Annotated in this window: 49 protein-coding genes; 29 read left to right on the plus strand and 20 right to left on the minus strand. The window is 70.2% G+C overall.

What is annotated here, in order from left to right; all coding sequences use genetic code 11:
- Positions 1-83: 83 nt before the first annotated feature.
- Positions 84-491, plus strand: a complete 408-nt coding sequence (locus tag ABD106_RS04910; RefSeq protein ID WP_343917967.1) for a zf-TFIIB domain-containing protein — start codon at positions 84-86, stop codon at positions 489-491.
- Positions 492-498: 7 nt separating this feature from the next.
- On the opposite strand, the gene ABD106_RS04915 is transcribed toward ABD106_RS04910, so the two are convergent.
- Both ABD106_RS04915 and ABD106_RS04920 read right to left on the minus strand, forming a co-directional pair.
- Complete coding sequence (locus ABD106_RS04915; protein WP_343917969.1) at positions 499-1,485, minus strand: malate dehydrogenase; 987 nt, start codon at positions 1,483-1,485, stop codon at positions 499-501.
- Positions 1,486-1,529: 44 nt separating this feature from the next.
- A complete protein-coding gene (locus ABD106_RS04920) occupies positions 1,530-2,537 on the minus strand; it encodes a magnesium and cobalt transport protein CorA (protein ID WP_343917972.1) in 1,008 nt (335 codons plus the stop codon).
- Positions 2,538-2,767: 230 nt separating this feature from the next.
- On the opposite strand from ABD106_RS04920, the gene leuC reads away from it, so the two are divergent.
- Genes leuC through ABD106_RS04955 form a run of 7 tightly spaced genes read left to right on the plus strand, consistent with a single transcriptional unit; the run spans position 2,768 to position 9,613 of the window.
- A complete protein-coding gene (leuC, locus tag ABD106_RS04925) occupies positions 2,768-4,225 on the plus strand; it encodes a 3-isopropylmalate dehydratase large subunit (protein WP_343917974.1) in 1,458 nt (485 codons plus the stop codon).
- A gap of 1 nt (position 4,226) precedes the next feature.
- Entirely contained in the window at positions 4,227-4,835 is a 609-nt protein-coding gene (gene leuD, locus ABD106_RS04930; RefSeq protein WP_343917976.1) for a 3-isopropylmalate dehydratase small subunit, read from the plus strand.
- Between the two features lie 41 nt (positions 4,836-4,876).
- Positions 4,877-6,193, plus strand: coding sequence for a UDP-N-acetylglucosamine 1-carboxyvinyltransferase (gene murA, locus ABD106_RS04935; protein ID WP_343918129.1), 1,317 nt, complete (start codon positions 4,877-4,879; stop codon positions 6,191-6,193).
- Positions 6,193-6,969: a lysophospholipid acyltransferase family protein gene (locus ABD106_RS04940; RefSeq protein WP_343917978.1), complete on the plus strand. Its 777-nt coding sequence runs from the start codon at positions 6,193-6,195 to the stop codon at positions 6,967-6,969. The genes murA and ABD106_RS04940 overlap by 1 nt, the downstream gene beginning before the upstream one ends.
- Entirely contained in the window at positions 6,962-7,960 is a 999-nt protein-coding gene (locus ABD106_RS04945; RefSeq protein WP_425545722.1) for an NAD(P)H-dependent glycerol-3-phosphate dehydrogenase, read from the plus strand. Before ABD106_RS04940 ends, ABD106_RS04945 begins: the two co-directional genes overlap by 8 nt.
- Positions 7,961-7,964: 4 nt before the next feature.
- The gene (locus tag ABD106_RS04950; RefSeq protein WP_343917980.1) at positions 7,965-9,071 is read left to right on the plus strand and encodes a D-alanine--D-alanine ligase family protein; all 1,107 of its coding nucleotides are present in this window, start codon (positions 7,965-7,967) and stop codon (positions 9,069-9,071) included.
- A 56-nt stretch (positions 9,072-9,127) separates the two neighbouring features.
- Entirely contained in the window at positions 9,128-9,613 is a 486-nt protein-coding gene (locus ABD106_RS04955; protein ID WP_343918131.1) for a DUF488 domain-containing protein, read from the plus strand.
- On the opposite strand, the gene ABD106_RS04960 is transcribed toward ABD106_RS04955, so the two are convergent.
- Positions 9,603-10,511, minus strand: a complete 909-nt coding sequence (locus ABD106_RS04960; RefSeq protein WP_343917982.1) for a DMT family transporter — start codon at positions 10,509-10,511, stop codon at positions 9,603-9,605. The two genes, ABD106_RS04955 and ABD106_RS04960, sit on opposite strands and share 11 nt — an antisense overlap.
- Positions 10,512-10,608: 97 nt before the next feature.
- Here ABD106_RS04960 and ABD106_RS04965 point away from each other — a divergent pair, with 97 nt between their 5' ends.
- Positions 10,609-11,190 (plus strand): DinB family protein, encoded by a 582-nt coding sequence (locus tag ABD106_RS04965; protein ID WP_343917984.1) that lies wholly within the window; start codon positions 10,609-10,611, stop codon positions 11,188-11,190.
- Between the two features lie 43 nt (positions 11,191-11,233).
- On the opposite strand, the gene ABD106_RS04970 is transcribed toward ABD106_RS04965, so the two are convergent.
- The 6 genes from ABD106_RS04970 to ABD106_RS04995 form a co-directional block, all read right to left on the minus strand.
- Positions 11,234-11,428 (minus strand): hypothetical protein, encoded by a 195-nt coding sequence (locus tag ABD106_RS04970; protein ID WP_343917986.1) that lies wholly within the window; start codon positions 11,426-11,428, stop codon positions 11,234-11,236.
- A 119-nt stretch (positions 11,429-11,547) separates the two neighbouring features.
- Complete coding sequence (locus ABD106_RS04975; RefSeq protein WP_343917988.1) at positions 11,548-12,612, minus strand: Glu/Leu/Phe/Val dehydrogenase family protein; 1,065 nt, start codon at positions 12,610-12,612, stop codon at positions 11,548-11,550.
- A gap of 249 nt (positions 12,613-12,861) precedes the next feature.
- A complete protein-coding gene (locus tag ABD106_RS04980) occupies positions 12,862-13,677 on the minus strand; it encodes a YoaK family protein (RefSeq protein WP_343917990.1) in 816 nt (271 codons plus the stop codon).
- Between the two features lie 42 nt (positions 13,678-13,719).
- On the minus strand, positions 13,720-14,430 hold the full coding sequence (locus ABD106_RS04985; protein WP_343917992.1) for a PRC-barrel domain-containing protein: 711 nt from the start codon (positions 14,428-14,430) through the stop codon (positions 13,720-13,722).
- Between the two features lie 163 nt (positions 14,431-14,593).
- Positions 14,594-14,872 carry an acylphosphatase gene (locus ABD106_RS04990; RefSeq protein WP_343917994.1) on the minus strand — a complete coding sequence of 93 codons (279 nt, stop codon included), beginning with the start codon at positions 14,870-14,872 and terminating at the stop codon, positions 14,594-14,596.
- Complete coding sequence (locus ABD106_RS04995; protein ID WP_343917996.1) at positions 14,869-15,282, minus strand: hypothetical protein; 414 nt, start codon at positions 15,280-15,282, stop codon at positions 14,869-14,871. The genes ABD106_RS04990 and ABD106_RS04995 overlap by 4 nt, the downstream gene beginning before the upstream one ends.
- Positions 15,283-15,439: 157 nt before the next feature.
- Here ABD106_RS04995 and ABD106_RS05000 point away from each other — a divergent pair, with 157 nt between their 5' ends.
- The 3 genes from ABD106_RS05000 (at position 15,440) to ABD106_RS05010 (ending at position 17,955) form a co-directional block, all read left to right on the plus strand.
- Complete coding sequence (locus ABD106_RS05000) at positions 15,440-15,808, plus strand: VOC family protein (RefSeq protein WP_343917998.1); 369 nt, start codon at positions 15,440-15,442, stop codon at positions 15,806-15,808.
- Between the two features lie 75 nt (positions 15,809-15,883).
- On the plus strand, positions 15,884-16,957 hold the full coding sequence (gene ychF / locus ABD106_RS05005; RefSeq protein ID WP_343918000.1) for a redox-regulated ATPase YchF: 1,074 nt from the start codon (positions 15,884-15,886) through the stop codon (positions 16,955-16,957).
- A gap of 125 nt (positions 16,958-17,082) precedes the next feature.
- Positions 17,083-17,955, plus strand: coding sequence for a hypothetical protein (locus ABD106_RS05010; RefSeq protein WP_343918002.1), 873 nt, complete (start codon positions 17,083-17,085; stop codon positions 17,953-17,955).
- Here the strand turns inward: ABD106_RS05010 and ABD106_RS05015 are convergent.
- On the minus strand, positions 17,925-19,046 hold the full coding sequence (locus ABD106_RS05015) for a tyrosine-type recombinase/integrase (RefSeq protein ID WP_343918004.1): 1,122 nt from the start codon (positions 19,044-19,046) through the stop codon (positions 17,925-17,927). The two genes, ABD106_RS05010 and ABD106_RS05015, sit on opposite strands and share 31 nt — an antisense overlap.
- Positions 19,047-19,332: 286 nt before the next feature.
- On the opposite strand from ABD106_RS05015, the gene ABD106_RS05020 reads away from it, so the two are divergent.
- Entirely contained in the window at positions 19,333-19,605 is a 273-nt protein-coding gene (locus ABD106_RS05020) for a hypothetical protein (RefSeq protein WP_343918006.1), read from the plus strand.
- 124 nt (positions 19,606-19,729) lie between these two features.
- A complete protein-coding gene (locus ABD106_RS05025; protein WP_343918008.1) occupies positions 19,730-20,287 on the plus strand; it encodes a hypothetical protein in 558 nt (185 codons plus the stop codon).
- A 193-nt stretch (positions 20,288-20,480) separates the two neighbouring features.
- Here the strand turns inward: ABD106_RS05025 and ABD106_RS05030 are convergent, their stop codons facing one another.
- Positions 20,481-20,939 carry a hypothetical protein gene (locus tag ABD106_RS05030; RefSeq protein WP_343918010.1) on the minus strand — a complete coding sequence of 153 codons (459 nt, stop codon included), beginning with the start codon at positions 20,937-20,939 and terminating at the stop codon, positions 20,481-20,483.
- 158 nt (positions 20,940-21,097) lie between these two features.
- On the minus strand, positions 21,098-21,793 hold the full coding sequence (locus tag ABD106_RS05035; RefSeq protein ID WP_343918012.1) for a trypsin-like peptidase domain-containing protein: 696 nt from the start codon (positions 21,791-21,793) through the stop codon (positions 21,098-21,100).
- A 364-nt stretch (positions 21,794-22,157) separates the two neighbouring features.
- On the opposite strand from ABD106_RS05035, the gene ABD106_RS05040 reads away from it, so the two are divergent.
- Positions 22,158-23,900, plus strand: a complete 1,743-nt coding sequence (locus ABD106_RS05040) for an SIR2 family protein (RefSeq protein WP_343918014.1) — start codon at positions 22,158-22,160, stop codon at positions 23,898-23,900.
- A 202-nt stretch (positions 23,901-24,102) separates the two neighbouring features.
- On the opposite strand, the gene ABD106_RS05045 is transcribed toward ABD106_RS05040, so the two are convergent.
- The 3 genes from ABD106_RS05045 to ABD106_RS05055 all read right to left on the minus strand — a co-directional run bounded on the left by ABD106_RS05045 (position 24,103) and on the right by ABD106_RS05055 (position 26,617).
- Positions 24,103-24,936: a hypothetical protein gene (locus ABD106_RS05045; protein WP_343918016.1), complete on the minus strand. Its 834-nt coding sequence runs from the start codon at positions 24,934-24,936 to the stop codon at positions 24,103-24,105.
- 212 nt (positions 24,937-25,148) lie between these two features.
- Complete coding sequence (locus ABD106_RS05050) at positions 25,149-25,673, minus strand: hypothetical protein (protein WP_343918018.1); 525 nt, start codon at positions 25,671-25,673, stop codon at positions 25,149-25,151.
- Positions 25,674-25,792: 119 nt separating this feature from the next.
- Positions 25,793-26,617 carry a hypothetical protein gene (locus tag ABD106_RS05055; RefSeq protein WP_343918020.1) on the minus strand — a complete coding sequence of 275 codons (825 nt, stop codon included), beginning with the start codon at positions 26,615-26,617 and terminating at the stop codon, positions 25,793-25,795.
- Positions 26,618-27,472: 855 nt separating this feature from the next.
- Between ABD106_RS05055 and ABD106_RS05060 the strand changes: the two genes are divergently transcribed.
- Entirely contained in the window at positions 27,473-27,688 is a 216-nt protein-coding gene (locus ABD106_RS05060) for a hypothetical protein (protein WP_343918022.1), read from the plus strand.
- 305 nt (positions 27,689-27,993) lie between these two features.
- Here ABD106_RS05060 and ABD106_RS05065 read toward each other — a convergent pair whose 3' ends face one another.
- The 4 genes from ABD106_RS05065 to ABD106_RS05080 all read right to left on the minus strand — a co-directional run bounded on the left by ABD106_RS05065 (position 27,994) and on the right by ABD106_RS05080 (position 30,170).
- Positions 27,994-28,263: a type II toxin-antitoxin system RelE family toxin gene (locus ABD106_RS05065; protein ID WP_343918024.1), complete on the minus strand. Its 270-nt coding sequence runs from the start codon at positions 28,261-28,263 to the stop codon at positions 27,994-27,996.
- Positions 28,256-28,519 carry a type II toxin-antitoxin system prevent-host-death family antitoxin gene (locus ABD106_RS05070; protein ID WP_343918026.1) on the minus strand — a complete coding sequence of 88 codons (264 nt, stop codon included), beginning with the start codon at positions 28,517-28,519 and terminating at the stop codon, positions 28,256-28,258. The genes ABD106_RS05065 and ABD106_RS05070 overlap by 8 nt, the downstream gene beginning before the upstream one ends.
- Before the next feature lie 181 nt (positions 28,520-28,700).
- A complete protein-coding gene (locus ABD106_RS05075; RefSeq protein ID WP_343918028.1) occupies positions 28,701-29,459 on the minus strand; it encodes a hypothetical protein in 759 nt (252 codons plus the stop codon).
- Between the two features lie 96 nt (positions 29,460-29,555).
- The gene (locus tag ABD106_RS05080; RefSeq protein WP_343918030.1) at positions 29,556-30,170 is read right to left on the minus strand and encodes an NAD(P)-dependent oxidoreductase; all 615 of its coding nucleotides are present in this window, start codon (positions 30,168-30,170) and stop codon (positions 29,556-29,558) included.
- 92 nt (positions 30,171-30,262) lie between these two features.
- Here ABD106_RS05080 and ABD106_RS05085 point away from each other — a divergent pair, with 92 nt between their 5' ends.
- The 8 genes from ABD106_RS05085 to ABD106_RS05120 all read left to right on the plus strand — a co-directional run bounded on the left by ABD106_RS05085 (position 30,263) and on the right by ABD106_RS05120 (position 37,405).
- The gene (locus ABD106_RS05085; RefSeq protein WP_343918032.1) at positions 30,263-30,751 is read left to right on the plus strand and encodes an SOUL family heme-binding protein; all 489 of its coding nucleotides are present in this window, start codon (positions 30,263-30,265) and stop codon (positions 30,749-30,751) included.
- 96 nt (positions 30,752-30,847) lie between these two features.
- Positions 30,848-31,573 (plus strand): competence/damage-inducible protein A, encoded by a 726-nt coding sequence (locus tag ABD106_RS05090; protein WP_343918034.1) that lies wholly within the window; start codon positions 30,848-30,850, stop codon positions 31,571-31,573.
- Positions 31,574-31,625: 52 nt separating this feature from the next.
- Positions 31,626-31,826 (plus strand): three-helix bundle dimerization domain-containing protein, encoded by a 201-nt coding sequence (locus ABD106_RS05095; RefSeq protein WP_343918036.1) that lies wholly within the window; start codon positions 31,626-31,628, stop codon positions 31,824-31,826.
- Positions 31,827-31,895: 69 nt separating this feature from the next.
- Positions 31,896-32,252, plus strand: a complete 357-nt coding sequence (locus ABD106_RS05100) for a hypothetical protein (protein ID WP_343918038.1) — start codon at positions 31,896-31,898, stop codon at positions 32,250-32,252.
- A 58-nt stretch (positions 32,253-32,310) separates the two neighbouring features.
- Entirely contained in the window at positions 32,311-34,893 is a 2,583-nt protein-coding gene (locus tag ABD106_RS05105) for an excinuclease ABC subunit UvrA (protein ID WP_343918040.1), read from the plus strand.
- A gap of 9 nt (positions 34,894-34,902) precedes the next feature.
- A complete protein-coding gene (locus ABD106_RS05110; RefSeq protein ID WP_343918042.1) occupies positions 34,903-35,412 on the plus strand; it encodes a hypothetical protein in 510 nt (169 codons plus the stop codon).
- A gap of 8 nt (positions 35,413-35,420) precedes the next feature.
- Positions 35,421-36,125, plus strand: a complete 705-nt coding sequence (locus ABD106_RS05115) for a Type 1 glutamine amidotransferase-like domain-containing protein (RefSeq protein WP_343918044.1) — start codon at positions 35,421-35,423, stop codon at positions 36,123-36,125.
- A gap of 17 nt (positions 36,126-36,142) precedes the next feature.
- Complete coding sequence (locus ABD106_RS05120) at positions 36,143-37,405, plus strand: flavin monoamine oxidase family protein (protein ID WP_343918046.1); 1,263 nt, start codon at positions 36,143-36,145, stop codon at positions 37,403-37,405.
- Here ABD106_RS05120 and ABD106_RS05125 read toward each other — a convergent pair.
- A complete protein-coding gene (locus ABD106_RS05125) occupies positions 37,389-37,727 on the minus strand; it encodes a TraR/DksA family transcriptional regulator (protein WP_343918048.1) in 339 nt (112 codons plus the stop codon). The genes ABD106_RS05120 and ABD106_RS05125 overlap by 17 nt on opposite strands.
- 333 nt (positions 37,728-38,060) lie before the next feature.
- Here ABD106_RS05125 and ABD106_RS05130 point away from each other — a divergent pair, with 333 nt between their 5' ends.
- The 5 genes from ABD106_RS05130 (at position 38,061) to ABD106_RS05150 (ending at position 42,731) form a co-directional block, all read left to right on the plus strand.
- On the plus strand, positions 38,061-38,924 hold the full coding sequence (locus ABD106_RS05130) for a GyrI-like domain-containing protein (RefSeq protein WP_343918050.1): 864 nt from the start codon (positions 38,061-38,063) through the stop codon (positions 38,922-38,924).
- Positions 38,925-38,993: 69 nt separating this feature from the next.
- Positions 38,994-40,658 carry an ABC-F family ATP-binding cassette domain-containing protein gene (locus tag ABD106_RS05135; RefSeq protein ID WP_343918052.1) on the plus strand — a complete coding sequence of 555 codons (1,665 nt, stop codon included), beginning with the start codon at positions 38,994-38,996 and terminating at the stop codon, positions 40,656-40,658.
- A 308-nt stretch (positions 40,659-40,966) separates the two neighbouring features.
- On the plus strand, positions 40,967-41,152 hold the full coding sequence (locus ABD106_RS05140) for a hypothetical protein (RefSeq protein ID WP_343918054.1): 186 nt from the start codon (positions 40,967-40,969) through the stop codon (positions 41,150-41,152).
- Positions 41,153-41,265: 113 nt separating this feature from the next.
- Entirely contained in the window at positions 41,266-41,562 is a 297-nt protein-coding gene (locus ABD106_RS05145) for a hypothetical protein (RefSeq protein ID WP_343918056.1), read from the plus strand.
- Between the two features lie 227 nt (positions 41,563-41,789).
- Complete coding sequence (locus ABD106_RS05150) at positions 41,790-42,731, plus strand: zinc-binding dehydrogenase (RefSeq protein ID WP_343918058.1); 942 nt, start codon at positions 41,790-41,792, stop codon at positions 42,729-42,731.
- Positions 42,732-42,734: the final 3 nt, after the last annotated feature.

Raw genomic sequence — 42,734 nt, forward strand, 5'->3', positions numbered from 1 at the left:
CGAGCACCCGCAGCCCGGCCGCCCGTGCTGGGGCGCCGCACAGGCGGAGGCGTGAGGCTTGCCCCGTCTGAGAGGAGACGCCCATGCAGTGCCCGAACGACGCGACGACCCTGGTGATGAGCGAGCGGAGCGGCATCGAGATCGACTACTGCCCCGAGTGCCGCGGCATCTGGCTCGACCGCGGAGAGCTCGACAAGCTGATCGAGCGCTCCGAGCAGTCCGCGCCCGGCTCCGCGCAGCAGCAGCCGATGCCGGGCCGCCCCGGCGACCAGCCCCGCTACGGCCAGCAGCCGGGCGCCGAGCAGCCCTACGGCCAGCAGCCCTACGGCCAGCAGCCCTACGACCAGCCGCGCTCCGGCTCGAGCGACACCGTGGGCAAGATCGCCGACAAGGTCATGCGCACCGTGCAGGAGCGATCGAGCGATCAGCGCGGGCCGCGCGACCAGCAGCGCCGCGGCAGTCGCGGCTGGCTCGGCGACATCCTCGGCTGAGGCCCGCTCAGCCGAGCAGGCCGAGCTCCCGCACCTGCGAGCGCTCGTCGTCGAGCTCGGCGACGGATGCGCGCAGCTGCGCCTCGACGTCGGGGTCGAGCTCGAGGCCCTCGACGATCGTCCACTCGCCGCCGGCGGTCGTCACCGGGAACGACGAGACGAGCCCCTCGGGCACGCCGTACTCGCCGCGCGAGATGACCGACATCGAGGTCCAGTCGCCGACGGCGGTGCCGCGCGTCCAGTCGCGCACGTGGTCGATCGTCGACGAGGCGGCAGAGGCGGCCGACGACGCGCCGCGCGCCTCGATGATCGCCGCGCCGCGGTTCGCGACGGTCGGCACGAACGCCTCCTTCACCCACTCGCGGCCGACGAGGTCGACGGCCGGCTCCCCGCCGACGGTCGCGTGCGTGATGTCGGGCACCTGGGTCGCCGAGTGGTTGCCCCACACGATCATGCGCCGCACGTCGGCGACCGCCGCGCCCGTCTTCGCGGCGAGCTGGGCGATCGCGCGGTTGTGGTCGAGCCGCGTGAGCGCCGAGAAGCGCTCCCGCGGGATGTCGGGCGCCGCGGCAGCCGCGATGAGCGCGTTCGTGTTGGCCGGGTTCCCCGTCACGGTGATGCGGATGCCGTCGGCCGCGTGCTCCTGCATCGCGCGCCCCTGCGCGGCGAAGATCGCGCCGTTCGCGGCGAGCAGGTCGGCGCGCTCCATCCCCTTCGACCGCGGCCGCGCGCCCACGAGCAGCGCGTGGTCGGCGCCCTCGAACGCGACCGACGCATCCGCCGTCGTGTCGACCGACGCGAGCAGCGGGAAGGCGGCGTCCTGCAGCTCCATGACGACGCCCTCGAGCGCCGGCAGCGCTTGCCGCACCTCGAGGATGCGCAGCCGCACCGGCTGGTCGGGGCCGAGCATGTCGCCGGCGGCGATGCGGAACAGGAGCTGGTAGCCGATCTGGCCGGCGCCGCCGGTGACGGCGACGGTGATGGGTGCGCGCATGCCCCCATCGTGGACCCTCGCCCCTGACCGCCGCCAGGGCGCGGTCACAGCCAGTGCCGGCGCTTGAACGCGAGATAGAGGATGCCGGCGAGCGCGAGCATGAGCACGATCGCGAACGGGTAGCCGAGCAGCCAGTGGAGCTCGGGCATGTGACGGAAGTTCATCCCGTAGATGCCGGCGATGAGCGTCGGTGCGAAGAGGATCGCCGCCCACGACGTGACCTTCTTCGTCTGCTCGTTCTGCTCGATCTGGTGCTCGGTCATCGACCGCAGCTCGTCGTTCTGCCGCTCCGCCACCCGGGCGGAGGCGAGCTGCAGCATGCTCGCGAGCAGCGCACGGTCGCTGTCGAGCCGCGCCGACGTGTGCTGGGCGTGGTCGTCGACGTCGCGCAGGTGCCGGCGCAGCTCGAGCTCTCGATCTCCCAGGCGCGCGGCGGCGCGCTCGACGAGGTCGCTCATCGGGTCGGCAGCGCGCTGCAGGCCGAGCACGCGCCGCATCGCGCGGTAGATGTCGACCGTCGGCGGGTCGGCGTCGCCGAAGAACGCGTCCTCGATGCCGGCGACCTGGTCGTGGATCTCGAGCGCGAGCTCGGTGTGCGCGTCGGCGACGAGGTCGAGGATCGCGTAGAGCACGACGCGCGGCGTCGGCTCGAGCGCGTCGTCCCTCCTCGCGAGCCGCTCGCGCACCTGCCGGACCGCGTCGTCGCCCGACCACGAGACCGTCACGACGCATCGCTCCCCGACGATCGCGTGCACGTCGAACACCGCCAGCGCGCCGTCTGCGCCGGTCGCGATGCGATGCGTCACGCAGAAGTCCGTGCCGTTGTACGACTCGAGCTTCGAGCGCTGCCCGCGCGAGACGACGTCCTCGACGAGCAGGTGGTGGAGGTCGAGCTCGTCGGCGACCTCGCGCACCTCCGCCTCGGTGGGGTCCACGAGGTCGACCCAGGCGAAGCCGTCGTGCTCGGCGGCAGTCTCGAGCACGCGGTCGAAGGGCACCGCATCCGCGATGCGGCGCCCGGCGGCCCAGACGGAGGCGTCAGCGATCGGCATGCGTGGCCCGATCGAGGGGCGGGGCCGGATGCGGATGGGTCACGGTGGGACTCTACGTCCGGCCGGCGCGCGGCGCGCTGTTCGCCGTCAGAGGAGCGGCACGGCGCGCCGCGTAGACTTGCACGATGGGCCGAGCGAGGCCCGGTCGCGCTGGGCAGCCAGCGCGAGGTGTGGCAGCACCGTGGCAGCACCGCGACAGCACGGCGCGGGTCAGCACAGGGGGAACGGATATGGGCAGGACGCTCGCAGAGAAGGTGTGGGACGACCACGTCGTCGTCAAGGGCGAGGACGGTGCGCCCGACCTCATCTACATCGACCTCCACCTCGTGCACGAGGTGACGAGCCCGCAGGCCTTCGACGGCCTCCGCCAGGCGGGCCGCGGGCTGCGTCGCACCGACCTCACCGTCGCGACCGAGGACCACAACACCCCCACGCTCGAGATCGACAAGCCCATCCAGGACCCGACGAGCCGCAAGCAGATCGAGACGCTGCGGCAGAACGCCGAGGAGTTCGGCGTGCGCATCCACTCGCTCGGCGACAAGGAGCAGGGCATCGTGCATCTCGTCGGCCCGCAGCTCGGCCTCACGCTCCCGGGCGTCACGGTCGTCTGCGGCGACTCGCACACCTCCACCCACGGCGCGTTCGGCGCGATGGCGTTCGGCATCGGCACGAGCGAGGTCGAGCACGTCATGGCCACGCAGACGCTGCCGCTCAAGCCGTTCAAGACCATGGCGATCAACGTCGAGGGCGAGCTGCGCCCCGGCGTCACCGCGAAGGACATCATCCTCGCCGTGATCGCGAAGATCGGCACCGGCGGCGGCGCCGGCTACGTCTTCGAGTACCGCGGCAGCGCCATCCGAGCCCTCTCGATCGAGGGCCGCATGACGATCTGCAACATGTCGATCGAGGCCGGCGCCCGCGCGGGCATGGTGGCGCCCGACGAGACGACCTACGCCTACGTCAAGGACAAGCCGCACGCGCCGAAGGGCGCCGACTGGGATGCCGCGCTCGAGTACTGGAAGACGCTCCCCACCGACGACGACGCCGTCTTCGACGCCGAGGTCACGATCGACGCGAGCATGCTCGAGCCGTTCGTCACGTGGGGCACCAACCCGGGCCAGGGCGCGTCGCTCTCGGGCGAGGTGCCCGACCCGGCCTCGTTCGACGACCCCAACGACCGCGCCGCCGCCGAGCGCGCGCTCGAGTACATGGACCTGGCCCCCGGCACGAAGCTCAAGGAGATCCCGGTCGACACCGTCTTCATCGGCTCGTGCACGAACTCGCGCATGGAGGACCTGACGGCCGCCGCCGACATCCTCCGCGGCCAGACGAAGGCGCCGGGCGTGCGCGTCATGGTCGTGCCGGGCTCGGCCCGCGTGCGGCTCGAGGCGGAGGCCGCCGGTCTCGACAAGGTGTTCAAGGACTTCGGTGCCGAGTGGCGCTTCGCCGGATGCTCGATGTGCCTGGGCATGAACCCCGACCAGCTGGCACCGGGGGAGCGCTGCGCCTCGACGTCGAACCGCAACTTCGAGGGCCGGCAGGGCAAGGGCGGTCGCACGCACCTCGTCTCGCCGCTCGTCGCCGCCGCGACCGCGATCCGCGGCACGCTGTCGAGCCCCTGGGACCTCCAGGCGCAGAGCACCGACGCGCGCGACACCCAGCACGGCCAGCAGACCGAGGAGGCCTGACATGGAGCAGATCCGCACGCTGACCGGGCCGATCATCCCGCTCGAGCGCTCGAACGTCGACACCGACCAGATCATCCCCGCGGTGTTCCTGAAGCGCGTGACGAAGACGGGCTACGACGACGCCCTCTTCCACTCGTGGCGCCAGGACCCCGACTTCGTGCTCAACCAGGAGCCGTACCGGCACGGCGGCATCCTCGTCGTCGGCCACGACTTCGGCACGGGCTCGAGCCGCGAGCACGCCGTGTGGGCGCTCCGCGACTTCGGCATCACCGCCGTGCTCGGCCCGCGCTTCGGCGAGATCTTCCGCGGCAACGCGGGCAAGCAGGGCCTGCTCGTCGGCCAGATCTCTGAGGAGTCGATGCAGGCGCTCTGGGCGGTCGCGAAGGCCGAGACCGGCGCGTCCGTCACCGTCGACCTCGAGTCGCGCACCGCGATCGCGGACGGGGTCAGCCATGACTTCCAGATCGATGACTACACTCGCTGGCGGCTGCTCGAGGGCCTGGACGACATCGCCCTGACCCTCCGCGACGAGGACGCGATCACCGCGTTCGAAGCGAGCCGACCGGCGTGGCTGCCCACGACGCAGCCCGTCAGGGAAGGAACCCAGTGAACCTGACCGAGTTCTCCAAGAGCGCGGGCGCCGCGGTCGGCATGAACGTCGACCGCATCACCGTGCGCGGCGGCAAGCCGCTCAACGGGCGCATCCAGATGAAGGGCGCCAAGAACCTCGTCACGAAGGCGATGGTCGCGGCGCTGCTCGGCGAGACGCCGAGCGAGCTGCGCAGCGTGCCCGAGATCAGCGACGTCCGCGTCGTCGAGGGCCTGCTCGAGCTCCACGGCGTCACCGTCCGGCGCGACGGCGACACGCTCCGGCTCGACCCGTCGAACGTGCGCACGGCGCACGAGACGTCGATCAACGCGCACGCGGGCTCGAGCCGCATCCCGATCCTCTTCTGCGGACCGCTGCTGCACCAGCTCGGCGAGGCGTTCATCCCCGACCTCGGGGGCTGCCACATCGGCGACCGCCCCATCGACTTCCACCTCGAGGTGCTCCGCAACTTCGGCGCCGTCGTCGAGAAGCTGCCGAGCGGCATCCGCATGTCGGCGCCGAACGGCCTGCACGGCGCGAAGATCCAGCTGCCGTACCCCTCGGTCGGCGCGACCGAGCAGGTGCTGCTCGGCGCGGTGCGCGCGAAGGGCCGCACCGAGCTGAAGAACGCGGCCGTCGAGCCCGAGATCATGGACCTCATCGCGATCCTGCAGAAGATGGGCGCCGAGATCCAGGTCGACACCGACCGCACGATCCGCATCGAGGGCGTCGACCGCCTCTTCGGCTACCGCCACACGGCGCTGTTCGACCGCAACGAGGCAGCCTCGTGGGCGTGCGCGGCGCTCGCGACCGGCGGCGACGTCTTCCTCGAGGGCGCTCGCCAGCCCGAGATGACGACGTTCCTCAACGTCTACCGCAAGGCCGGCGGCGCCTTCGAGATCGAGGACGACGGCATCCGCTTCTGGCACCCGGGCGGCGACCTCAAGCCGGTCGTCGTCGAGACGGATGTCCACCCCGGCTTCATGACCGACTGGCAGCAGCCGCTCGTGGTCGCCCTCGCGAAGGCCAACGGCATCTCGATCGTGCACGAGACGGTCTACGAGCAGCGCTTCGGCTTCACGGAGGCGCTCGTCGAGATGGGTGCGCGCATCCAGATCCACACCGATTGCCTCGGCAGCCACGCGTGCCGCTTCGGCGCGCGCAACTACCAGCACTCCGCCGTCATCGCGGGGCCGGTGCAGCTGCACGGCGCCGACGTCGTCGTGCCCGACCTGCGGGGCGGCTTCAGCCACCTCGTCGCGGCGCTGACCGCGGAGGGCACGAGCCGGATCTCGAACGTGGGGATCATCGCGCGCGGGTACGAGCGCTTCATCGAGAAGCTCGAGACGTTGGGTGCCGACTTCGACGTGGAGGGCTGATGACGCTGCCCGGCAAGCCGCCGCGGGAGGAGCGTGAGCCCGTCTACCGCGGGCTCGCCGCTGTCGTCCTGCCGGCGGTCGCCGCGATGGCGAAGCTGCACATCCGCGGGCACGAGCACGTGCCGGCGAAGGGCGCGTTCGTGCTCTCGCCCAACCACTACAGCGAGATCGACCCGATCATCATGGCGGTCGCGATCTACAAGTCGGGCCGCATCCCCCGCTTCATGGCGAAGGCGAGCCTCTTCAGGATCCCGGTGGTCGGTCGCATCCTCGCCGCGGCGGGGCAGATCCCCGTCGAGCGCGCGGGGCGCTCCTCGCACGGCGAGCCGATGGAGGCCGCGCGGCAGATCGTGCGCGACGAGCTCGGCGTCATCGTCTACCCCGAGGGCTCGCTCACGCGCGACCCGAAGCTGTGGCCGATGCGCGGGAAGACGGGTGCGGTCCGCATGGCGCTCGAGGCCGGCATCCCGCTCATCCCCGCCGCGCACTGGGGCACGCAGCACCTCATGCCCCGCTACGGCAAGGCCATCCACCCCTTCCCGCGCAAGCGAATCGACATCCTCTTCGGCCCTCCGGTCGACCTGAGCGACTTCGCGGGCCGCACCGACCAGGTGGCGATGACCGCGGCGACCGACCGGCTCATGGCCGCGATCGCGGGCCTGCTGGGCGAGCTGCGCGGCGAGGAGCCGCCCGCCGAGCGGTGGAACCCGGCGTCGGCCGGGCAGTCGGAGATCGGACGCTTCGAGGACGGCGACGACAGGCAGCTTGGTGCCTGAGGTCGCCGTGCTCGGCGCCGGCAGCTGGGGCACGACGTTCGCGAAGGTGCTCGCCGACGGCGGTGCCGACACCGTGCTGTGGGCTCGCCGGCCCGAGGCCGCGCGCGAGATCGACGAGTCGCGCCGCAACACCCGCTACCTGCCCGGCATCACGCTCCCGGCGTCGCTGCACGCGACGAGCGACATCCGTGCGGCGCTCGAGGGCGCATCCCAGGTCTACCTCGCCGTGCCGAGCCAGCAGCTGCGCCCGATGCTGCGCGAGCACGGCGACGCCATCGAGCCGGATGCGCCCGTCGTGAGCCTCATGAAGGGCGTCGAGGCGGGCACGGGGCTGCGGATGAGCGAGCTCATCGCCCAGGAGCTCGGGATCGACGCCGGCCGCATCGCGGTCGTCTCGGGGCCCAACCTCGCGCTCGAGATCGCGCAGGAGCAGCCGACCGCCGCGGTCGTCTCGTCGGTGAGCGCGATGACCGCGCGCGACGTCGCGAAGCGCGCGCGCAACGACTACTTCCACTCGTTCATCAACACCGACGTGATCGGCACCGAGTTCGGCGGCGTGCTGAAGAACCTCGTGGCGCTCGCGATCGGGATCGTCGACGGCGTCGGCCACGGCGAGAACACGAAGGCGTCGATCATCACGCGCGGCTTGGCAGAGCTGACCGACTTCGCCGTCGCGCACGGCGCCGAGCGCGAGACGCTGCGCGGCCTCGCGGGGCTCGGCGACCTCATCGCGACGTGCGGATCGCCGCTGTCGCGCAACTTCACGGCGGGTCGGCTGCTCGGCATGGGCTACTCGCGCACCGACGTCGTGGCGCGCATGGAGCAGGTCGCCGAGGGGCTCGCCTCCGTCGACCCCGTCGCGCAGCTCGCCGAGGCGAAGGGGGTGCGGATGCCGATCCTCGAGCAGGTGCGGCTCGTGCTCGACGGGGCCATGGACCCGCGCGACATCGCCCCGCACCTGACGACCGACGACGAGCCGATCGAGGAGTAGCACCGTGCCAGACACGCACCCGGGAGCCGCGCAGCGGATCCGCGTCGCCCTGCTCTTCGGCGGGCGCTCGAGCGAGCACTCCATCTCGTGCGCCACCGCGGGCAGCGTGCTGCGGCACCTCGACCGCGAGCGCTTCGAGCCCGTCGTCGTCGGCATCACGCCCGAGGGCGCGTGGACGCTCTGGGACGGCGACCCTGCCGACCTCACGCTCGAGGCCATGCCCGTCGTCGCCGACAACGGCTCGCGCGTGCGGCTGCCGCAGGTCGCGGGGGAGCGCGAGCTGAGCGTGCAGGACGAGGGCGGCGAGCGCTCCGTGCCCGTCGACATCGTCTTCCCGATCCTGCACGGACCGTTCGGCGAGGACGGCACGGTGCAGGGCGCGCTCGAGCTCGCCGGGCTGCCGTACGTCGGCAACGGGGTGCTCGCGAGCGCCGTCGGCATGGACAAGCACTACACGAAGACGGTGCTCGAGCACGCGGGCATCCGCGTCGCGCCCTGGATGACCGTCTCGCGCCGCGAGTGGCTGCGCGACCCCGACGCCGTGCGCGCGAGGCTCGGCGACTTCCCGATGCCCGTGTTCGTGAAGCCCGCGCGAGCGGGCTCGTCGGTCGGCGTGAGCCGAGTGGCGTCGGTGCTCGACTTCGACCACGCGATGGAGGTCGCCCTCGCCGAGGACACGCGAGCGCTCGTCGAGGTCGGCGTCTCGGGCCGCGAGGTCGAGCTCGGCGTGCTCTCGGGGCGCGCGGGCGAGCTGTCGCGCGCGTCGCTGCCCGGCGAGATCGAGCTCGACGAGGGCCGGTTCTACGACTTCGACCTCAAGTACCGCGGCGGCGCGGGCGCGCGGATCGTGTGCCCTGCGCCCTTCGACGACGAGACGCTCGCGGCGCTGCAGCACACCGCAGTGCGCGCCTTCGAGGCGATCGAGGGCGCGGGCCTCGCCCGGGTCGACTTCTTCGTCTCGCCCGAGCACGGCATCGTCGTGAACGAGATCAACACGATGCCGGGGTTCACCGCCATCTCGATGTTCCCGGTGCTCTGGGAGGCGACCGGCATCGGCTACGCCGACCTCATCACCGAGCTCATCGAGCTCGGCATGCAGGAGGACCGATAGCCGCCACCCTGCTCACGGTCGGCCACGGCCGGCTCGATGGGGATGCGCTGCGGTCGCTGCTGACGGATGCGGGCGTCGAGCTCGTGGTCGACATCCGTCGCTTCCCCGGCAGTCGCGCGAACCCGGCCGCCGCGCGCGACGCGATCGCGGCCGAGCTCGGCGACGGCGGCGTCGACTACCGCTGGGAGGAGCGGCTCGGCGGTAGGCGGCGGCTGCTCGCGGCCGACGACGCGGTCTCGCCCGACGACTGGTGGCGCGTCGCCGCGTTCCGCGCCTACGCGGCGTGGACGCGCACGGAGGAGTTCTCGGAGGGCATGGCGGCGACCCTCGCGCTCGCCGGCGGGCGCCGCACGGCCGTCATGTGCTCGGAGGCCGTGTGGTGGCGGTGCCACCGCCGCGTGGTCGCCGACGTCGCGACGGTGCTGCACGGGGTCGAGGTGCAGCACCTCATGCACGACGGATCGCTCAAGCCGCATGCGCCGAGCGAGACGGCGACGGTCGTCGACGGCGCCGTGCGCTGGCCCGCCGCAGCTAGCGGCTGACCGCCGCAGCCACACGGGCGCGGCTCGGGACGCGGGTGAGGGCGACGCCGGCCAGGCTGATGAGCCCGCCCAGCAGCGCGAGCGGCGGCGGCACCTCGCTGAGCAGCGCCCACGCCATGCCGGTCGCGATGACCGGCACGAGGTAGGTGGTGATGGTGAGCCGGCCTGCAGGCATCCGCTTGAGCGCGTACGCCCAGGCGAGGAACGCGATGGCGGTCGGCACGAGCCCGAGGTAGGCCACGCCGAGCGTCGAGGCGAGCGGGGCGACCGCGAGCTGCCCGACGAGCGAGCCGGCCCACGGCAGGCTGCCGACGACGCCGATCACGACGCCGATGAGCGTGACCTGCAGCCCGGGCAGGCTCGCGAGCAGCGGCTTCTGCAGCAGCACCGCGATCGCGTAGGTCACGGCCGCGAGGAGCGCGAGCGCGACGCCGAGGAGGCTCAGCGAGCCGGTCGCGGTCGCCGCTCCGATGATGGCGATGCCGCAGAACGCCACGATCGCGCCGATGATGAGCCACCGGGGGAAGCCCTCGCCGAGCAGCGAGCCGGCGACGATCGCGACGATGAGCGGCGCGACGTTGACGAGCATCGCGGCGGTGCCAGGGTCGAGCAGGTGCTCGGCCGCGTTGAGCGCGAGGTTGTAGACGAGGAACCACGAGATGCCGAAGGCGCCGAGCAGCGCCCACTGCCGGCCGGTCGGCCGCACCCAGGCGCCGTGCACGAGCTGGGCGATGCCGAGCGCGAGCGCGGCGACCGAGAGCCGCCCGAGCGTGAGGGCACCGGGATCGAAGTCGTCGGCGACCGCGCGGATGACGACGAACGCCGAGGCCCACGCGAGGAGCGTGGTGACGATCGCGGCGACGACGGTCGCTCGAGCACGGAGCGGGGCTGCAGTCACCTCGCGAGCCTACGCGCGGCCGGCGGGTCGCCACGAGCCGCACGTCGGACGCGCTTCGGCAAGATCCCGCCACGCGGAGGCCTGGCAGGATGCGGGGATGAGCGAAGACGCCAAGGAGACACTCGTTCGCTATCTCACGGTGCAGCGAGATGCCCTGCGCTGGAAGCTCGAGGGGCTGTCGGAGCGCGACGCGCGCATGCCGATGACGCCCACGGGCACCAACCTGCTCGGGCTCGTCAAGCACGTCGCGTCGGTGACCGCCGACTACCTCGGCGCGTGCGTCGGGCGACCGTTCCCGGAGCACCTCGCGTGGAACGACGACGACGCGGAGGACAACGCCGACATGTGGGCGGGGCCCGACGAGTCGCTCGAGTCGGTGCTGGCGCTCTGGGATCGTGTGTGGGCGCACGCCGACGCGACGCTCGAGGCACTGCCGCTCGACGCGTCGGCGCACGTGCCGTGGTGGGGCGACCGCGGCGACACGACGCTGCACCGGCTCGTCGTCCACCTCATCGCCGAGATCGCCCGGCACGCGGGGCACGCAGACATCGTGCGCGAGTCGATCGACGGTGCCGCCGGGCTCCGCGACGGCGTCTCGAACCTGCCAGAGGGCGATGTGCAGTGGTGGGCCGCCTACGTCGAGCGGCTCCGCGCGACGGCCGAGGCGGCGGGGGACTGACGCCGCCCGCCACCTCGACCGCGCGCGAAGGCCTTCGCTGCCGCTACAGGCCGTGCGGATTCTCGGGGTCGTTGCCCTCGGCGGGGTCGGCCTTGGGGTCGGTCTCGGGGTCGGTGTCGCCGGTCAGGGCCTCGGCCTCGCCGGGATCGCCATAGCCGCCCTCGACCACGGGCTCGTCCTGGCTGGCGTGGTCGTGGCCGGCCTGCTCGTGGCCTGACTGCTCGTGCTGGTCGCTCATGGCTCCCTTCCTCTCGCGGCGCCGTCGCCGCACACGCCCGACCGTACGCCGCCTCCCTGAGGGCCGACCGCATCCGCCGCCGCGGCGACCGGTGGCGGATGCTTCAGGCGGCGGATGCGTCAGGCGCTGACCGTCAGGTGCCCGCGGGCTGCGTCGATGCGAGCGGCTGCGAGGGCCTCGGCGGCCTCGAGCGGGGTGATGCCGCGCTCGCGGGCGCTCGCGAGCACCGCGCGCACCGTGTCGCCGATGCCCGTGAGGCGCTCGGCGATCGCCGGCCACTCGAGGCCGTCGGCCATGCCCTGCAGGTGGATGACGCCGCCCGCGTTCACGACGAAGTCGGGCGCGTAGACGATGCCGCGCGCGGCGAGCCGCTCGGCCCCGGAGTGCTCGGCGAGCGGGTTGTTCGCGGGGCCGACGACCGCGCGCACGGGCAGCTGATCGATGGCCTCGTCCGTCAGGATGCCGCCGAGCCCGGCGGGCACGAACACGTCCGCGGTGGTCGTGAGCGCGGCGTCCGGTGCGATCCAGCGGGCGCCGAGCTCGTCGGCGAGCTGGCGCTTGCGCTCGTCGATGTCGGTGACGAGGAGCGTCGCGCCATGGCCCGCGAGCATGCGCGCGAGCCGGCCGCCCACCTGGCCGAGGCCGGAGATCACGAACGAGCGCTCGTCGATGCGGTCGGAGCCGAACGCGGCCTCGAGCGTGGGGGCGATCGACGAGTAGACGCCGAGGGCGGTCGCGCCGGCGGGCTCGCCCGCGCCGCCGTTCTCGGCCGGGAGCCCCACGACGTGCTCGGTGCGCTCGCGCACGACGAGCATGTCGTGCTCGGTCGTGCCGACGTCCTCCGCGGTGCGGTAGCGGCCGTCGAGCGACTCGACCATGTCGCCGAGGTCGAGCAGCGCTGCGCGCCGGCGCTCGGAGTCGACCGGGACGCCGAGGGGGAGCGCGATCACCGACTTGCCGCCGCCCGCATCCAGGCCGGCGGCAGCGTTCTTGAGGGTCATCGCGGCCGAGAGGCGGAGCGCGTCGGCCTGGCCGTCTGCCCAGGTCGGGTAGGTCCACATGCGGCAGCCGCCCAGCGCGGGTCCGAGGACGCTCGAATGCAGTGCGACGGTGATGACGAGACCGCTCCTCGCGCCCATCGACGTCAGGACGCGTTCGTGCGAGAACTCGGGGATGGCGCTCATGGCAGCTCTCCTCAGTGCATGGCGCCGTGGATCTCACGGCGCTGTGAGTGAATGCCGCGGGTCGCGCGGCTGCCTCGATCATCGCCCTGATGCGCGATGCGCGCAAGCGGTGCGCGCTCGATTGCGCGGGGCGCGCAAGCCGGCGGTGGAAGGGTCAGTCGGAATGGGCATGTCGACCTGTCCGGTTGCGCGCAGGTGGATCGCATCGCGCATGCGGAGCGCGTCGGCGCACGCTCGCGCGTGTGACGACTACTCGACCGGACGCATCCGCCCTCGCCGCGACCGCGCTCGCGCCGCCGCCCGCAGGTCGTCGACGAGCGGCACGCTCGCGAAGGCGAGCAGGATGCACGCGGTCGGCACGACCGTGAGGAACCCGATCGCGCTGTAGGCGAGCGCGCCGAGCAGCCCGCCGGCGAAGAACGTGCCGACCAGGAGCGTGTGGAGCCCGAGCCGCCCGAGGTCGGCGCGCACCGGCTCAGGGTCGCCGCGCCGCGTCGGGTAGGCGAGCTTGCCGAGCTCGATGCCGATGTCGGTGATCATGCCCGTGACGTGCGTCGTGCGGATCTGCGCGTTGGAGATCTTCGTGATGATGGCGTTCTGCAGGCCCATCGTGAGCCCGAGGAGCGCGATGAGCGCCCAGCTGCGCTCGGTCGACGACAGCTCTTGCGCGAGGAGGCCCACGAGCAGCACGAGCACGGCCTCGACGAGCAGCACGTTGGCGTAGCGGCTGCGGAGCCCGCGCCGCCTGCCCCAGTTGAACAGCATCGCGCAGGCGGCGGCGCCCGCGACGAACGCGACGATGCCGATGAGGCACAGCAGCGCGATGTCGACCGCGCCGGTGGCGAGCATGTCGGCGAGCATCGCGGTGAGGCCCGTCATGTGCGACGTGTAGAGGGCGATCGCCATGAAGCCCACCGAGTTGACGATGCCTGCGGTCAGGGCGAGCAGCACGGCGAGGTCGCGGTTCGAGCGCACGGTGCGGTCGGGCCCGGCGAGGCCCCGCACGTGCGCCCGGATGCGCGCACCCGCGCTCGGATGCGCCTCGGAGGCATGAGCTGACGCCATGCCTCCGAGGCTAGTGCTGCTGGGGCGCGAGGCCCCGGGCCGTCAGCGGCCGTTGCGCCCGATGTCGGCGTCGTCGCGGCCGTCGTCGTCGACGACGATCTCCTCGCGCTGCACGGGCACCTGGATCGTCTGCATCTCGGTGACGACGCGGCGGCGGAGGCGCGGGGCACCGGCTCCGGTGCCGGCGACGCCCTCGGAGTCGTCGGAGCCGCCGTCCCGACGATCTCCAGCGCTCGAATGGCGTCGCTCATCGTGCGCGTCGGTGCCTTGGGCTTGCGCGTCGCGGTCGAGCACATCGCGTCCGTCACGAGCGTCCCGGTCGTCGTGCGACCCTCGGCCGTCCTGATCGGCGCGCATGCCGGCCCCGGCTGCTGCCCCCGCAGCGGCGCCCGCACCAGCGCCCGCGCCGACGCCGGCACCCGCTGCGCCGTGCGCCATCGGGGGCTGCACGCCGTAGTAGCGGTAGAGCTCGGCCTCGTGCTCGACGGTGAGCTCGGTGGCGTCGTCGATGCGCGGCGCGTCCTGCACGAACGACTTCTCGAATGGCACGTGCACCTCGGCGCCGCGCTCCGTCGCCTCCGAGACGGGAACGAACGACTCGTGCGTGCCGAACAGGCCGGTGTGCACGGTCATCCAGGTCGGGTCGTCGGTGCCCTCGAGCACGAAGACCTGTCCCACCTTCCCGATCCTGCGACCGTCGCTGCCGAAGACCTCGCGGCCTGGGAGCGCGTCGATGTTGCCTTGGAACGTCACGATGTACCTCCATCGGTGCGGTTCCTCGCTGCGCTGCGGGCGTTCGGCCCGCCGCGCCCAGCGAGGGCGGCTGATGCCTGTCGCGACCGTATGCCCGCATCCTGAGCGTGCCGTGACAACGTGGCGCGCAGCGAGAGCCGGGCGTGCAGCGACCGCTGGCGCCTCAGGCGATGCGGAAGCCCTGCTCCCCGCGCGGCTCGACCTCGTCGCGGTCGACGCGATCGACGCGTGCCGAGGGCGGGCCGTGCGCGAGCCATCCGGCCATCGCGTCCACGGCATCCGCCGTGCCCTCGACCTCCGCCTCGACGGTGCCGTCGAAGCGGTTGCGCACGCTGCCCGCGACGCCGAGGCGCTCGGCCTCGGCGCTCGCGGCCCAGCGGAAGCCGACGCCCTGCACGCTGCCGTGCACGACGAAGCGGCGTCGGATGCGGTGGGTCGTCACCGCTGTCGCGGCTGCTCCGCGTTGGGCTCGTCGCCCGCGTCCTGCACCTGCTGGGGCTGGTCGGCGTCGAACCCCTTCGAGCGCGGCTCCTCTGCCTGCTCGTGCAGCATGCCGTCGCCGTGCACGGCCTCGCCCGTCTCCTTGTCGACGCCCGCCCCGGCCTGGCCCTCGGATGCGTCGAACTCGTTGTGGCGCGAGTCGAACGAGTCGGCGCCACCGCTGCCCGACGGGGGAGCCTGCTGGTAGATCTGGTCGTCCTCGCGGTTGTCGTGCGTGGCCGTCGTGTCCTGGCCGAGGGCGTCGTCGCCGCGCTCGGGCTGGCCGGCTGCGGTGTCGGGCTGGTCGGCGCCTCGGTAGTCGGGCGTGCCCTCGCGGCTGTCGTGCTGGGGGTTGTCGTCGTGCGTGGCCATGATCGCTCCTCAACGTGCGCCCGGGCGGCGCTGTGGCAACACGCTACGACCGCTGCCTGTGGGTCGACAGAGCATCGTCCCGATGGCGGCGCCGCTGTCCAAGTCGCGTCTGGCGCGGCATGCGGATGCGGCGCAGGATGCCCGCAGGAGGTGTGCCATGGCGCAGTACACGGATGGCTTCAGCGGCTTCGCGGTGCCCGACCTGGAGGTGGCGAGGTCGTTCTACAGCGACGTGCTCGGGCTCGCGACGGGCGAGGAGATGGGGCAGCTCTCGATCACGCTGCCGGGCGGCGCGAAGGTGTTCGTCTACCAGAAGGACGATCACCGCCCCGCGGTGTTCACGATCCTCAACCTCGTCGTCGGCGACGTCAGGGCAGCGGTCGACGAGCTCGTCGGCAAGGGGGTGCGCTTCGAGCGCTACGACGGCTTCGACCAGGACGAGCGGGGCATCGCGAGCGGCATGGGGCCGGACATCGCGTGGTGCACCGACCCCGCGGGCAACATCATCGCGGTCATCGGCAGCTGACGCGGCGGGGCGTCGCGGGACCGAGCAGCGGTGCTCGGGTCGGCGCCTCGCGCGTCGCCGGTAGGCTGACCTGTTGTGGCACTCACGATCGGCATCGTCGGACTCCCCAACGTGGGCAAGTCGACCCTCTTCAACGCTCTCACCAAGAACACCGTGCTCGCGGCGAACTACCCGTTCGCAACGATCGAGCCGAACATCGGGGTGGTCGAGCTGCCGGACGAGCGGCTGACGCGACTCGCCGAGATCCACGGCTCGCAGCGCATCCTGCCCGCGGCGCTGTCGTTCGTCGACATCGCCGGCATCGTGAAGGGTGCGAGCGAGGGCGAGGGGCTCGGCAACAAGTTCCTCGCGAACATCCGTGAGGCGGATGCGATCGCGCAGGTCGTGCGCGGATTCGGCGACAGCGACGTCGTGCACGTCGACGGTGCGGTCGACCCCGCCTCCGACATGGAGACGATCAACACCGAGCTCATGCTCGCCGACCTGCAGACGCTCGAGAAGGCCATCCCGCGGCTCGAGAAGGAGCTGAAGGGCAAGAAGGTCGACGCGGCGGTGCTCGCGGCTGCCGTCGAGGCGAACGAGATCCTGAACTCGGGGCGCACGCTCTCGCAGGCCGGCTTCGACACGACGCCCATCAAGGAGCTCGGGCTCCTCACGGCCAAGCCCGTCCTCTTCGTCTTCAACGTCGACGAGGAGGTGCTCTCCGACGCCGACAAGAAGGCCGAGCTGGCCGCGCTCGTCGCACCGGCGAAGGCCGTCTTCCTCGACGCGCAGGTGGAGTCGGAGCTCGTCGACCTCGACCCGGCCGAGGCGCTCGAGCTGCTGCAGTCGCTCGGCCAGGAGGAGTCGGGGCTGGACCAGCTCGCCCGCATCGGCTTCGAGACCCTCGGCCTGCAGACCTACCTGACCGCCGGCCCGAAGGAGTCGCGCGCGTGGACGATCCGCAAGGGCTGGACCGCCCCGCAGGCCGCCGGCGTCATCCACACCGACTTCGAGCGCGGCTTCATCAAGGCCGAGGTCGTCTCGTTCGAGGACCTGGATGCCGCGGGCTCGATGGCCGAGGCGAAGGCCGCTGGCCGCGTGCGCATCGAGGGCAAGGACTATGTGATGGCTGACGGCGACGTCGTGGAGTTCCGCTTCAACGTGTGAGCATCGCGCAAGTTCCGCGCTTTTAAGCGGAAGTTGCGGCCGTCTCGACTGCCGAGTCCGCAGATAGTCCGCGGGAGCGGCCGAGCAAGGGCTTCTCGAGCAGGACTATGACTTAGCCTGCACAGGTGTCAGACCTTCCTCAACCCGATGGCGAAGGAGCCGAGGACGCCGAGCCGGGACCGGACGCCCATGATGCCGCCGCGAATTTCAGCGCACTGGACATCGCGCGAGCCATCGCGCCGCAACTCGAGCGCATTCGTGAGTCGATCCTCAAATCCCTAGAACCGGTCGTTCGCCAGTACGCCGAGCTCTGGAAGCCCGCGCTCGAGCAAGCGAGCCGTCGCATCCTCGCGCTGGCGGCTGGCGCGAACGAGGCGGTCCTCCGCCTCCTGTTCCCACGGAACCTCCACACCATCGCCCTCGAGCGGCGGCTGGGAGAGCTTGACTCGATCATCGCTGACGGATACCCGGTGGCGTATGTCCCGCCCGCGAGCGTGGTCGAGCGCCTACTCAAGTCGGAAGACTCGGCGTCGCGACGAGAGGTCTGGGGTAGGAGCCGACGCACAATCCTTGACTCCTGCCGGACCGAACTTGCACTCGTGCGAGATCCCGGTATCAAGTGGTTCGCGGTACGTGTGGGCGAAGCGATCGACGCGGTCGAGTCCGGCTTTGTCGCGGCGGGCCAGACGCTGGCGGTGAACGTCATCGACTCAATTGTCGAGCACCGCGTGGGACGTCCGCGAGGCCATTTCCGGCCCGGCAAGTTCCCAAAGAGTAAGGACTTGCTCCCGACAGCGCTTCTGGTGCTCCGTCCTCTGGTTCCCATGCTTACCGGCCAACGACCAGGCTTCGAGGAACGGCGGCGTCTGAACAGGAACCTGACGGCGCACGATCTGACGCCCCATCAAATCTCGAAACTCAACGCGTCTCTCGCAATCGCGCATGCGACGGCGCTCCTGCGTGCGCTTCAGGACGGAGTCCGGTTCGTCGAGATGTAAGACGACCCTTCTTCGAGGCTTCGAGTGGACGCGACCATGAGTCGACTTGCTGCCGACCGAGTACGGTCTTCCGCGGTCGGCCACAGATGCCCGTAGGTGTTGAGCGTGGTCGTGGCCTTGGCGTGGCCAAGCGCACGCTGCACCGTCACGACGTCGCAGCCGGCAGCGATGAGGCCGGATGCGTAGAAGTGCCGCAGGTCGTGCAGGCGGAAGTGGGCGAGCCCGGCGGAGTCGATCGTCTTCCGCCACCAGTAGTTGACGGTGTTCTGGTGTGGTGGGTTCCCGTGTGCGCCAACGAACAGCCACTGCTCGTCGCCTCGGACCCCGATCTGCTGTGCGTGCTGGGCGATCATCGTTACGAGCTCGTCGGGCAGGAAGACGTCGCGCTCGCTGCCGTGCTTCGGGGGAGTGACCGACACCTGGCCGGCCCCGGCCCGCTGAACCTGCCTCTCGACGTGCAGTTGACGGCGCAGGAAGTCAACGTCTGAGAGCTGCAGCGCGGACACCTCTCCGAGCCGTAGGCCCGCGAACGCGCACAGGGCGAGGTAGAGCCTGAACCAGTCCGGTGCCGCTGTCAGAGCGGCGCTCACAGCCTCGGGGGACGGTATCTGCATCGCGTGCTCGGCGCGGCGGAGACGGGGGAGCGTGACGCCCTCGGAAGGGTCGCGCGCGATGAGTCGATCGCGAGCTGCCGCTCGAAGCACGGCGCGCACGTTGCCGACTCGAGTGCGAATCGTCGAAGCTGCGAGGCCGTCCGTCTGCATCCGCTTCACCCACGTCTCGACGTGCGAGCGACGCACCTTCCCGAGGGGGGTGCCGGCGAACGTGCAGCCCTTGACCGCGAGCCGCATCGCTTTGTCTGTGTTGTCGGCCCACACTTGCCGCTGCGACCAATCCGCGAAGTAGGCGTCGAGCGTGGTGCGCGACATCTTGGGATCGACGTATGCGCCGGTGACGACGGCGGCGGTCACCTCGTCCAGCCATGTTTGGGCGTCGATCTTGCGCGCGAAGTGCCGGGAGTGCTCCCTCCGCTCCTCGTCACGGTAGCGGGCTCGCCAGGAGCCGTTAGGACGCTTCTGAATGCTCGCCATCTGCGCGTCCTTCCGTGAATCTCAGCCGTGCCTCGTCAACGCGTGTGGCGATCTCCAGTTGTGACGAGAGATCCGGCTCTTGAGTTCGGCTGGCCCTCTTCGCGCGGTCCACGTCGCTGGCCTCTCCCGGCTGCGAGTCGCACCACATCGGCGCGTCAGTCCTCTGGCAAGGCGGCGGACCTGATTGGCGCAACATCGCCCGCGAATGGGAACGCGAAGCCCACGACTACCAGACCGAAGCGATCGCACTCCGCGCACAAGTCCACGCACTGACACAGGAAGACCGATGACCGACCACGACCCCTGGGCGAAGGTCCGCACCGAGCAGGCACCAGAGCCCGTTGCGCTCCTTCAGAAGCTTGGCCTCGCAACCGACATGCCCGCATGGTGGCGCGCACCAACCGCGGGTGGCGAGCCAGGCACGTACATCCTCAATCCGAAGTTCCTCTCTCCGCACGACATTCAGCAGCTCGCGGCGCTCACTCTCGGCGGCTACTGGATCAAGACGTTTCCCCGCCGGGACCGCATCCGCATCGTCCTCAGCAAGGAACAGCCATGAGCGACGACGACCTCAAGGCACTCGTGCAGCAGCACCGCACCGGTGAATCCGCGACCACGCCACCAGACCCGACGAACGCGCCCGCGTCGTCACCCACGGAAACTACCCACCGAAAGGCACACTCATGACCAGCACGCCCATCGACAGCCAGCTCGACGCGCTCCGCACCAAGGGAAGCACTCTCATCGCCGGCTACAAGCAGCACATCGCCGAGATCCAGAACGACGAGTCGCGCTCAGCGCAGTGGAAGCGGGAGCAGTCCGACGACGCCTACAACGCGGCGCAGGCCGAACTGCGGGAGCTGCTCACGAAGGAGGAGAAGGCCATCGACGATGCCATCGCGCACCGGACTCGGACGCTCACTGGCAGCCACAAGCCCCTCACTGGACACGATGCAATCGCGGCCCGTGATGCAGAGGACCGTGTCACGGGCATCACCGACAGCTCGAAGGCACTCGACATGATGCAGCGCGCCATCAACAGCAACGACCCCAGCCTCGCCCAGGCGCTCCTGACGCGCTCTCTGCAGTACGGCTTCGCCGAGGCGGTCAGCGCCTACTCCTCGGCCTACCCGGCGACGGGCACCACGCTCAACGAGATTGAGGCCCTCAGCCGGCACAAGAGCCTCAACGCCGACATGGCGAGGCAGTTCTTCTACGGAGCGATCAGCCCCGCCAGGTAGCGGACTCACTGGATGGGTCGAGGTCACGGCGATCAACGCTGGGCCTCGACCCATCCAAGAGGAGAGCGACGTGGGAGGGACCCTGTGGGCGACTTGGCTGGGAGTCCACCGGGGCGGTGACCCTTCTCTCCCCACGACAATCTCGAGCCTGTTTGCACCGGCCGCTAGCCGACCTGCCAGGACGCTCTCGACCTCACCTCGTGTTGCGACGCACGCTTTCGATGATTGCCGTCAATGCCCGCGGGACCGGGGTTCCGTGGAACTCGACTCTGCCAGCTGTTGAGGTCTCGACCCATACGTTGACCGGCGTCGGCTCGGCCGACTCGTTCTTGGCTATGACATGAAGCCGGATGACCTGCGACCACGGGATGAGGTGAGCGTCAGGAGCGCCGTTAAAATCAAAATCCTGATCGAGACGGATGATGCCGGACCTGGTGAGCACGCGCAGATGCACTGCGATCTCGGATTCCCGGGCGGACGCACCGGTTCCGACGTGACCGTAGTCCAGCCATGCCGATCGCCCTTCGATCTCATCGTCGCCCACCAGCATCGTTACCGCGGCCAACGCAGATCGGTATGTGGCTGACGCGTCGGGGTGGGTGCCCGTCAGGGCTAGATGGAATTGCTCGTGCAGTGCATGCGGATCCAGCATTGCTACTCCTTCTGACGGTCAATGCTTGCAGGCTATGCCTTCATGACGCATCGCCACATGTCGCTCTCCCGCAGGGAACGATTGCGCAGCCGAGAGCGTCTCGAGACATTGCGACGGTTCCGCTAGCCGCGAGCCGCTTCTGTCGCGCCTGAGGGAGCCTACGAGGGCGACTCAGATACCAGCAGCGGGACGGCTTCGGCTGCGACGGCCGCTCCGTTGCCGGAAGCAGCTTCCTCGCCGAAATACAGGCCGGCGAGCGCCCCATCGGGGTAGACGACCGGCCCACCGGAGTATCCGGTCCCTGCTCCGGGCTCTGTGAAGAGGTAGCCGTATCGCGTGCCAAGCGTGGTCCGGGCGAGGATGGGGGTCGGGTGCTGTGGCCACGGGGCGTCGCCCGCGGTCGGGAATCCGAAGACGAACAATCGTTGCCCGACCCCAGGGCTTGTCATCGCCGCGGGAAGATCGAAAGCACCGTAGGCATGCTCCAGGCGTGCGAGATCAGCGCCGTAGTGGCCGGCTCCCAGCGCCATCGCGTCGAGCAGTCTGCCCGGCTCAGGGCCTGTCTCGTGGAAGTGGAACAGCGGCGTGCGACCGCTTGGATCCTCGGCGAACAGAGGCAGTTCCAGCCGCGTGCCATCGGGCAGTAAGGCGGCGAGGCTGGGTGCCCACGTCGACCAGTCGCTGGTAACGGCAAGTTCGTGCTGGCCAATATGACCTGCGGTCAAGAGATACGGCCTGCCGAGCACGCGAGCCAGGAAGCCGGTTCCACCGACCGTGGCGCCCCGGGGCTCGGCGAGGATGGGGATTGCCTTGGTACGCGCCTCGGATATGCCAGTGGCCGACAGCTCTATCACGCTCCAAAGATACGATCTGCAACTTCGACCTGTGACGGAGCCGTAGCGCTCGGCCCTACCCGTGGCGGCGGCTGGCGGGGGGCTGCCTCGTCAGCGGGGCCGGGCTCACGCTCCTGGTTGCCATCACCTCAGCGAGGGCATAGCGGTACGAGAAAGACGCCTCACCTCCGTCGCCTGACCACGACTGGCGGGGTCTACACCCCCTCACCCCCGCCCAGCTCGGTCGGCATAGTGAGCTATCTCTCCCCGTGTGGAAAAAAACGCGGGGAGAGATTGGTCACTAAGCCGACCGTGTGAGGCAGACGGCGTAGAGGGGGCGCCTCCCCATCGCGGTTCTACGCCTGTTCCCCACCATGATGGGAGCATGCCCGGTGATCCACTCTCGCCCCTTTCCTTCCTCGCGACCTCGATGCACGCGCAGAAGGGGGTTTACGCCTTGCTTCTGGGTTCAGGCGTCTCGACGGGCGCTGGTATGCCCACGGGCTGGGGAGTAGTTACCGACCTGATCCAGCGTGTCGCGGCGAGCCGTGGGGAGGGCCTCCTCGAGGACCCGGCCGCTTGGTGGAGAGAACTCGAGGGCGAGGAACCCGGATATTCGGCCGTGCTTGAGAAGCTGTCCCAGGCGCCGGGCACCCGCGCCGAACTGCTCGCTCGCTACTTCGAACCAACCGCCGAGGAGCGCGCAGACGGCATCAAAATGCCTACTGTTGCGCACAGGGCGATCGCCGAACTAGTCAGCGACGGCTATGTCCAGGTGGTTCTGACGACGAACTTTGATCGGCTCGTGGAAGACGCGATACGTGAGGCTGGGGTGCAACCCCAGGTGATTGACACGATTGAGGCGATCCAAGGCATGAGGCCCCTGACGCGCGGTGCTCCCACCGTCGTGAAGCTGCATGGGGACTATCAGCAACTCAACACCCGTAACACTGTCGAGGAACTCTCGACCTACCCCGAAGAACTGGCGAGGCTGCTGTCCCGCGTCTTCGACGAATACGGCTTGGTTGTGGCCGGCTGGTCGGCTGAATGGGACCACGCGCTCGTCGACCTGATCAAAGCCACCTCCGCGCGGCGGTATCCGATGTACTGGGACTCACGCAGCAGCAAGGGGGAGGCGGCGAAGGGGCTGATCGAGTTTCGCGACGGGCGCTCAGTACCTGCTGCGGACGCCGACGCCTTGTTCTCCGATTTGAGAGGCGCAATCCGCTCGCTGGAGGGTATGGCTCAGTCTCCGCTGACGACAGCGATGACTCTGGCGACGGCGAAGCGGTACTTGACGGACCCGACCAAACGGGTTGCTCTAGTTGACCTTTTCGATGATCTGGCGGGTAGCGCGCAGCTTCCGCCTGCCGACGTGGCCGACGTTGAAGGTCTCGATGAGTACCTGCTGGAGGTGCGCGCGGCAGCTACGCCTCTCGCGAGAACGCTGTATCACTGCGTGCGTTACGCGGACGCCTCGATAGACGCGCTCCTAGCTGGAGCGGTTCGCTCGGCGGTGGTTCCCGCCGCGCGTGGCGGACAGCCGACCCGCGATTGGGAGCTGTACCCCGCGGTCCTTGCTACTTACGCCGTTGGTCTCGCCTCACTGAAATTCGGTCGTGACGACACTCTGCTACGAGTGCTGAACACGCGCTCCGGCCGTCCGCTGAGCTACTCGGCGCAAGAAGAGGCCGCGCTCGGTGGTCTGATGCACCCGTGGGTGGCGCTGGGCGACCTGCTCGACAATCGGCTGCAGCTGCCTCGGTTCGGGGGCACGCGGTACAAGACTCCTGTCGAGAAGCTTCTGCAGGTTGATCTTCAGGCAGTGCTGAAGGACGACATCTCTGACTCGGACGTTGTCGAGCTGATGCCTCACGTCGAGTTCCGGATTCAGGTCGCGAACTCGGCGTCCCTGTCGGCCGGCGAAACGATGCGAGGCGTCCACGCTGGCGCAGCCGCCGACTTTCGGCTCTGGCATCGCTCGAATGATGACGACGCGCACGTGCCGCGTATGCGCCTCGAGCGAGCCATTGCATCGGGCGACGCCCCGGCTTGGGCGTCGCTGCTGGAAGGCTCGGAGGTGCTGGCCGAAGTGGTCGAGCAACTCCGCAAGAACCGTCGGTACTGAGGCCTCTTGAACTGCACTCGAGCGGGCTTGATCCCTTTGGAGAGAGTTCGTGCCGCGGCCTGACGAGCGGGACAGCTAGGTGGTAGACCCGCTGTCCGCGTGTGCACAAAATGCGCCTATGCCGACCGTGGCGCAGAGGCAGGGGGAGGGGAGGGCAGGGTGTTGACACCGGCTCGGAATGGCCTACTCCGAGGCCGAGTCACTAATCCTTCTCCGCGGATGTCGCGCCTCCCAGGGTAAAATCGAGATCCGGAAAGTACTGTGCTGGGCGGAAGAGGCTCGCGGAGCTCTCGAAGCGGGGTCCCTCTACGGTATGAGCCGGAAACTCCGCGTCGGAGAGATCGAGGCCAATCTGGGCCGCGCCGTGAGCCCAGCCATAGAGACTCAGGCCCAGGTTGGTGTAGCCGAACCGCAACATGTCCTCGTCATTGGGCCAGTGACTGATAAGCCCCTGCGCCTTCAAGACCTCGATCGCTTCGGTGGCTGCCCATGCCGGATGGTTGGCGTCGTCGAACAGGTTCTTGATCGCATCGAAAGGCAGGGACCACGCACTCTGTTGAAGGGCGGTTGAGGCCGTATCGATCTTGTCCACAAGGATCGCGTCGCGCATGCTCGTGTAGAACGCGTAGTGCAAGCGCACATGGCTCGCGGGCATCGCCTCGAGGATCGCGAGGAAGGCGACGCCTCGGTCGTCCCCACTTTCGCCTGTTCGGGATGAAGCGATGATGCCCGACGCGTACCGCTGCTGTACAGAATCATCGAACAGGGTGGACTCGCCAGTTGAGCGGGCCAACACCCGCTCGCTAACCGGCTTGTCGATCATCCCCTCCGGCGTCATCTCACCCGCGTCCTTGGTGATCTTCAACCATCGACTAAGGCGCGTCTCCCAGGCCGTTGCCATGGTTTGCCCCGTGACCTTAACGGTGGGATGTACGAGCTGCGAGTACGCGTAGGCGGTGGCCACGGAGAGCGCCGCGCCCGGACTGTGGACCAGTAGCTCGCCTGCTACTGCTGCGATCTGGTCTTCAGCGGCCATGCGGCGAGAGTAGCGCAGCAGGCGGACTTCCCTCGACGCCGACAGGGGAGGGTTGCATACCCTCCCCCTGCCCGTTTCGGCGCCCCGGGAGGCTAGCGCTCATACCCCCCCCGGATCCGCAACCCTTTCTGGCGCCCGATCTGAGATCCCGAGTCGCCTGGTGTGAAGCGCCTAGGTGCTGGGCGTCGTGTCTCTGGCGGCTGCTTCATCGGTCACAGCGTGTAGGAGGATCGCTTCCCTGGGTCGTTGTCCTCACGCCTCTTGCGCAGCAGTTCCTCGATCTCGTCGTTGAGGCTGGTGTCGCGGTGCCGGCTCACCAGCCTCACGATCCCTGTGGCGGCCACCACTGCAGTCACCAAGCCCGCGGCAAGCCCCGTAAAACTTGCGATGTCGGGGAGCGAGAAGTTAGCGCCATTCGCCGCAAATTGCTCGACGACTACCACCGCGATCGCCGCGAGCGCTGCCATCGCTACGGAGGTGGCTGGCAACCAGGCGAAGGAACGGCGCTCCGTCAGGCGCTCGCTGATGAGAGTCGCGTCCGGGGGGATTTCCGCTCTAATCGCCCTGTTGAGTTCGGCGCGCGTTTCAGGCTCCGCGCCGATCGCTTGAGCTGCAGCTGCAAGTTTCTCGACCTTCCTCACCCGCGCGGGAACCCGCTGGGTGGTGATCAACGCGACGATGACGGTGCCGATTGCGGCGATCAGCCCGGCGAGAATCACAGCGGTGGGGTCGTCCATGCGTCGACCATACGCGGACCCCTGATCGACGGAGGCCTCTGCGGGTGAAAGCCGCTTAGCACCGCAGAGGCAGAGAAGCCGCGTGGGAATGGGTGGCGTGAACTTCTGACGGGCGGCCGCTAGATCCACTCGCGGTTCCGCAGGTGCCCTTGTGCATATTGATCCGCGCGAAGCGCAAGCGAGTCTCGGAGCAGTTCCTCCGCGTGATCGCACGTGTCGAGCCACTTTCCCATGCTGCTGTCAAGCACCTGGATCAATCGCCGGACATCGCTCAAGAAGCTCCCTATGGGCTGTCTACGGAACTTACCACCGGGCGTGCGCTCACCGTGCTGATGAATTCCGAAGACCAGCGACTCGTGATGAGAGATGCGATTCCGACCATTGCGGACGCGACGGAGTAGACCTTCGGCATCAATGCGAGTCACACTCGGCCACTCGCGGTCGAAAACACTGTGGAGCGCTGGAGCCCACAAATCAGCGTCGTAGTCTGCCTGCCTGACGAAAGATCCATCCCGATGCTTGATCTGCCCACCCTGCTCGAATAAGCCCGCCCAGGTTCCAAAGTTGAGCTCTGCAACCATCTGACCAGGCGAGAACCGCGTGGGTAGCCTGTTCGACGCCTTCGCGATCGCGCCGCGGGTGCGGTAGTCGAGGACATGTCGAGGATCGTTGTACCACTGCGGGCCATCGACCGACGTCAGCTCGCGATGGATGCGCTCGCGCAGGAGGACCTCGGCGAAGTGCACGAGCTCAAGCAGCGCTCCTGCCAGCTCGACATCTAGGACGTAGAGTCTGCTGCCGGCCGCCTGATCACCGCCGAAGGGCCGAACGTACGCGCGGAAACGATCGCGAGCAAGCGATCCGGCTAGCGACGCTGAAGCCTGCGGCGAAAGTTGACCAAGCACGCCTGTCAAGATATCCTTGACAGCGAAGTCCCCGTCCATCCAGGGGTTCAGATACCGTCTCGCTGTACAGCGCGACGGTATCTCTCTTTCCGGAGCGCGTAGGACAGTCATGCCCGAGTCGAGTGCTTCGCTGGCCGCGCGGCCCTTCTCTGCTCAGGGGCGCCCGGTGCCGGCTTCTGCGGCACAAGTGGTCGAGACGGCGGCATGTCGCCGCCCGCGAGCGATCGCTGACTCAGGTGCTCGTACAAAGCGAGTACCCCGTCGTGTGCGTGCTCGAGCGAGCCCCAGTAGCCGATAAGTCGTCGCTGTGAGCGATCCGGCTCCGGTGAGACGGCTCGATAGTAGGGCTCGCGGTTCGGCCCCATGACAAGCAGTCGTATGACGGCCGGCGGCCTCCCGTCGAGCGGGTGCAGCACGTCCCACTCGCATGGCCTGATCGTCACGTGTTCGAACGTACATTCGAAGAGGCGCGACTCGCCAACTGACTGCTATTGAACATTCCTCAGCATATCGAGATCTTCAGCGATGGTGCGCAGCTCGCTGGCGATGCCGCTGGCGTCGGCTCCCTTGTCGAGTTCGTCGGCAATCTGCGTCAGGCGTTCGATGGGGTCGGGTGAGGCGTCGATGCGTGGAGCCTAGCTACCAGCCGCGGATGCCTTGCACTTCGCCGTCGTCGGGCTTGTCGACGTGCGGAGGTGCTTCCCTGACGTGGCCGCAGGCTCGGCAGCGCTCGTCCCACATGAGCGCACCGCACTGCTCACAGCGGTCGTCGAGCTCGTCGAAAAGGCACTTTTGCCTCATATTGGGGCCTGTTTGTACCGTATCTGGCGCTGGACCGAAAGGGGCAATTCCGACAGGCTTAAAGATCCGCATGACTACAAGTGAGGACGTCACATGAAGCCGAACGAAGATCACTCCAACTGCTGCTGCAAGAAGGCGTACAGCGTGCAGGAGGCGGCGTGGAGCGTAGGTGCCGGCGTCACCACCATCAACGAGGCGATCCGCAATCACTACCTCATCGCCACCTACATCGGCCCGAAGAACACCAAGCCCGTCATCCGCGCAGCCGACCTCGAGCGCTGGCTCGACGCGCAACCCAACGACAAGTGACGCGGCTGAGTCCGCAGAAAGTCCGCAAGAAGTCCCGCGCACGGCAGTACCGGCCAAGGGTCCGAGTGCCCAGATCCTGCTAAAACACAGGGGAGTCAGCGTCTCCCAATGCTCCGCAGGTCATTCGGCAACGTTCCGCTTCAACGTGTAGAGACCTTCTGAGTTCTGCGGACGCACACTGGGGCTCCGGCTTCAACAGCCGCGGCTCGAATGCGGTCCTCAGCAGTCGGCCACAGGTGCGAGTAGGTAGAGCGTCGTGTCGCCTTCGCATGGCAAAGCGTGCTGCACCGTCAAGAGGTCGCAGCCTAGAGCGTGCGGTACACCGTGCGGCGGTGCCCGATGGTGAGCACGAGCACCACCAGGTGGTCATCCTCGATCGTGTAGATGACGCGGTAGTCACCGACTCGGACGCGCAGATAGCCGGGGTGGCCGCTGAGCGCCTTCACGGTCGCTGGCCGCGGGTCGTCCCGGAGCAGGGCGAGGGCGGCGAGGATGCGCGCTTGCACGGGCCGGTCGAGCTTGCGCAGCGCTCTCGCAGCACCCTTCGACAGTTGGACGTCGTAGCGATCAGCCAATGTTGAAGCCGAGCTCGCGCGCGAGCGCCGACAGCGGCACCGTCTCCTCGCCCTGCGCGATCGCTCGCGCCGCTTCCTCCGCGGCCGCGGCGTCCTCTGCGTCCTCGAGCGCGGCCAGCGCGCGACGGGACAGCTCGACGTCCATGACGACGACGGTCTCGCGACCGTGCTCGGTGATCGTGATGGGTGTGCGGCGCGCAGCGTCGATCGTCTGCGCCCAGCGCTGCCTCGCAGCGGTCGAGGGGATCGAGGTCATGGCTGGATTGTACATTTTCGCGTTGTTCGTGGCAATGCTCGAAGCGCTCCCCTCGGTCAGCGCCTGCGCCGCAGGGCTGCACGGATCGCGCTGCGCGCTCAGCGCGACGAGCATCGGGCCGACCTGGATGTCGGTGACGACACCGGTCGCGGCACGATCGACGGTGCGCGCGCTCCTGCGGTCAGAGCGTGATCCGGGCGCTGCCGATCACCGTCTCGACCGTCTGGAACGCTTCGGTGGCCGCGAACGCCTCCGCAGCCTCCCAGTCCGGGAATCGCAGCCCCGCGCCGTCGGTGCCGAAGTGGGCCGAGACCACCAGGTAGCCGCCGCTGCCGGGGTAGACGCCGGAGGCGGGCGCGCAGTCGTCGCCCGTCACGCGGTCGGGTTCGTGGAGGTGCGTGCGGAGCTCGTAGAGCTTCCCGCTGAGCGCACCACTGGAGTCGTAGTCGTCGAACTCATAGATCGCCGTCGACTGCGCCAGCCCCTCGGCGGGGAGCGCCTCTGCCCGTTCCGTGTCGGAGATGACTCGGAAGGGGATCTGGGATGGGGTGCATGCGGGCACGTCGAACACGCGGTCGCGCTCGTCGAAGAAGACCGTGATGCGCTCGTAGCCTGTCTCGTCGGTGATGGCGAGGTCGCCCGGGGAGTCGGATGTGAGCCGCGGTTCCACCTGCCACCCGGCGGGGGTGGTGAGCGTCAGCCAGTCGTCGACGGCGAGCTCTTGCCACTCAGCGCTGTCCGGGCGCTCGGTCGGCGCGGCGCCTGATGGTGAGGGTGTCGCAGACGACGCGGGCTCCGTTGGTGCTGGCGGCGAGGCGGCTGCGCTCGGAGTCGCGGTCTCGGTCGACGCCGCGAGCGGGCCGGGGGCGCAGCCGGCGACCAGCAGGAGCACGGGCAGGCAGGCGATCGCGATTGCGGGGCCGCGGGTCGCGCGAGTCATGGAGTCCTTCGGCGTCGATGGGCGGTGCGTTCGTCCGGGATGAGGCGCCATGCCTTCGGCGGAGAGGACGTTCGCCGAGCGTACTTCGGCTATCGGCTATCGGCTGCTGATGCCCAGCGCCTTGCCGATCGTCCAGTCATCCTCCAGCGCCTCGAGCATGAACGACGCGAGGTCCCCGCGCGGGATGGATCCGGTGAGCTTCCCCTCGTCCGTGACCTCCAGGGCGGTCCATCGGCCGAGCGGCTCCTTGTCGGTCAGCCCGGTCGGTCGCACGATGGTCCAGTCGAGCGTCGAGCGCTGCACCACGGCCTCCTGCTGGTCGTGATCCGCCAGGGGCTTCGCCAGGAGCACCTTGGTGACGTAGCCGAAGAACCCGGGCAGCTGGGAGGCCGAACCGCCCGCGCCGAGCGACGACTGCACCAGCAGACGCCTGGTCCCTGCGGCCTCCATGGCGGCGACGACGCTGCGGGTGACGGCCGTGCGCTGCAGCGGCTTGCCCTTCGCGCCACCGACGGTGATGACCACGGCGTCGGCACCCGAGACGGCCTCCGCCGCCGTGGCCGGCTCGGCGGCATCCCCCGTGATGACGCGAGCGCCGGGGACGGAGCCACCGGAGCGGGAGACGATGGTCACCTCGTGGCCGGCCTGCTGTGCACGTGATGCCAGCGCAGCGCCGGTGCCGTGCGAGCCTCCGATGAGGGTGATCTTCACGTCGCGCGCTCCTTGATCGATGTCACCGCCACGCTATCGGGGCTCAACAAGCTGGCGCGGTGTGCGGGGACGGGTGAGCGTACGGTTGCTGCATGACGGAGCAGCAGCGCTACTCGGTGGTGTCCGTGCATGACGGCTACGAGGTGCGCGTGTACCCCGCGCACATGCTCGCTCAGGTGGAAGCCGACGGGTCGTTCTTCGAGGCGGGCAATCGGGGCTTCGGGCCACTCATCCGCTACATCACAGCGTCGAACATCTCGATGACGGCGCCGGTGATCCAAGCGCCCAGCGCGGAGCAGCAGTACACGGTGAGCTTCGTGATGCCGGCGGATGCCACGCGCGTGCCGGCTCCGGCCGACGCCTCGGTCCGCACCGTGAGCGTTCCCGAGAGGCGGGTTGCCGCGCGGAGGTTCAGCGGTGGCTCGAACGAGACGCGATACCAGCAGAACGCCGACGCGCTCGAGGCAGCGCTCGCGCGGGATGGCACGGCTGCAGCCGGACCGGTCTACTTCGCTCGCTACGACCCGCCCTGGAAGCCCGGATTCCTGAAGCGGAACGAGGCGCTCGTCAGCCTCGCGTGACGCACCGCACGCGATGGCTCGCTCTGACGCCCGGTCACGTGCCCGGCTGCTGTCGCCTCTTCGGCTTCCTCCAGGTCGCTACGACAGTCTGATCCCATGACGAATCCGACCGCCGCCATGCTCGTGATCGGCGACGAGATCCTCTCGGGCCGCACGCGCGAGGCGAACGCGTACCACCTTGCCGGTCGCCTCGGGAAGCTGGGCATCGACCTGCGCGAGATCCGCGTCGTGCCCGACGACCACGACGTCATCGTCGACGCGCTCAACGCACTCCGTGCCGCGCACACGCACGTGTTCACCTCCGGCGGCATCGGCCCGACGCACGACGACATCACTGCGGATGCCGTGGCCGACGCCTTCGGGGTCGGCATCGACGTGCGCGACGACGCCCGCGCGCTCCTGCAGGCCGCGGTGGGCCACACGAGGACGCTCACGCCGGAGCACCTCCGCATGGCGCGCATCCCGCACGGGGCCGAGCTCATCGACAACCCGCTCAGCGGTGCACCCGGGATCAGCATCGGCAACGTCCACGTCATGGCCGGCGTCCCGGCGATCTTCGTCGCCATGCTCGACGCGGTGCTGCCGAGCCTCGAGTCGGGTCGGCCGGTCCTCTCGCGCGAGCTGCGCTTCGAGGTGGGGGAGGGCCGCATCGCCGCGCCGCTGCGCGACCTCGCTGCCGAGATGCCCGACCTCAGCATCGGCTCGTATCCCTTCCATTCCGGATCGGTCTACGGCACCAACATCGTCGTCCGCGGCACCGACGCCGACCGCATCGATCAGGCGATCGAGCGGCTCGAGGCCATCCGTCGCTCGCACGGCTGAGCCGAACCCGCCCCGATTCGCGTCGTCCGCGACGCTGTGCCAACCTTCGAGCGTGAGCGGAACAGTGGACCGGGACGAGATCGTCGCGCAGATCGTGGCCAAGCTGACCGAGAAGCACCCGGACTACGACCGCGACGAGGTCGAGCGCGTGGCCCGCGCCGAGCTCGCCGAGCTCGAGAACAGCCCGGTGCAGGACTTCCTGCTCGTGCTCACCGAACGTGCGACGAAGAAGCGGCTCAAGCGCAAGCCGTAGCGCGAGCCTGAGGCGTCCATGAGCGACGCCTCCTTCCGCGACCGCGTCGCCACGCCTAGCATCCGTGGTGTGGCAGCCACTCGAGCGGATGCGTCGTCCAGCGCGGTCGTCGCGGGCGTCGCGCTCGCGATGGCAGCAGGTGCCGCCGTCGCGCTCGCCGCGGCCGACGTCATCTGGCTCGGCACCTCTGACGCCGACGGCGCGGGCGCGATGCTCCTCTACGTCATCGGGTGGACCCTGCTCGTCTGGGCAGCGCTCGTCGGGGTGGCCGTCGTCGTGCACCTCGTCCGCTCCGCCGCGGCTGGCCGACGCCTCGCACCGATCGAGATCGTGCTGCTCATCGCGACCGCAGCCGTGGTCTCGGGCGTGCTGATCGTGCATCCGCTGGTGGGGAGCGGCCAGGGCTTCGGCGGCTCGATCGGCTGAGCGCGCCGAGCGGGCCGTTGTCCGCAAGGTCACAGCGACCCCGCGAGAGACTGGCTGGATGGATGCACCAGCGCGCTCACCGCTCGACCCCGACCTCGGGCGCGTCCGCGTCCGCGGCGCCAGGGAGCACAACCTCAAGAGCGTCGACCTCGACATCCCGCGCGACGCGCTCGTCGCGTTCACCGGCATCTCGGGCTCCGGCAAGAGCTCGCTCGCGTTCGGCACGATCTACGCCGAGTCCCAGCGTCGCTACTTCGAGTCGGTCGCGCCCTATGCGCGCCGACTCATGAGCCAGGTCGGCAGCCCCGACGTCGACTCGATCGAGGGGCTGCCGCCGGCCGTCGCCCTGCCGCAGCAGCGCTCCGGCGGCTCGGCGCGCTCCACGGTCGGCAGCGCCACCACCATCGCGAACGTGCTCCGGATGCTCTACTCCCGCGTGGGCACGTACCCGGAGGGAGCGCCGATGCTCCTCGCCGAGGACTTCTCCATGAACACCGTGCAGGGTGCGTGCCCCACGTGCCACGGCCTCGGTCGCGTGCACGACGTGCCGGAAGCGCTCATGGTGCCCGACGACTCGCTCACCATCCGGGAGGGCGCGCTCGCGGCGTGGCCGACGGCGTGGCACGGCAAGCAGCTGCGCGACAGCCTCATCTCGCTCGGCTACGACATCGACATCCCGTGGCGCGACGTGCCGCGCGAGCAGCAGGAGTGGGTGCTCTTCACCGATGAGTCGCCCCAGGTGCCCGTGTTCACTGACCGCGAGCCGGCCGAGGTGCGGAAGGCCGTCGCCGAGGGCGTCGAGCCCCGCTACATGAGCACCTTCCAGGGCGTGCGCAGCTTCGTGCTCAACACCTTCGCGGGATCGAAGAGCGCGCGGATGCGCGAGCGCGCCGCGTCGTTCATGGTGAGCGTGCGCTGCCCCGAGTGCGGCGGCAGGCGCCTCAAGCCCGAGGCGCTCGCGGTCATGTTCGAGGGCCGCGACATCGTCGAGCTCGCGGCGATGCCGCTCGACGACGTCGCCGCCGTGCTCCGTGCCGTGCTCGAGCCCGACTGGACGCCGCGCGGCACGTCCGGCACCGCCGCACCCGAGCAGCTGCTCGCGGCTCGACGCCTCGTCACCGACGTGCTCGCGCGCCTGTCGCCGATCATCGACCTCGGGCTCGGCTCGCTCTCGCTCGACCGGGCCACGTCGACGCTGTCGTCGGGCGAGCTGCAGCGGATGCGGCTCGCGACCCAAGTGCTGTCGCAGCTCTTCGGCGTCGTCTTCGTGCTCGACGAGCCGTCGGCGGGACTGCATCCGGCCGACACCGAGTCGCTGCTGCGCATCCTCACGACCCTGCGCGACACCGGCAACACCGTCTACTTCGTCGAGCACTCCCTCGACGTGATCCGCCAGGCCGACTGGATCGTCGACATCGGGCCGGGGGCCGGCACCGAGGGCGGCGCCGTGCTCTACAGCGGCGAGCTCGAAGGACTGCGCGACGCGAGCGACTCGGTGACGCGCCGGTACCTCTTCGATGCGCCCGACGTCGAGCTCGAACGCGTCGCGCGCACTCGGCGACCCGGTGACGACCGCGTCGAGCTCATCGACGTGTCGCGGCACAACGTGCGCGACCTCACCGTCGCGTTCCCGCTGGGGGCGCTCACGGCGGTCACGGGCGTCTCCGGCTCGGGCAAGTCGACGCTCGTCGTCCAGGCGCTGCCCGAGCTGCTGCAGGCGAGCCTCGCCGCCGAGGTCGACGAGCACGCATCCGGCACCGACGAGCGGCCCGCAGCGCCCGAGGATCCGCTGTCGCAGGGCACCGTCTCGGTCACCATCGGCCGAGCGCGGGGCCCGAAGGAGCGACTGCGGCGCATCGTGCAGGTGAGCCAGCGGCCGATCGGGCGCACGTCGCGGTCGAACGTCGCCACCTACACGGGGCTCTTCGACCGGGTCCGAGCCCTGTTCGCGGCGACGCCGGAGGCTCGCGGTCGCCGCTACAGCGCGAGCCGCTTCTCCTTCAACGTGGCCGCCGGCCGCTGCCCGACGTGCAAGGGCGAGGGGACCATGGAGGTGGAGCTGCTGTTCCTCCCGACCGTCCACGCGCCGTGCACCACGTGCGGCGGCAGCCGCTACAACCCGGAGACGCTCGAGATCGAGCTCGACGGCAAGTCGATCGCCGACGTCCTCGCGATGAGCGTCAGCGACGCCCGAGCCTGGTTCACCGACGTCGAGGTGCATCGCCACCTCGACGCGCTCATCGACGTCGGGCTCGGCTACGTCGCGCTCGGGCAGCCGGCGCCGCAGCTCTCGGGCGGCGAGGCGCAGCGCGTGAAGCTCGCATCGGAGCTGCGACGGGGCCAGCGCGGCGACACCCTCTACCTGCTCGACGAGCCCACGTCGGGGCTGCACGCGGCCGACGCCGACCGGCTGCTCGCGCACCTGCACCACCTCGTCGACGGTGGCAGCACGGTCATCATGGTCGAGCACGACATGCGGATCGTCGCCGAGGCCGACTGGGTCGTCGACCTCGGACCGGGGTCGGGGGATGCAGGCGGCACGGTCGTCGCGGAGGGCACGCCCGAGCAGGTCGCGTCCGATGGCGCGAGCCGCACGGCGCCCTATCTCGCGGCAGCGCTGCAGCACACAGCCGCGGCGTAGCATCGCCGCATGCGGATGATCATCGGTGCCGGACTGCTGATGGTCGCTGCTGCCCTCGGTGGTTGCACGAGCGCCGTCGTCCTGACGGCGGCTCCGAACCCGATTCCCGCCTTCACGCAGGCACCAGCGGCATCGACCAGCTGCGTGGGGAACCAATCGGACATCGGCGTCCCCGAGGGCGCCGAGCAGATCCAGGAGGCGGTCTACTCCGCCGACCTCCCGGACGCTGTGTCCATCGGGGAGCGGCCGGCGTTCGACACGATGCCCGACGACGGCACTCGGATCGAAGCCTTCGTCTATGTCTGCATGCAGGAGCCGATGACCCGCGATGGGCTCATCGAGACAGCGACCAGCATCGCTGTCGCGATCGAGGCGCAGGGCGCGGCGAGCCCTCTCCACCGGCTGGTCGTCATCGCCCGCGACCACGGCGAGCTCGTCGAGCATTCGAGGGTCAGCACGGCGTTCCAGCTGCACGACTGGTCTGACGGCGCCGCAGTCGACGCGAGCCGCTGGGAGTAGGGCACCCGATGAAGTTCCTCCTGACCTCCGGCGGCATCAGCAACCCGCGCATCGCCGACGCGCTCGTCGAGATGCTCGGCAAGCCGATCGCCGAGTCGACCGCCCTCATCATCCCGACCGCGGTCCACCCGTTCCCGGGCGGCGCGAGCATGGCGTTCGAGGCCATCACAGGGGCGGCGTCGAGCCCGCTCGCCGGGCTGGGCTGGAAGTCGCTCGGCGTGCTCGAGCTGACGGCGCTGCCGACCATCCGGCCCGCGAGCTGGGCGCCGATGGTGCGCGAGGTCGACGCCCTGCTCGTCTGGGGCGGCGACGTGCTCTACCTGTGCCATTGGATGCGGGAGTCGGGTTTGGCCGAGCTCCTGCCGTCGCTCGACGCGGTCTACGTCGGCGTGAGCGCGGGCAGCATCGCGGTGACGCCCTACAACTGCGACGCCGAGTTTGACCTCGAGTTCGTGCCAGACGGCAGCGACATGGCGTCGAGCGCCGAGCCGCTCGGGCTCGTCGACTTCACGATCTACCCGCACCTCGACGATCCCGACATGCCCGACACGTCGCGCGCCAACATCGAGCGATGGGCGTCGGGCATCCCGGTCCCGACGTACGCGATCGACGACGCGACGGCCATCGCGGTCGTGGACGGCGAGGTCGAGGTCATCTCCGAGGGCCAGTGGGAGCGCTTCCCGCCCTCGAGCGCCGATCCGGCGGCGCGGTAGGGATCGGAGCAGACCGCATGGACGCGGACGTCGTCGTGGTCGGGGCTGGCCTCGCCGGGCTGCAGAGCGCTCGGCGGCTCGAGGCGAGCGGTCGCTCGGTCGTGGTCGTCGAGGCGGAGGAGGCCGTCGGCGGCCGGATCCGCACTGACGTGATCGACGGCTTCCGCTGCGATCGAGGCTTCCAGCTGCTGAACCCCGCGTACCCCGCTGTCCAGCGGTGGATCGATGTGGAGGCGCTCGAGCTGCAGCGCTTCGGGGTCGGCGCGACCGTGCGCACGGGGGATCGCGCGGTCACGCTCGCGCATCCGCTCCGGCATCCCCGGCACCTGCTCGCCACCGCGACGAGCGAGCTCACGCCCGCGGCCGACCTGCTCGCGCTCGCTCGCTGGCTCGGACCGACGCTGCTGCGAGCCAGGACCGCCTCGCGCGCGACGAGCGACGAGACGCTGCGGGCATCGCTCGACGCCGCCGGGATGACCGGCCGCCTGCGACGGGACGTGCTCGACACGTTCCTCGCGGGCGTGCTCGTCGAGAGCGCCGGTGAGAGCTCGGCGAACTACGTGCGACTGCTGCTGCGCTCGTTCGCGTTCGGCGCGCCGGGGCTCCCGAGACAGGGGATGCAGGCGCTGCCCGACCAGCTGGCGGCATCGCTCGCGGCGCCGGTGCGGCTGCGCACCGCTGCGCGCGACATCCGCGAGACGGGAGACGCCGTGCAGGTGGCGACCGACGACGGCATCATCCGCGCGAGGGCAGCCGTCGTAGCCGTCGGGCCGGATCGGGTCGGTGAGCTCTCGGCGCTCCCTACGCCTCCGACGCACGGGCTGACGACCTGGTGGTTCCGAGCGACGGGGCAGCCGCGCACGGGCCCGTTCCTGCTGCTCGACGCGTCCCGACCCGGTGGGGGACCAGCTGGTCCGATCTGGAACGCCGCCGTCATCTCCGAGGTGGCGCCGTCGTACGCCCCGAGCGGCGAGCACCTCGTGCAGGCCACCACGCTGCTCGACCGCCCCGACGGCCGTGCGAGCGAGGCCGACGTGCGCCGCGACCTCGCCCGCCTGTTCGGCACCTCGACGCGGCGGTGGGAGGTGCTCACGCACCACGTCGTGGAGCACGCCGTGCCTGCCCAGCTGCCCGGGCCCATCCGCCGCGGCCCCGTCTGGACGTCGGAGCGCGTGCTCGTCACGGGCGACCACCGCGAGACGGCATCGATCCAGGGAGCGCTCGTCGCGGGCGATCGTGCCGGTCGAGCCGCGGAGCGGCGGCTCAGCGGGCGCAGCTGATGCAGGTCGTCGCGTCCGGCCGGGCCTCGAGCCGCTCGGGTGCGATCGGGCCGCCGCACACCGCACAGATGCCGTCGTCGCCGGCGGAGAGCCGAGCCGCCGCAGCGTCGATCGCGGCGAGCGCGGCGACCTCCGTCTGCCGCAGGCCCTCGAGCCGCGACCACTCCGACGACAGCGAGACCCCGTCGGGATCGTGCTCGTCGTCGTCGTGCTGCCGCTCGCGCATGCTGCGCAGCTCGGCGAGCTCGCGCTCGACCTCCTCGAGCGCCGCGACGAGCTCCTGCCGACGGGCGGCGATCCCGTCCGCTCGGCTGCTCGTCACCGCGCGCACCCCGCGTACGGGCGCGAATCCGTCCCAGGGCGAGCAGCGATCATCCGGCCAGGCTAGCTGTACCGGGTCATGCGGGTTGAGAGCGCGCACCGGCTCGCTGCGCTCGGAGCCTCGGACGATTGCGCTTCGGCAGGGTCTCGTCGGTCGGACGGCGAGGCGTGACCCTGGTCGACGCGACGGTGCGCTTGCGCATCCGCTCCTGTCACCGTCGGAGCGCGGTCTTCGACGAACAGCGCTGAGCGCGCTCCGCTGATCGGATCGGACCAGGAAGGTCGGGTCCAGTCGCGGCCGGTCGAGGAGGATCGTCTGCGAACGGAGGGCCACATGATCGGCACGCTGAACGCCCTGGTCGACCTGGTCGAGCGCAACCTCGGCGAGCCGCTCGACGTCGCGGCATTCGCGCGATCGCACGGCACGACCGAGTACCACCTGCGGCGGATGTTCTCGTCGCTCGCGCGCATGCCGGTATCGGAGTACGCGCGCCGTCGGCGGATGACGCTCGCGGCCGCCGACCTCGCGGCCGGGGCGCCCGAGCTGCTCGAGGTCGCGGTGCGCTACGGCTACGGCTCGGTCGAGGCGTTCGGGCGCGCGTTCCGGTCGGTGCACGGCATCGGACCGAGCGACGCGCGCCGAGACGGCGGCCCGTTCAGCACACAACCACTGCTCAGGTTCCGCTTGAGCGTCGAAGGGAGCACACCGATGGATGTCAGCATCACCGACCGGCCGGAACTCGTGCTCGTGGGGCACGCGGCGCAGGTCCCGCTCATCCACGAGGGCGTCAACCCGCACATCCAGCGGCACATCGCGAGCATCGCGCCCGAGGAGCACGTCAGGCTCAAGGCGCTCAGCGACACCGAGCCGTCGGGCATCCTCGCCGTCACGGCCGACCTCGAGCCGGATGCGCCGGAAGGGTCCGAGCTCACCTACCTGCACGGCGTCGCGCTCGCGCCGGAGAGCTCGGTGCCCGACGGCCTCGACGTCATCCGCGTGGACGCGGGCACGTGGGCGGTGTTCTCGTCCCGCGGCGCGTTCCCGGATGCGCTGCAGCAGCTCTGGGCGGCGACGGCGACGGAGTGGTTCCCCTCCAACCCGTGGCGGCTGCGGCCAGGCCCCACGATCCTGCGCTACCTCGAGCTGACCGAGAGCTTCGCGCACTGCGAGCTGTGGATGCCCGTCGAACGGGCGTGAGCGGCGCCGCTCGCCGCACCTGACCGGCCGGGCGCCGGGCGCGACCCCGGAGGCTGAGAGACTTGCGGGATGACCGCAACACTCGTCGCTCGGGGCCTCGCCGGCGGGTACGGCCACCGCACGCTCTTCGACTCGCTCGACCTGACCGTCGCGCCCGGCGACGTCGTCGGAGTCGTCGGCGCGAACGGCGCCGGCAAGTCGACGCTCCTGAAGCTGTTCGCGGGCGTCGACGAGCCGCAGGCCGGCACGGTGGCGCTCGCGCCCGCCGACGCGTTCGTCGGCTGGCTGCCGCAGGAGCACGAGCGGGTGCCGGGCGAGTCGGTCGCCGAGCACATCGCGCGGCGCACCGGATGCGCGGAGGCGACCCGGGACATGGACGCGGCGGCCGAGGCGCTCGGCGACCCCTCGCTCACCGCCCCCGGCGTCGACCCCGCTGACGCATACTCGGCTGCCCTGGAGCGCTGGCTCGCGAGCGGCGCCGCCGACCTCGAGGAGCGCATCCCGGTCGTGCTCGCCGAGCTCGGCCTCGAGCTGCACGGCGCCTCGATCGAGGAGGCGATGATGACGTCGCTCTCGGGCGGGCAGGCGGCTCGCGTCGGGCTCGCGGCGCTGCTGCTGTCGCGCTTCGACATCGTGCTGCTCGACGAGCCGACGAACGACCTCGACCTCGACGGGCTCGAGCGGCTCGAGTCGTTCGTGCAGGGGCTCCGCGGCGGGGTCGTGCTCGTCAGCCACGACCGCGAGTTCCTCGCCCGCTGCGTGAACCGAGTGCTCGAGCTCGACCTCGCGCAGCACTCGAACCGCATCTACGGCGGTGGCTACGACGCGTACCTCGAGGAGCGGGCCACGGTCCGCCGCCATGCGCGCGAGCAGTACGACGAGTTCGCCGACAAGAAGGCCGATCTCGTCGCTCGGGCGCGGACGCAGCGCGAGTGGTCGAGCCAGGGCGTGCGCAACGCGATGAAGAAGTCGCCCGACAACGACAAGATCCGTCGCAAGGCATCGACCGAGTCGAGCGAGAAGCAGGCGCAGAAGGTGCGCCAGATGGAGAGCCGCATCGCGCGCCTCGACGAGGTGGAGGAGCCGCGCAAGGAGTGGCAGCTCGAGTTCACGATCGGCTCGGCGCCGCGCTCGAGCTCGGTCGTGTCGACGCTGAGCGGAGCGGTCATCCGCCAGGGGGCGTTCACGCTCGGCCCGGTGTCGCTGCAGGTGAACGCGGGGGAGCGGATCGGCATCACGGGGCCGAACGGTGCCGGGAAGTCGACCCTCCTGCGCGCGCTGCTCGGGCAGCAGGCGCCCGGCGAGGGCTCGGCGAGCCTCGGCGCGAGCGTGCAGGTGGGCGAGATCGATCAGGCGCGCTCGCTGCTCGCCGGCTCGCAGCCGCTCGCCGCGGCGTTCGAGTCGCTCGTGCCCGAGCTCGCATCGGGCGAGGTGCGCACCCTGCTGGCGAAGTTCGGCCTCCGCGCAGACCACGTGGGCCGCCCGGTCGACGAGCTCTCTCCGGGAGAGCGCACGCGCGCGGCGCTCGCGCTCCTGCAGGCACGCGGCGTCAACCTGCTCGTGCTCGACGAGCCGACGAACCATCTCGACCTCGCGGCCATCGAGCAGCTCGAGCAGGCGCTCGAGTCGTACGACGGCACGCTGCTGCTCGTGACGCACGACCGACGGATGCTCGCGACGGTCGAGACCGACCGGCGCTGGCACGTCGAGGCGGGCCAGGTCACCGAGCACTGACACCGGGCCCGCGTCGGACCGCTCCTGCGATCCGGCCGCCGCACGGTGAAGCCCCGGAGACCGTTGCACGCGGTCGCCGGGGCGCACGCCCTGTCCGCACCTGTGAGCACATCGACTGAGCTGTCTCCAGGTCTAGCGCATCGGCCGCCTCCGCGGGCCTCGTCGGAGGGCGCGTCGACCGGGTCTGAGCGAGTCCTGCGGCGCCCTTGGGCGGCGGCTCAGCACCTGGGCAGGCTCTGCGCGAAGCGTAGGGAGCACGGCCGCGGATCGCGGCGGATGACCGCGGGCCCCGGTCTACCGTCGAGTCGATGGACGAATCGATCAGCGTTGCCGAGCTCGCCGACGAATTCGGGCACACCGACGCCGGGCGAGCCATCCGCGCATTCCTCCGCAGCCCCGACGACGGCTACGGGCCGTTCGCCGGCCATCTGTTCCGCAGCCTGTGGAGGCTGAGCCCCGAGCAGGCCGAGCGCGTGCGGCAGCGCTTCAGCTGAGCCGTCCGAGCGGGCCCGCAGGCCCCGCGCGCCCCGCGTGGCAGCGCAGCACTTGAGGCAAAGCGCGCGCAGCCCTGGGCGTCCGTGCGCTGCGGCGTCGCTAGCCTGCGGCCATGGACGTCGAGCCGCCCCCGCCGATCGCCTACACCGACGCGCAGATCCGCGCGATCGTGGCGAACCTCAACGACTCGGTCGCGGGCGTCGAGACCCTGCGCGGCTGGGTCGCGCGGTCATGCCTCGACCCCGCGGCGCTCGAGGAGACGCCGGATCGCGCCTACCTCCACCTCGCCGGCGTCGACGGGCACGGCCGCCCCGTCGTGCTCGTGCTCGAGCAGCACCGGTGGTCGCGCGCGAACGGCGCGCGCCACTTCCGCTTCGGTCGCGCCGCGCAGCGCACGCCCCACGCGTAGCTCTGCTGCTGCAGCTTGAGGTACAGCAGCGTGTCGGTGTCGCGCACGCCTTCGATCGAGCGGATGTGTCGCGACACGAGCTCGAGCAGGTGCGCGTCGCTCTCGCACACAAGCCGCGGGTCCGGCCGAGCATGCGCGGATTGTGCCGCGAGCGGACGTCCCTGGTCCGGCCGCGCCGTCGAACGTAGGATGAGAGCGCATTCCGTTCAATATCGAAGGAGATTCTCATGCGCGCATGGCATTTCGTCGGCACCCACAAGGACTTCGAGCGAGTCGACATCGCCGAGCCCACCGCAGGTCCCGGCAAGGTCGTCGTCGATGTGAAGGCTGCGGGCCTGTGCCACTCCGACGTCGGCATCCTCGAGGACGAGAAGTGGCTCGAGAACATGAAGGAGCTCCCCGTCGTCCCCGGCCACGAGACGGCCGGCGTCATCAGCGAGGTCGGCGAGGGCGTCACCGAGTGGAAGGTCGGCGATCGCGTCGCCGTCTGGCCGATGGCCGAGTTCATGGGCTACATGGTGGACGGGGCGTGGGAGGACCGCGCTGAGGTCTCGACCGAGGCCCTCGTCGCCATCCCTGACGAGGTCACCTACGCGCAGGCCGCCGCCGCGACCGACGCCGGCATGACCTCTGTCGGTGCGCTCTCGACGGCTGGCGTCGAGGCGGGCATGAAGGTCGGCATCATCGGCTTCGGCGGTCTCGGACAGATCGGCGCGCGCGTGGCGAAGCTCCGCGGCGCGGACGTGTACGTCGCCGAGATCAACGAGTCTGTGTGGGCCCGGGCTCGCGAGGCGGGCGCGACGGAGGTCGCTGCGTCGATCACGGAGTTCGCCGACGCTGAGCTCGACGTCATCATCGACTACGCGGGCTTCGGCGTGACGACGGCGGATGCGCTCAAGGCTGTGAAGGCCGGCGGCCGCGTCGTGCAGGTGGGCATGGGCAAGCTCGAGGCGACGATCGACACGTACTCGCTCATCCTGGGCAAGAAGCAGCTGCACGGCTCGGTGGGCGGCAGCAAGGAGGACATCGTCGAGACGATGCGCCACCTGGCCTCGGGCGACCTGCAGCCCGCGATCACCGAGATCGACTTCGAGGAGATCGCATCCGGTGTCCAGCAGCTCGCCGACGGCACCGTCGTCGGTCGCCTGGTCGCGAAGGTCGCCGACTGACCT

It is taken from the genome of Agrococcus citreus, from assembly GCF_039527715.1.
GTDB classification, from domain to species: Bacteria; Actinomycetota; Actinomycetes; order Actinomycetales; family Microbacteriaceae; genus Agrococcus; species Agrococcus citreus.

What these genes read in the sequence shown, in the direction of transcription:
- ABD106_RS04965 (WP_343917984.1), top strand. Translation starts at nt 10,609, where the DNA reads ATGAGCGAAGACGCCAAGGAGACACTCGTTCGCTATCTCACGGTGCAG.
- ABD106_RS05050 (WP_343918018.1), bottom strand. Translation starts at nt 25,673, where the DNA reads ATGGACGACCCCACCGCTGTGATTCTCGCCGGGCTGATCGCCGCAATC.
- ABD106_RS05105 (WP_343918040.1), top strand. Translation starts at nt 32,311, where the DNA reads ATGGATGCACCAGCGCGCTCACCGCTCGACCCCGACCTCGGGCGCGTC.
- ABD106_RS05055 (WP_343918020.1), bottom strand. Translation starts at nt 26,617, where the DNA reads ATGGACGGGGACTTCGCTGTCAAGGATATCTTGACAGGCGTGCTTGGT.
- ABD106_RS04920 (WP_343917972.1), bottom strand. Translation starts at nt 2,537, where the DNA reads ATGCCGATCGCTGACGCCTCCGTCTGGGCCGCCGGGCGCCGCATCGCG.
- ABD106_RS05020 (WP_343918006.1), top strand. Translation starts at nt 19,333, where the DNA reads ATGACCGACCACGACCCCTGGGCGAAGGTCCGCACCGAGCAGGCACCA.
- ABD106_RS05070 (WP_343918026.1), bottom strand. Translation starts at nt 28,519, where the DNA reads ATGACCTCGATCCCCTCGACCGCTGCGAGGCAGCGCTGGGCGCAGACG.
- ABD106_RS04910 (WP_343917967.1), top strand. Translation starts at nt 84, where the DNA reads ATGCAGTGCCCGAACGACGCGACGACCCTGGTGATGAGCGAGCGGAGC.
- ABD106_RS05075 (WP_343918028.1), bottom strand. Translation starts at nt 29,459, where the DNA reads ATGACTCGCGCGACCCGCGGCCCCGCAATCGCGATCGCCTGCCTGCCC.
- ABD106_RS04975 (WP_343917988.1), bottom strand. Translation starts at nt 12,612, where the DNA reads ATGAGCGCCATCCCCGAGTTCTCGCACGAACGCGTCCTGACGTCGATG.
- ABD106_RS05015 (WP_343918004.1), bottom strand. Translation starts at nt 19,046, where the DNA reads ATGGCGAGCATTCAGAAGCGTCCTAACGGCTCCTGGCGAGCCCGCTAC.
- murA (WP_343918129.1), top strand. Translation starts at nt 4,877, where the DNA reads ATGAACGTCGACCGCATCACCGTGCGCGGCGGCAAGCCGCTCAACGGG.
- ABD106_RS05140 (WP_343918054.1), top strand. Translation starts at nt 40,967, where the DNA reads ATGGACGAATCGATCAGCGTTGCCGAGCTCGCCGACGAATTCGGGCAC.
- ABD106_RS05060 (WP_343918022.1), top strand. Translation starts at nt 27,473, where the DNA reads ATGAAGCCGAACGAAGATCACTCCAACTGCTGCTGCAAGAAGGCGTAC.
- ABD106_RS05115 (WP_343918044.1), top strand. Translation starts at nt 35,421, where the DNA reads ATGAAGTTCCTCCTGACCTCCGGCGGCATCAGCAACCCGCGCATCGCC.
- ABD106_RS05130 (WP_343918050.1), top strand. Translation starts at nt 38,061, where the DNA reads ATGATCGGCACGCTGAACGCCCTGGTCGACCTGGTCGAGCGCAACCTC.
- ABD106_RS04980 (WP_343917990.1), bottom strand. Translation starts at nt 13,677, where the DNA reads ATGGCGTCAGCTCATGCCTCCGAGGCGCATCCGAGCGCGGGTGCGCGC.
- ABD106_RS05135 (WP_343918052.1), top strand. Translation starts at nt 38,994, where the DNA reads ATGACCGCAACACTCGTCGCTCGGGGCCTCGCCGGCGGGTACGGCCAC.
- ABD106_RS05110 (WP_343918042.1), top strand. Translation starts at nt 34,903, where the DNA reads ATGCGGATGATCATCGGTGCCGGACTGCTGATGGTCGCTGCTGCCCTC.
- ABD106_RS04940 (WP_343917978.1), top strand. Translation starts at nt 6,193, where the DNA reads ATGACGCTGCCCGGCAAGCCGCCGCGGGAGGAGCGTGAGCCCGTCTAC.
- ABD106_RS05000 (WP_343917998.1), top strand. Translation starts at nt 15,440, where the DNA reads ATGGCGCAGTACACGGATGGCTTCAGCGGCTTCGCGGTGCCCGACCTG.
- ABD106_RS05025 (WP_343918008.1), top strand. Translation starts at nt 19,730, where the DNA reads ATGACCAGCACGCCCATCGACAGCCAGCTCGACGCGCTCCGCACCAAG.
- ABD106_RS04995 (WP_343917996.1), bottom strand. Translation starts at nt 15,282, where the DNA reads ATGGCCACGCACGACGACAACCCCCAGCACGACAGCCGCGAGGGCACG.
- ABD106_RS05040 (WP_343918014.1), top strand. Translation starts at nt 22,158, where the DNA reads ATGCCCGGTGATCCACTCTCGCCCCTTTCCTTCCTCGCGACCTCGATG.
- ABD106_RS04915 (WP_343917969.1), bottom strand. Translation starts at nt 1,485, where the DNA reads ATGCGCGCACCCATCACCGTCGCCGTCACCGGCGGCGCCGGCCAGATC.
- ABD106_RS05045 (WP_343918016.1), bottom strand. Translation starts at nt 24,936, where the DNA reads ATGGCCGCTGAAGACCAGATCGCAGCAGTAGCAGGCGAGCTACTGGTC.
- ABD106_RS05090 (WP_343918034.1), top strand. Translation starts at nt 30,848, where the DNA reads ATGACGAATCCGACCGCCGCCATGCTCGTGATCGGCGACGAGATCCTC.
- ABD106_RS05145 (WP_343918056.1), top strand. Translation starts at nt 41,266, where the DNA reads ATGGACGTCGAGCCGCCCCCGCCGATCGCCTACACCGACGCGCAGATC.
- ABD106_RS05150 (WP_343918058.1), top strand. Translation starts at nt 41,790, where the DNA reads ATGCGCGCATGGCATTTCGTCGGCACCCACAAGGACTTCGAGCGAGTC.
- ABD106_RS05085 (WP_343918032.1), top strand. Translation starts at nt 30,263, where the DNA reads ATGACGGAGCAGCAGCGCTACTCGGTGGTGTCCGTGCATGACGGCTAC.
- ABD106_RS05030 (WP_343918010.1), bottom strand. Translation starts at nt 20,939, where the DNA reads ATGCTGGATCCGCATGCACTGCACGAGCAATTCCATCTAGCCCTGACG.
- ABD106_RS04970 (WP_343917986.1), bottom strand. Translation starts at nt 11,428, where the DNA reads ATGAGCGACCAGCACGAGCAGTCAGGCCACGAGCAGGCCGGCCACGAC.
- leuD (WP_343917976.1), top strand. Translation starts at nt 4,227, where the DNA reads ATGGAGCAGATCCGCACGCTGACCGGGCCGATCATCCCGCTCGAGCGC.
- ABD106_RS05120 (WP_343918046.1), top strand. Translation starts at nt 36,143, where the DNA reads ATGGACGCGGACGTCGTCGTGGTCGGGGCTGGCCTCGCCGGGCTGCAG.
- leuC (WP_343917974.1), top strand. Translation starts at nt 2,768, where the DNA reads ATGGGCAGGACGCTCGCAGAGAAGGTGTGGGACGACCACGTCGTCGTC.